General features: G+C 69.3%; 53 protein-coding genes and 1 pseudogene (1 of these 54 only partly in view). 16 read left to right on the forward strand and 38 right to left on the reverse strand.

All coding sequences use genetic code 11. The features are described 5' to 3' along the window. The 18 genes from AC5WS7_RS35590 to AC5WS7_RS35675 form a co-directional block, all read right to left on the reverse strand. A partial coding sequence (locus tag AC5WS7_RS35590) for a hypothetical protein (protein ID WP_495959037.1) occupies positions 1-383 on the reverse strand: 383 nt, incomplete at its 3' end. A 183-nt stretch (positions 384-566) separates the two neighbouring features. Beyond that, positions 567-1,319: a YggS family pyridoxal phosphate-dependent enzyme gene (locus AC5WS7_RS35595; protein WP_495959038.1), complete on the reverse strand. Its 753-nt coding sequence runs from the start codon at positions 1,317-1,319 to the stop codon at positions 567-569. Positions 1,320-1,458: 139 nt separating this feature from the next. Then, positions 1,459-2,196: a peptidoglycan editing factor PgeF gene (gene pgeF, locus AC5WS7_RS35600; RefSeq protein WP_495959039.1), complete on the reverse strand. Its 738-nt coding sequence runs from the start codon at positions 2,194-2,196 to the stop codon at positions 1,459-1,461. 575 nt (positions 2,197-2,771) lie between these two features. Continuing rightward, positions 2,772-4,004, reverse strand: a complete 1,233-nt coding sequence (gene ftsZ / locus AC5WS7_RS35605) for a cell division protein FtsZ (RefSeq protein WP_040821144.1) — start codon at positions 4,002-4,004, stop codon at positions 2,772-2,774. A gap of 365 nt (positions 4,005-4,369) precedes the next feature. After that, the gene (locus AC5WS7_RS35610) at positions 4,370-5,044 is read right to left on the reverse strand and encodes a cell division protein FtsQ/DivIB (RefSeq protein ID WP_495959040.1); all 675 of its coding nucleotides are present in this window, start codon (positions 5,042-5,044) and stop codon (positions 4,370-4,372) included. A gap of 5 nt (positions 5,045-5,049) precedes the next feature. Next, on the reverse strand, positions 5,050-6,555 hold the full coding sequence (gene murC / locus AC5WS7_RS35615) for a UDP-N-acetylmuramate--L-alanine ligase (RefSeq protein WP_495959041.1): 1,506 nt from the start codon (positions 6,553-6,555) through the stop codon (positions 5,050-5,052). Continuing rightward, positions 6,552-7,712 (reverse strand): undecaprenyldiphospho-muramoylpentapeptide beta-N-acetylglucosaminyltransferase, encoded by a 1,161-nt coding sequence (gene murG, locus AC5WS7_RS35620; protein WP_495959042.1) that lies wholly within the window; start codon positions 7,710-7,712, stop codon positions 6,552-6,554. Before murG ends, murC begins: the two co-directional genes overlap by 4 nt. Further along, positions 7,709-9,127, reverse strand: coding sequence for a putative lipid II flippase FtsW (gene ftsW / locus AC5WS7_RS35625; RefSeq protein WP_495959043.1), 1,419 nt, complete (start codon positions 9,125-9,127; stop codon positions 7,709-7,711). Before ftsW ends, murG begins: the two co-directional genes overlap by 4 nt. Before the next feature lie 64 nt (positions 9,128-9,191). Next, on the reverse strand, positions 9,192-10,640 hold the full coding sequence (gene murD, locus AC5WS7_RS35630; protein ID WP_495959207.1) for a UDP-N-acetylmuramoyl-L-alanine--D-glutamate ligase: 1,449 nt from the start codon (positions 10,638-10,640) through the stop codon (positions 9,192-9,194). A 49-nt stretch (positions 10,641-10,689) separates the two neighbouring features. Further along, on the reverse strand, positions 10,690-11,766 hold the full coding sequence (mraY, locus tag AC5WS7_RS35635; RefSeq protein ID WP_495959044.1) for a phospho-N-acetylmuramoyl-pentapeptide-transferase: 1,077 nt from the start codon (positions 11,764-11,766) through the stop codon (positions 10,690-10,692). Next, positions 11,763-13,322: a UDP-N-acetylmuramoyl-tripeptide--D-alanyl-D-alanine ligase gene (locus tag AC5WS7_RS35640; RefSeq protein ID WP_495959045.1), complete on the reverse strand. Its 1,560-nt coding sequence runs from the start codon at positions 13,320-13,322 to the stop codon at positions 11,763-11,765. The genes mraY and AC5WS7_RS35640 overlap by 4 nt, the downstream gene beginning before the upstream one ends. Beyond that, positions 13,319-15,034, reverse strand: coding sequence for a UDP-N-acetylmuramoyl-L-alanyl-D-glutamate--2,6-diaminopimelate ligase (locus AC5WS7_RS35645; RefSeq protein WP_495959046.1), 1,716 nt, complete (start codon positions 15,032-15,034; stop codon positions 13,319-13,321). Before AC5WS7_RS35645 ends, AC5WS7_RS35640 begins: the two co-directional genes overlap by 4 nt. Before the next feature lie 175 nt (positions 15,035-15,209). Next, the gene (locus AC5WS7_RS35650) at positions 15,210-17,012 is read right to left on the reverse strand and encodes a peptidoglycan D,D-transpeptidase FtsI family protein (protein ID WP_495959047.1); all 1,803 of its coding nucleotides are present in this window, start codon (positions 17,010-17,012) and stop codon (positions 15,210-15,212) included. Positions 17,013-17,107: 95 nt separating this feature from the next. Further along, the gene (ftsL, locus tag AC5WS7_RS35655; RefSeq protein WP_495959048.1) at positions 17,108-17,890 is read right to left on the reverse strand and encodes a cell division protein FtsL; all 783 of its coding nucleotides are present in this window, start codon (positions 17,888-17,890) and stop codon (positions 17,108-17,110) included. A gap of 37 nt (positions 17,891-17,927) precedes the next feature. Next, positions 17,928-18,911, reverse strand: a complete 984-nt coding sequence (rsmH, locus tag AC5WS7_RS35660) for a 16S rRNA (cytosine(1402)-N(4))-methyltransferase RsmH (RefSeq protein ID WP_495959208.1) — start codon at positions 18,909-18,911, stop codon at positions 17,928-17,930. Between the two features lie 162 nt (positions 18,912-19,073). Beyond that, positions 19,074-19,505: a division/cell wall cluster transcriptional repressor MraZ gene (gene mraZ / locus AC5WS7_RS35665; protein WP_067892173.1), complete on the reverse strand. Its 432-nt coding sequence runs from the start codon at positions 19,503-19,505 to the stop codon at positions 19,074-19,076. Positions 19,506-19,950: 445 nt separating this feature from the next. After that, positions 19,951-20,373 (reverse strand): SCO2097 family morphological protein, encoded by a 423-nt coding sequence (locus AC5WS7_RS35670; RefSeq protein ID WP_495959049.1) that lies wholly within the window; start codon positions 20,371-20,373, stop codon positions 19,951-19,953. A gap of 123 nt (positions 20,374-20,496) precedes the next feature. After that, entirely contained in the window at positions 20,497-20,928 is a 432-nt protein-coding gene (locus AC5WS7_RS35675) for an SAV_6107 family HEPN domain-containing protein (RefSeq protein ID WP_495959050.1), read from the reverse strand. A 244-nt stretch (positions 20,929-21,172) separates the two neighbouring features. Here AC5WS7_RS35675 and AC5WS7_RS35680 point away from each other — a divergent pair, with 244 nt between their 5' ends. The 5 genes from AC5WS7_RS35680 (at position 21,173) to AC5WS7_RS35700 (ending at position 26,249) form a co-directional block, all read left to right on the forward strand. Continuing rightward, positions 21,173-21,829, forward strand: coding sequence for a GNAT family N-acetyltransferase (locus AC5WS7_RS35680; RefSeq protein ID WP_495959051.1), 657 nt, complete (start codon positions 21,173-21,175; stop codon positions 21,827-21,829). Beyond that, complete coding sequence (locus tag AC5WS7_RS35685; RefSeq protein ID WP_495959052.1) at positions 21,826-23,388, forward strand: phytoene desaturase family protein; 1,563 nt, start codon at positions 21,826-21,828, stop codon at positions 23,386-23,388. Before AC5WS7_RS35680 ends, AC5WS7_RS35685 begins: the two co-directional genes overlap by 4 nt. Next, complete coding sequence (locus tag AC5WS7_RS35690; protein WP_495959053.1) at positions 23,382-24,203, forward strand: carotenoid biosynthesis protein; 822 nt, start codon at positions 23,382-23,384, stop codon at positions 24,201-24,203. The genes AC5WS7_RS35685 and AC5WS7_RS35690 overlap by 7 nt, the downstream gene beginning before the upstream one ends. A 27-nt stretch (positions 24,204-24,230) precedes the next feature. After that, on the forward strand, positions 24,231-24,968 hold the full coding sequence (locus tag AC5WS7_RS35695; protein WP_495959209.1) for an LppM family (lipo)protein: 738 nt from the start codon (positions 24,231-24,233) through the stop codon (positions 24,966-24,968). A gap of 99 nt (positions 24,969-25,067) precedes the next feature. Continuing rightward, positions 25,068-26,249, forward strand: coding sequence for a glycosyltransferase family 2 protein (locus tag AC5WS7_RS35700; protein WP_495959054.1), 1,182 nt, complete (start codon positions 25,068-25,070; stop codon positions 26,247-26,249). 62 nt (positions 26,250-26,311) lie between these two features. On the opposite strand, the gene AC5WS7_RS35705 is transcribed toward AC5WS7_RS35700, so the two are convergent. Both AC5WS7_RS35705 and AC5WS7_RS35710 read right to left on the reverse strand, forming a co-directional pair. Next, complete coding sequence (locus AC5WS7_RS35705; RefSeq protein WP_495959055.1) at positions 26,312-27,034, reverse strand: hypothetical protein; 723 nt, start codon at positions 27,032-27,034, stop codon at positions 26,312-26,314. A 102-nt stretch (positions 27,035-27,136) separates the two neighbouring features. Beyond that, the gene (locus tag AC5WS7_RS35710) at positions 27,137-28,132 is read right to left on the reverse strand and encodes a methylenetetrahydrofolate reductase (RefSeq protein ID WP_495959056.1); all 996 of its coding nucleotides are present in this window, start codon (positions 28,130-28,132) and stop codon (positions 27,137-27,139) included. Between the two features lie 135 nt (positions 28,133-28,267). Between AC5WS7_RS35710 and AC5WS7_RS35715 the strand changes: the two genes are divergently transcribed. The 4 genes from AC5WS7_RS35715 to AC5WS7_RS35730 all read left to right on the forward strand — a co-directional run bounded on the left by AC5WS7_RS35715 (position 28,268) and on the right by AC5WS7_RS35730 (position 33,720). Next, positions 28,268-29,407 (forward strand): polyprenyl synthetase family protein, encoded by a 1,140-nt coding sequence (locus AC5WS7_RS35715; RefSeq protein WP_495959210.1) that lies wholly within the window; start codon positions 28,268-28,270, stop codon positions 29,405-29,407. Next, a complete protein-coding gene (gene crtI / locus AC5WS7_RS35720) occupies positions 29,404-30,987 on the forward strand; it encodes a phytoene desaturase family protein (protein WP_495959057.1) in 1,584 nt (527 codons plus the stop codon). Before AC5WS7_RS35715 ends, crtI begins: the two co-directional genes overlap by 4 nt. Positions 30,988-31,117: 130 nt before the next feature. Beyond that, a complete protein-coding gene (locus tag AC5WS7_RS35725) occupies positions 31,118-32,779 on the forward strand; it encodes an alpha-(1->6)-mannopyranosyltransferase A (protein ID WP_495959058.1) in 1,662 nt (553 codons plus the stop codon). Then, positions 32,776-33,720 carry a phytoene/squalene synthase family protein gene (locus AC5WS7_RS35730; protein WP_495959059.1) on the forward strand — a complete coding sequence of 315 codons (945 nt, stop codon included), beginning with the start codon at positions 32,776-32,778 and terminating at the stop codon, positions 33,718-33,720. The genes AC5WS7_RS35725 and AC5WS7_RS35730 overlap by 4 nt, the downstream gene beginning before the upstream one ends. 381 nt (positions 33,721-34,101) lie before the next feature. On the opposite strand, the gene AC5WS7_RS35735 is transcribed toward AC5WS7_RS35730, so the two are convergent. Beyond that, positions 34,102-34,470, reverse strand: coding sequence for an Rv2175c family DNA-binding protein (locus AC5WS7_RS35735; protein ID WP_495959060.1), 369 nt, complete (start codon positions 34,468-34,470; stop codon positions 34,102-34,104). Positions 34,471-34,585: 115 nt separating this feature from the next. Between AC5WS7_RS35735 and pknB the strand changes: the two genes are divergently transcribed. Further along, entirely contained in the window at positions 34,586-36,520 is a 1,935-nt protein-coding gene (gene pknB, locus AC5WS7_RS35740; RefSeq protein ID WP_495959211.1) for a Stk1 family PASTA domain-containing Ser/Thr kinase, read from the forward strand. Here the strand turns inward: pknB and AC5WS7_RS35745 are convergent. The 3 genes from AC5WS7_RS35745 to AC5WS7_RS35755 all read right to left on the reverse strand — a co-directional run bounded on the left by AC5WS7_RS35745 (position 36,495) and on the right by AC5WS7_RS35755 (position 38,854). Next, positions 36,495-36,908: a hypothetical protein gene (locus AC5WS7_RS35745; protein ID WP_495959061.1), complete on the reverse strand. Its 414-nt coding sequence runs from the start codon at positions 36,906-36,908 to the stop codon at positions 36,495-36,497. The genes pknB and AC5WS7_RS35745 overlap by 26 nt on opposite strands. Before the next feature lie 234 nt (positions 36,909-37,142). Then, on the reverse strand, positions 37,143-37,442 hold the full coding sequence (locus AC5WS7_RS35750) for a hypothetical protein (RefSeq protein ID WP_040821110.1): 300 nt from the start codon (positions 37,440-37,442) through the stop codon (positions 37,143-37,145). Positions 37,443-37,468: 26 nt separating this feature from the next. Then, a complete protein-coding gene (locus tag AC5WS7_RS35755; protein ID WP_495959062.1) occupies positions 37,469-38,854 on the reverse strand; it encodes a class II 3-deoxy-7-phosphoheptulonate synthase in 1,386 nt (461 codons plus the stop codon). A gap of 90 nt (positions 38,855-38,944) precedes the next feature. Between AC5WS7_RS35755 and AC5WS7_RS35760 the strand changes: the two genes are divergently transcribed. Continuing rightward, positions 38,945-39,433 (forward strand): polyadenylate-specific 3'-exoribonuclease AS, encoded by a 489-nt coding sequence (locus AC5WS7_RS35760; RefSeq protein WP_495959063.1) that lies wholly within the window; start codon positions 38,945-38,947, stop codon positions 39,431-39,433. 48 nt (positions 39,434-39,481) lie between these two features. On the opposite strand, the gene AC5WS7_RS35765 is transcribed toward AC5WS7_RS35760, so the two are convergent. From AC5WS7_RS35765 to AC5WS7_RS35795, 7 genes are all read right to left on the reverse strand, one after another. After that, on the reverse strand, positions 39,482-40,207 hold the full coding sequence (locus AC5WS7_RS35765; RefSeq protein ID WP_495959064.1) for a lysophospholipid acyltransferase family protein: 726 nt from the start codon (positions 40,205-40,207) through the stop codon (positions 39,482-39,484). Positions 40,208-40,343: 136 nt separating this feature from the next. After that, positions 40,344-41,360 carry an ROK family protein gene (locus AC5WS7_RS35770; protein WP_495959065.1) on the reverse strand — a complete coding sequence of 339 codons (1,017 nt, stop codon included), beginning with the start codon at positions 41,358-41,360 and terminating at the stop codon, positions 40,344-40,346. After that, positions 41,357-41,899, reverse strand: coding sequence for a hypothetical protein (locus tag AC5WS7_RS35775; RefSeq protein WP_495959066.1), 543 nt, complete (start codon positions 41,897-41,899; stop codon positions 41,357-41,359). Before AC5WS7_RS35775 ends, AC5WS7_RS35770 begins: the two co-directional genes overlap by 4 nt. Further along, on the reverse strand, positions 41,896-43,170 hold the full coding sequence (locus AC5WS7_RS35780) for an ArsA family ATPase (RefSeq protein WP_495959067.1): 1,275 nt from the start codon (positions 43,168-43,170) through the stop codon (positions 41,896-41,898). Before AC5WS7_RS35780 ends, AC5WS7_RS35775 begins: the two co-directional genes overlap by 4 nt. Before the next feature lie 74 nt (positions 43,171-43,244). Next, complete coding sequence (locus AC5WS7_RS35785) at positions 43,245-43,682, reverse strand: SRPBCC family protein (RefSeq protein ID WP_495959068.1); 438 nt, start codon at positions 43,680-43,682, stop codon at positions 43,245-43,247. Positions 43,683-43,728: 46 nt separating this feature from the next. Next, positions 43,729-44,124 (reverse strand): polyketide cyclase / dehydrase and lipid transport, encoded by a 396-nt coding sequence (locus AC5WS7_RS35790; RefSeq protein ID WP_495959069.1) that lies wholly within the window; start codon positions 44,122-44,124, stop codon positions 43,729-43,731. Between the two features lie 10 nt (positions 44,125-44,134). Next, on the reverse strand, positions 44,135-45,298 hold the full coding sequence (locus AC5WS7_RS35795) for a glycosyltransferase family 4 protein (protein ID WP_495959070.1): 1,164 nt from the start codon (positions 45,296-45,298) through the stop codon (positions 44,135-44,137). 183 nt (positions 45,299-45,481) lie between these two features. On the opposite strand from AC5WS7_RS35795, the pseudogene AC5WS7_RS35800 reads away from it, so the two are divergent. Further along, a pseudogene (locus tag AC5WS7_RS35800) lies at positions 45,482-45,679 on the forward strand (nuclear transport factor 2 family protein); the annotation flags it as partial. Between the two features lie 180 nt (positions 45,680-45,859). Here the strand turns inward: AC5WS7_RS35800 and AC5WS7_RS35805 are convergent. The 3 genes from AC5WS7_RS35805 to AC5WS7_RS35815 form a co-directional block, all read right to left on the reverse strand. Beyond that, positions 45,860-46,867 (reverse strand): hypothetical protein, encoded by a 1,008-nt coding sequence (locus tag AC5WS7_RS35805; protein WP_495959071.1) that lies wholly within the window; start codon positions 46,865-46,867, stop codon positions 45,860-45,862. A gap of 30 nt (positions 46,868-46,897) precedes the next feature. Then, complete coding sequence (locus AC5WS7_RS35810; protein WP_495959212.1) at positions 46,898-47,908, reverse strand: NlpC/P60 family protein; 1,011 nt, start codon at positions 47,906-47,908, stop codon at positions 46,898-46,900. A 187-nt stretch (positions 47,909-48,095) separates the two neighbouring features. Next, positions 48,096-48,710 (reverse strand): C40 family peptidase, encoded by a 615-nt coding sequence (locus AC5WS7_RS35815; RefSeq protein WP_495959072.1) that lies wholly within the window; start codon positions 48,708-48,710, stop codon positions 48,096-48,098. A gap of 548 nt (positions 48,711-49,258) precedes the next feature. On the opposite strand from AC5WS7_RS35815, the gene AC5WS7_RS35820 reads away from it, so the two are divergent. Beyond that, positions 49,259-51,070, forward strand: a complete 1,812-nt coding sequence (locus tag AC5WS7_RS35820; protein ID WP_495959073.1) for a DEDD exonuclease domain-containing protein — start codon at positions 49,259-49,261, stop codon at positions 51,068-51,070. Between the two features lie 178 nt (positions 51,071-51,248). Next, positions 51,249-51,524 carry an Lrp/AsnC family transcriptional regulator gene (locus AC5WS7_RS35825; protein ID WP_495959074.1) on the forward strand — a complete coding sequence of 92 codons (276 nt, stop codon included), beginning with the start codon at positions 51,249-51,251 and terminating at the stop codon, positions 51,522-51,524. 89 nt (positions 51,525-51,613) lie between these two features. Here the strand turns inward: AC5WS7_RS35825 and qcrB are convergent, their stop codons facing one another. The 4 genes from qcrB to ctaE form a co-directional block, all read right to left on the reverse strand. Further along, positions 51,614-53,248, reverse strand: a complete 1,635-nt coding sequence (gene qcrB, locus AC5WS7_RS35830; RefSeq protein ID WP_495959075.1) for a cytochrome bc1 complex cytochrome b subunit — start codon at positions 53,246-53,248, stop codon at positions 51,614-51,616. 73 nt (positions 53,249-53,321) lie between these two features. After that, the gene (qcrA, locus tag AC5WS7_RS35835; RefSeq protein ID WP_495959076.1) at positions 53,322-54,527 is read right to left on the reverse strand and encodes a cytochrome bc1 complex Rieske iron-sulfur subunit; all 1,206 of its coding nucleotides are present in this window, start codon (positions 54,525-54,527) and stop codon (positions 53,322-53,324) included. Beyond that, positions 54,524-55,396 carry a cytochrome bc1 complex diheme cytochrome c subunit gene (gene qcrC, locus AC5WS7_RS35840; protein ID WP_495959077.1) on the reverse strand — a complete coding sequence of 291 codons (873 nt, stop codon included), beginning with the start codon at positions 55,394-55,396 and terminating at the stop codon, positions 54,524-54,526. The genes qcrA and qcrC overlap by 4 nt, the downstream gene beginning before the upstream one ends. A 54-nt stretch (positions 55,397-55,450) precedes the next feature. Then, positions 55,451-56,062: an aa3-type cytochrome oxidase subunit III gene (ctaE, locus tag AC5WS7_RS35845; protein WP_495959078.1), complete on the reverse strand. Its 612-nt coding sequence runs from the start codon at positions 56,060-56,062 to the stop codon at positions 55,451-55,453. 268 nt (positions 56,063-56,330) lie between these two features. On the opposite strand from ctaE, the gene AC5WS7_RS35850 reads away from it, so the two are divergent. Together AC5WS7_RS35850 and trpD are read left to right on the forward strand one after the other, a co-directional pair. Then, complete coding sequence (locus AC5WS7_RS35850) at positions 56,331-56,747, forward strand: hypothetical protein (protein ID WP_495959079.1); 417 nt, start codon at positions 56,331-56,333, stop codon at positions 56,745-56,747. A 94-nt stretch (positions 56,748-56,841) separates the two neighbouring features. After that, a protein-coding gene (gene trpD, locus AC5WS7_RS35855) for an anthranilate phosphoribosyltransferase (protein ID WP_495959080.1) crosses the window boundary here: on the forward strand, positions 56,842-56,886 show its start. Its footprint extends 1,011 nt past the window's final position; only the first 45 of its 1,056 coding nucleotides appear in the window; it begins with the start codon at positions 56,842-56,844; its stop codon lies off the right edge, out of view.

A 56,886-nucleotide genomic window follows, 5' to 3' on the forward strand; every position in this document is an offset into this window, starting at 1 on the left:
TCCACCTCGCTAGCGCTCGGCTCCAGCACGAGCACGCTCGTGGCAGCCCTTGTCATCCGCTCGCTGCGCTCGCCGATGGCCTCCACCTCGCCAGCGCCCGGCTCCAACACGAGCACGCTCGTGGCAGCCCTTGTCATCCGCTCGCTGCGCTCGCCGATGGCCTCCACCTCGCCAGCGCCCGGCTCCAACACGAGCACGCTCGTGGCAGCCCTTGTCATCCGCTCGCCGATGGCCTCCACCTCGCCAGCGCCCGGCTCCAACACGAGCACGCTCGTGGCAGCCCTTGTCATCCGCTCGCCGATGGCCTCCACCTCGCCAGCGCCCGGCTCCAGCACGAGCACGCTCGTGGCCGACCCCTTCATACGCTCGCGGCGCTCGCTCATGCCTCCACCTCGCTGACGCCCTCCCGCACGAGCACGCTCGTGACTGCCTCGACGACTCGCTCGCTGCGCTCGCTCATCCTGGTCGACCTTCCTACGGCCCCGGTTGACCTGGGGTGTTGAAGACTTGCCCAATCCTGGCAGTCTCAAGCATATGTTTCGAATGTGACTGCTGAGGTTTGTTTGCTATCCCGAGGTTATCGGTCGAGCGCCCATCAAGTCAGTACCGACACGCACACAGGTGGACCCGTGTCGAATCGCCGCCTCGAGGTCTCCCGACATGCCTGCGGACAGTTCGGTCCCCGCGGGGTGTCGCGCCAGAAATCGGACATGCAGCTCGGCCAGCCGGGCGAACTCGGCATCCGGGTCCGACTCCAGCGGAGGAATCGCCATCAGACCCGCGAGCTGCAGATTCTCCAACCCCGCGACATGGTCCGCGAGTTCGGGCAAATCGCCCGGCGCGATGCCGCCGCGGCCCGGATCGCGATCGAGCCCGACCTGGAGCAGAACCCGCACCGGCGTATCCCGCAAACCCGCCTCCCGAGCGGCCCGCACACCCGCGTCAAGAGCCGTTGCCAGCCGGGCGCTGTCCACCGAATGGACGGTATGCGCCCATCGCGCAACCGCTTTGGCCTTGTTGCGTTGCAGACGGCCGATCATGTGCCATTCGACACCGGGCAGATCGGATAATTCCGCCGCCTTCGCGGTCGCCTCCTGCTCGCGCGATTCGCCGAATTCGCGCCGCCCCAGCCGGTACAGGATCGCCACGTCCGAGGCCGGGAAGAACTTCGTCACCGGCAGCAAGCGGACCTGCGCCGGATCACGCCCGGCCGCGCGACAGGCCGCCTCGATACGTCCGAGCAACCCGTCCAGCGCGGTCGAGAGCTCCTCGGCCCGCGTGCCGGATTCCGCAGTGGCCCTACCGAATTCGCCGATCATGATTCCTCTCCCTCGAATGCGATTCGTATCACGATCCACCCGGGCGTGTCCCGTCGATTTCCCGACGTGGACTGCCCGCTCGCACACCCCGCGACCGGACGTGCCGGATGCGGGGCGCGATGCCGGCGCCGCGGCCGGATCAGACCGGAGAATCCGCGGGTTCGCGCCAGATCACCCCGGCGATGCGACCGGTCGGCGCGCCGCGGCGGTGGCTGAACAGTGTGGTGTCCTCGATCGTGCAGCGCGGATCGACCGCGATCGCGCCGACACCCGCCGCCTCGAGCTGACGGCGAATGCCCGCGCGCAGATCCAGGCCGGGAGTGCCCTGCGCGGTGGTTGTCGCGCTGCCGGGCAGGTGGGCCTCGACGTCCGCACGCATCGCGGCGGGCACCTCGTACCGCGCCCCGCCGGCGGCCGGGCCCAGGAACGCGCCGATACGTTCGGGCTGCGCGCCCACCGAGATCATCGCCTCCAGCACCCTCGGCACGATCCCGATCCGCGCACCGACGCGACCGGCGTGCACGGCTGCGATCACCCCGGCCTCGTCATCGGACAGCAGCAGCGGTACGCAGTCCGCGGTCAGCACCACCAGCGCGAGCTCCGGGACGGTGGTCACCAGCGCATCGGTCACCGGCACCGGTTCGGCCTGCGGGCCGTCCACGATCGTCACCGTGCGGCTGTGCACCTGTTCCATCCAGACCAGCCGCTCCGGCGCCAGCCCGATGCCCTCCGCCAGCCGAACCCGGTTGCGCCGCACCGCCTCCGGATCATCACCGACGTGATCACCCAGATTGAACGAGTCGTACGGCGCGCGGGAGAACCCACCGGCACGGGTGGTCGTCACCCGCCTGGTGCGCATGAGCTGTTGCGTTGGCATACCCCGAGATTAATCGTCCCGACGACGGCAATTCGTGTCGGCAACCTGAGAAAACCCATAGCAGTCCGGACCTCGCGCCGACGCGGCAACCGATCTCGCGCCGGGCACCGGCACACATCGAGTACCCCCGACCCGCGACTCGGTGCCCGACCGTCGGTCCGCGGCCGACTCTTCTCACACCCGACGAGAAGCACGATGGAACACCATCCAGCACCCACCGCTGATCGAACAGGTCCACATGCGGAACTACTTACCGCAGCGCGCAACTCGATGCCCAACCGGCGGCCCGCGTCCGACTGTCCTCGCCCCGACAGGAAGCACGGCGGAACAGGCACTCATCAAGAACTACATACCGCCGCCGCCCAACCCGCTGCCCAACCAGCCGCCCCCGACCGACTCTCCTCACACCCGACAACAAACACGGCGGAACAGGCACTCACCAGGAACTACTTGTCGCCGCCGCGCAACTCGACGCCAACCGGCAGCCCCCGACCGACTCTCCTCACACCGACGAAAAGCATGGTGGAACAATCGAGCACCCGCTCCTACGGGAACGGGTGCTCATCGGGAACTGCTTACCGTCGCATGAACGAAGGCACGTCGACGTCGTCGTCGGTGTCCTCGTCGGGCGGCTGGATGTGGCTGCGGGAGTTGTGCGCGACCGTGGGCTCGACGGCCGGGCGGGGTTCGTAGGACGGCGCGGGGCCGCGGGAGACCGGGGCCGGGGTGGCGGGCGGAGGTGCCGGGTCCGCGGTGCGGCTCGGGAAATCGGTGCCGCGACTGTGGGTTTGGCCGACCTCGCCGGCCCGCGCCGAGCCGATCGTGGAGCGGGTGACCGGCGCGTCCAGGCGACGGGTCGGGGCACCGCTGTCGAAGCCCGCCGCGATCACCGTGACGCGCACCTCGTCACCGAGCGAATCGTCGATGACCGTGCCGAAGATGATGTTCGCCTCGATGTGTGCGGCCTCCTGCACCAGTGAGGCGGCCTCGTTGATCTCGAACAGACCCAGATCCGATCCACCCGCGATCGAGAGCAGCACGCCGTGCGCTCCGTCCATCGACGCCTCCAGCAGCGGCGAGTTGATCGCCGCCTCGGCCGCCTTGACCGAACGGCCCTCGCCGCGCGAGGAGCCGATGCCCATCAGGGCCGAGCCCGCCCCGGACATGACGCTCTTCACGTCGGCGAAGTCGACGTTGATCAGGCCGGGCGTGGTGATCAGATCGGTGATGCCCTGAACACCGTTGAGCAGCACCTCGTCCGCGGATCGGAAGGCGTCCATCAGGCTGACCGCCGCGTCGCCCAGCTGCAACAGCCGGTCGTTCGGGATGACGATCAGGGTGTCGCAGGATTCGCGCAGCGCCTGTATTCCGGCCTCGGCCTGATTGCTGCGCCGCTTGCCCTCGAAGGAGAACGGGCGCGTCACCACGCCGATGGTCAGGGCGCCGAGCTTGCGGGCGATGCTGGCCACCACCGGCGCGCCGCCGGTGCCCGTGCCGCCGCCCTCACCGGCGGTGACGAAGACCATGTCGGCGCCCTTGAGCACCTCTTCGATCTCGTCCTTGTGATCCTCGGCGGCCTTGCGGCCCACCTCCGGATCCGCACCGGCGCCGAGGCCGCGGGTGAGTTCACGCCCGACGTCGAGCTTGACGTCCGCATCACTCATCAGCAGCGCCTGGGCGTCGGTGTTGACGGCGATGAACTCGACTCCCTTGAGTCCCTGTTCGATCATTCGGTTGACGGCGTTCACGCCGCCGCCGCCGATACCGACGACCTTGATCACTGCAAGGTAGTTGTGCGGGGGCGTCATGGGCTCTCGCCTTCCTTCGATCTAAAGCCTGTCGTTTGTGGATTCCCGGCAGAGCGCCGAGCCCGCGGATGGTTTCGATCCGGCTAACCCGGGCTCCCGCCCGAGCAAACCCTCAACCTCAACCATAGGGTTGGCGTTATGTCAAGTATCCGACTGCTGCGGAACGCTATTCGTACCCGCCGCAATCCGCGCGCAGGCGCGCCGACGCGAGAACCAGAATCTTGTGCGATCCGTCTCGTCCGAGCCCGCCCCGCATCGTATCGCGAACAGCCGCTCCAGGCAGGGGGAATCGTCACCGGCGCCCCCGACGATTCCGGGCGTATCGCGATACGCACCGAAAACACCAACGGCACAACGGGTATCACTCACCTTACCGTGACCAGATCCGGAGTCGAAACGTCGTATACCTGTCCGGGCCGAGTCAGCACCGGTACGACCACCTCGGCCTTGCGCGCCGAATCGGCCGCGCCACCCCACAGTACGGTCCGCCCATCTCGCAGTTTCAGCTCGATATCCGAAACCGACCGCGCCACAACCTCACCCACCTGCCCCCGCAAACCCGGCGAGGCCGCGGTGAGCACCGTCACCGCCGCGCGAGTGACCGGGTCGCTACCGCCCGGACGGCCGGCGGTCAACTTCGGCACGCCGGGAGGCGCTGGCTCGATGGCGAATTCGACGCCGTCCGCGTCCAGCAGGTGCGCGCCCTGCGGAGAATCGAAGTACAGGACCGCGGTGCGTTCCACGACGCTCACCCGGACCGCCGAGGGGAACACCCGCCGCACCCGCACCGCATGCACCTTGGGAATCGCCGCCACCCGGTGCGCGATCTCCTCGGTGTTCAGGCGCAACATCGACACGCCCCCGGGGACCTGCGCCGCATCGCGCACCTGCTTCTCGGGCACCGTCACCAGGCCCTCGATCGTGACCGTGCGCACCGCGAGCACCGGGGTGAACCACGCCACGAGCGCCAGCACGACCACGACTCCGGCAACCGCCAAGCCCGACAGGACCATTCGACGCGACGGCGGTCGCAGGCGCATCGCGATCATCGTCCGGCGGGCGGGCGCACCCGCAATCCGTCGAGGATCTGCCCGCCGAGCATCGTCACATCGCCCGCGCCCATCGTGATCACCACATCACCCGGGCGGGCCAGTCCGGCGGCCTGACGGCCCACCCGGGACATATCGGGTTGGTAGTGCACAGGTTTGGAAACCGACTTGGCCACCAGCGCGCCGTTGACGCCCGGCAGCGGCTTCTCCCGCGCGCCGTACACGTCGAGCACGACGACCTCGTCCGCGACATCCAGGGCCGCGCCGAACTCGGTCGCGAATGTCGCGGTGCGGCTGTACAAATGGGGCTGGAACACCACGATCACCCGGCCCTGGCGCGAGCGGGCGCCGTCGGCGGCCTCCTGCCGCACCAACTCGGCCGCCGCGCCGAGCACCGCGCGCACCTCGGTCGGATGGTGGGCGTAGTCGTCGAACACCCGCACGCCGTTCTCCCGGCCGACGAACTGGAAGCGCCGGTGCACTCCGCCGAAACCCTCCAGGCCCTGCAGTACCTCGCCGAGATCGGCGCCGGCGTCCCGCGCGGCCAGCAGGGCGGCAAGGGCATTGAGGGCCATGTGCCGGCCGGGCACCGACAGCCGCAGCGTGCGCGGGGACGATTCGTCGGCGAGCTGGAAGGTCACCACCCCGCCCACATCGCGCGGTTGCCAGGACAGCAGCCGCACCCCCACCGGGACGGGAGCGTCGGCCAGATCGCCGGAGCCGTAACCCGATACGCGGATGTCCAGGTCGTCCAGACGAGCCGCGACCCGCTCGGCCAGCGCACGCGACCCCGGATCGTCCAGGCACACCACCAGCAGCCCGCCGGGCGTGAGCCGGTCCACGAAATCGTCGAAGACCTGAACGTACGCCTCGTCGGTGCCGAAGAAATCCAGATGGTCCGATTCGATGTTGGTGACCACCGCGACGTCCGGATCGTATTGCAGCAGTGAGCCGTCCGACTCGTCCGCCTCGGCCACGAAATAGCCGCCGGTTCCGTGGTGGGCGTTGGTGCCCGCCTCGTTCAGCTCACCGCCCACCGCGAAGGACGGATCGAAACCGCAGTGCTGCAACGACACCACGAGCATCGAGGTCGTGGAGGTCTTGCCGTGCGTGCCGGACACCAGCAGCGTGTGATGGCCGCGCATCAGTTCGGCGAGTACGGCCGGGCGCAGCAGCACCGGCACGCCACGCCGGGCGGCTTCGACCAGTTCGGGATTGGTCTTCGGGATGGCCGCGAAGGTGGTGACCACCGCGCTGGGCCCGCCGGGCAGCAGATCCAGCGCCCCGGCGTCGTGCCCGATCCGGACCTGCGCGCCACGGGCGCGCAGGGCGAGCACGCCGCGACTCTCCTTGGCGTCGGAGCCGGAGACCGAGCCGCCGCGGGCGAGCAGAATCCGGGCGATCCCGGACATCCCGGCCCCGCCGATGCCGACCATGTGCACCCGCTGCAGCAGCGGCGGTAGCTCACCGACCTCGACGGTCGCGTCCTTGTCCTCGGTCATCGCCCGGCTACCTCCACCACGATCCGCGCCACCGCGTCGGCGGCGTCCCGATGCCCGGCCCCGGCGGCGGCCACGGACATCTGTGACAGCCGCGCCGGGTCGGTGAGCAGCGGAATCACCTCATCCATCACATATTTCGCGGTCAACTCCGCGTCGGCGACGATCCGGCCGCCGCCCTTCGCCACGATCGGGCGCGCATTGAGTTCCTGCTCACCGTTACCGTGCGGCAGCGGCACATAGAACGCGGGCAGCCCGACCGCCGACACCTCGGCCACCGTCATCGCACCCGAACGGCACACCGCCGCGTCGGCGGCCGCGTAGGCCAGATCCATGCGCGATACATACGGCAGCGCAACATATTTCGCGATGTCACCGGCAGCGGGCTCGGCGACCTGCACGGTGTTCTTCGGCCCGTGCGCGTGCAGGACCGAAATTCCCGCGGCCAGCAGCTGCGGCGCCGCGGCCGAGACTGCCTCGTTGAGCGTGCGCGCACCCTGCGAACCACCGAACACCAGCAGTACCGGCCCGTCGGCGGGCAGCCCGAAATGTTCCCGCGCCTGCGCGCGCAGACCCGCCCGATCCATCGTCGCGATCGACTCGCGCACCGGAATCCCGACGATCTCCGCATCGCCGTGGCCGGACGCCCGCACCCCCGAATTCGCCACCGCGGCCAGCACGCGTGCGGCCCGGCGCGCGCCGACCTTGTTCGCGATACCCGCCTTCACATTCGCCTCGTGCACCACAACCGGCACCGATCGGCGTCCGCGCAGCCCGCGCCCGGCAGCGAGATAGGCGGGCAGGGCCACATAACCGCCGAAACCGACGATCACATCGGCCTCGACCGCATCGATCACCGCCCGGGCGCGCGCGACCGCTGCCCGCACCCGGCCGGGCAGCCGCAGCAGATCAGCGGTCGGCTTACGCGGCAGCGGGACCGGTGGAATCAGCTCGAGCGGATAGCCGCGCTCGGGCACCAGAGTCGTCTCGAGTCCGCGCTCGGTGCCCAGCGCCGTGATGCGGATGCCCGGATCGAGGCGGCGCAGCGCATCCGCGACCGCCATGGCCGGTTCGATATGACCGGCGGTGCCACCGCCCGCGACGATCACCGAAAGCGCCCGTCCCCCGGTGCCGGGCCCGACGCCGCCGCTACTGGTCACCTGGATTTACCCCGTTCTCTCGCATGTGTCGTCCGATAGCTGGGCTCCCAGGCCCGCGTGGTCCGCAACGAGGCGGTGCCGCGGCGTTCGCGCCGTGCGGAATCCGAATCTACCCGTCGACGAGCCGGTGGCAATTCGCGCCGCGACGCCGACGGCCGGGGCCTGCCGCGAGTGCGCGCCGCCGCGCTGCGCGACGGCGGATACATCTCGGGCTTGGGCAGCCGCAGCAGACGGCTGAACCGGCCGTCCTGTCCGGCGTGCAGGGCCGCGACGGCCTCGGGTTCGTGCCGTGCGGCACTGGCGATGATGCCGAACATCAGCAGCGTGATCGCCAGCGAGGAACCGCCCGCCGAGACCAGCGGCAGCTGCAGGCCGGTCACCGGCAGCAGACCCACCACATAGCCGATGTTGATCAGCGCCTGGCCGGTGATCCAGGTCGTCGCGGTGGCGACCAACAGCCGCAGGAACGGATCCGCCGAACGGCTCGCGATCCGCAGGCCGGTGTAGACGAACAGCGCGAACAGGCCGAGCACCAGGGCGCAACCGAGAAAGCCGAGTTCCTCGCCGATGATGGCGAAGATGAAGTCGTTGTGCGCGTTGGGCAGATAACTCCACTTGGCCCGGCTCTGCCCGAGGCCGCGACCCCAGATCCCGCCGTCGGCCAGGGAGAACATCGCCTGGCGCGCCTGATAGCCGATCCCCTGCGGGTCGTCACCGGGGTTGAAGAACGCGCGCATGCGGTCCGAGCGGTACCCGGCCGTCATCGCCAGCACCAGCGCGGCCACCACACCCGAGGCGCCGATCGCGACGAACAACCGCACCGGCAGCCCGCCGAACCACAGCAACGCCACCAGGATGATGCCCACCGCGATCGTGGTGGACAGGTTCGGTTCCAGCACGATCAGCAGACAGCACAGCAGCCCCGCCGGAACCAGCGGCATCAGGATCTCTTTGTACCCGGCGTTCTCCGCGCGGCGCGTGGCCAGCAGATGCGCGCCCCAGATGATCAGGGTGACCTTGACGATCTCGGAGGGCTGCACGTGGATGAAACCGATATCGAACCAGCGCCGCGAACCCTGCGCCTGCGTGCCGATGCCCGGAATCAGCACCAGAACCAGTGCCAGGACCGACACCGCGAACACCGGAAAGGACAGTCGGCGCAGGGTACGGAACGGAATTCGCAACGCGAGGTAGAACAGCACCGCGCCCAGCACGGCGAACATCAGCTGCTGGATGAACAGCGAGTAGGCCGACCCGTCGTCGGCGTACGACTCCACGCTCGACGCCGAGAGCACCATCACCAGCCCCAGCACGGTGAGCAGGGTGGCGATCGTGACGACCAGGTGGAACGAGGCGAGCGGACGCGCCAGCCAGGCACCGAACCACGTACCCGAACCCTTGCGCGCCTTGGTCATCGAGCCTCCCGCCGCGCGGCGAGCCCCGGGCCCGCCGCGCGCGTCGTCGCCTCGTCACCCCCGGTCACCGAGGGCTCCCGATATCTCCTTCGTCCAGCGCCTGCACCGCCGCGACGAAACTGCGTCCCCGGTGGGTGTAGTCGGCGAACATGTCCAGTGACGCCGCCGCCGGAGCGAGCAGTACCGTGTCGCCGTTGGTGGCGTATCCGGCGGCGATCCGCACGGCCCGCGCCATGACCGCGTCCGCCCCATCGATCTCGGACGTGAGTTCCGCACCCATCCCAGCATCGTCACCCGAACCGAGCTCGACGACCGGGACATCGGGGGCGTGTCGCGCCATTGCGGCGGCGATGACCGGGGCGTCCTTGCCCAGCAGCACCACCGCGACCAGACGTTCGGCCACCTCTTCGACCAGATCGTCCACGTGCGCACCCTTGAGCAGTCCGCCGGCGATCCAGACGACCTGGGCGTGCGCCTGGATCGAGGACCGGGCCGCATGCGGATTGGTGGCCTTGGAATCGTCGACGAACTCCACGCCCGACAGCTCGCGCACCGAGGCCGCGCGATGCGGGCCCACCTTGTGCTCCTGCAAACCCTCTTTCACGAATTGCGGTGCGACATCGATGGATCGGGTCAGCGCGGCCGCGGCCAGCGCATCGGCCACACCCGCCGGACCCGGCGGGCTGATATCGCGTACCTCGGCGAGGATTGCGGCCTTGGTGAACGCGCGATCGAGCAGTTTGCCGTCCACGACGCCGAGTTCGCCGTCGGCGGGGACGCCGACGCGGAAGCCGACCGTGCGCCGGGCTCGGGATTTGCGCGCGAGCGCCGCGGCCACCGGATCGTCCAGGCCGACGACGCCGACCCGGCCGACCAGTGCCCGCGCCTTCGCCGCCGCGTACGCGTCCAGGCCGCCGTGCCAATCCAGGTGATCCTCGGCCACATTCAGCACCACGCCGGCCTCCGGACGCACCGAGGGGGCCCAGTGCAACTGGAACGAGGACAGTTCCACCGCGAGCACCTGCGGTCCCGGCGTGCGCCGCAGCGCGTCCAGGATCGGCAGCCCGATATTGCCGCAGGCGACGCTGGCGATGCCTGCCGCCCGCAGGATCGCGTGCGTCATCTGGGTGGTGGTGGTCTTGCCGTTGGTTCCGGTGATCACCAGCCATTTACGCACCGGCCCGTACAGCCGCGCCTGATCGACCCACCAGGCGAATTCGACGTCGCCCCAGACCGGTACGCCCTCGGCGACCGCGGTGGCCAGCACCGGAGAGTCCGGCCGCCAGCCCGGACTCGTGATCACCAGCGCGAAGCGATCGAGCCCGCCGGGTTCGAGCAGGCTCTCACCGGTGGCCGTGTCCAGGCCCAGTTCGGCGGCCTCGGCCATCGCCTTCGCGCCGGCGTCGGTGACCACCGGGGTGGCGCCGATATCGCGCAGCGGATCGATCAGGGAGCGACCCGATATGCCCCAGCCGGCCACCAGAACGTCACGGCCACGCAGGAATTCGAGCATGGGGCCCGGCGATCGCAGGGCCCGCGGAGTGTGTTCGACCATTGCTGCTTTACCCGACCTGAGAGAGGTATTCGCTGTAGAACAAGCCCAGTCCGATCGCCGACGCGATGCCCGCGAGCAACCAGAACCGAATGATCACCGTAGTCTCGGCCCATTTGCTGAGTTCGAAGTGGTGGTGGAACGGCGCCATCTTGAACAGCCGGTTGCGGGTGGTGCGGTAGACCGCGACCTGCAGGACCACCGAGGTGGTCTCGGCGACGAACAGCGCGCCGATCACGATCATCAGCAGTTCGGTGCGCGAGAGCAGGGACAGCCCCGCGATCAGCCCGCCGAGCGCCAGCGAGCCGGTGTCGCCCATGAAGATCTTCGCCGGAGCCGCGTTCCACCACAGGAATCCGATGCAGGCGGCCGCACCCGCGGCGCAGATCAGGGCCAGATCCAGCGGGTCGCGCACGTTGTAACAGCCCGCCTCGGCGTGCACCGAACAGGCGTTGCGGTACTGCCAGAAGGTGATGATCACGTACGCGCCCAGGACCAGGCTCATGGAGCCGGCGGCCAGGCCGTCCAGACCGTCGGTGAGGTTCACCGCGTTGGACCAGGCGACCACCACCAGGCAGACGAAGGCCAGGAAGATGATCACCCCCATCGAAACGGTGGTGATGTCGCGGACGTAGGACAGATGACGACTGGCCGGTGTCTGCTTGTTCGCGCCCGGGAACTGCAGCGCGAGCACGCCGAATACCACCGCGGCGGAAAGCTGTCCGATGTACTTGCCCGCCGCGGTGAGGCCGAGGTTGCGGCCCTTGCGCAATTTGATGAAGTCATCGATGAAACCGACCGCGCCGAGTGCGGTGGTCAGCGCGAGCACCAACAGTCCCGAAACCGTCGGTCCCTCAGCGCGATAGCCGATACCGATCAGATGTGAGCCCCAGTAGCCGGCCCACAGTCCGGCCAGGATCGCCACGCCGCCCATCGTCGGGGTTCCGCGCTTGGCCTGATGACTGGCCGGCCCGTCGATCCGGATCTCCTGGCCGAAACCGCGTTTGGCGAACATCCGGATCAGCAACGGCGTCAACAGGATCGATACCGCCAACGCGATCGCCGCCGCGAAAAGAATCTGCCTCATCGGCCCGCTTCCGTGTCCACAGGAGGCACTTCCGAGCCCTCCGTACCGGCGCCGGGCGCTGCGATGCCCGGCGCGAGATGCTCTGCCACCGCCCACAGTCCGACGGAATTGGATGCCTTGACCAGCACCACGTCGTCGGCCGCGAGCTCATCGTCGAGCACCTCGAGTGCGGCAGCGATATCGGGAACCAGGATCGACTCCTCACCCCAGGAGCCCTCCATCACCGCACCCTGATGCAGTGCGTGCGAGGGCCGTCCGGTGCCGACCACGATGAGCCGGTCCACGTCCAGCCGGACCGCCAAGCGGCCGATGCGATCGTGTTCGACCACCGAATCCGCACCCAGCTCGGCCATTTCGCCGAGCACCGCCCAGCTGCGCCGCTTCCCGCCCGCAGCGCCGTGCGCACCCGCACGGGCCATGGTCACCAACGCCTTGAGCGCCGCGCGCACCGAATCCGGATTGGCGTTGTACGAATCGTTCACGATCGTGACGCCGTCCGCGCGGGTGCGCACATCCATCCGGTGTTTGGACGCGGCCCGCGCACTCGACAGCGATCGCGCGACCATTTCGACGTCCGCACCGCACTCGAGCGCCACCGCCGCCGCGGACAACGCGTTGGCGACCTGGTGCTCGCCGTGCACCCCCAGATGCACCGCGGCCTCGGAACCCTTGGCGCGCAACGTGAACCGGGCACGTGCGGACTCGTCGAGTTGTACGTCCAGGGCCCGCACGCCGGCGGTCTCGGACTGCCCGGCGGTCACCACCCGCGCCACGGTGCGCGAGGCCATGGCGGCCACGTTCGGATCGTCGGCGTTGAGCACCGCCACCCCGGACGGGCTCAACGCCTCCACCAGTTCGCCCTTGGCCTGCGCGATCGCCTCGCGGCTGCCGAATTCACCCAGATGCGCGGTGCCGACGTTGAGCACCACGCCGATCGACGGGGGCGCGATCTCGGTGAGCGCCTTGATATGTCCGGGCCCGCGTGCGGACAGCTCCAGCACCAGGAAGCGGGTGTTCGAATCGGCGCGCAACGCCGTCCACGGGAAACCCAGTTCGTTGTTGAACGACTCCGGCGGCGCGACCACCTCCCCCAGCGGAGCCAGGACCTGAGCCAGCAGATCCTTGGTCGAGGTCTTGCCGGAGGAACCGGTGACGCCGATGACGGTCAGCTCACCGCCCGTGGCCAGACGATCCACGCTCGCCCGAGCCAGTTTCGCCAGCGCCGCCAGCACCGCGGCCGCCGAGCCGTCGGTGTCGTGGGCCAGCACGTACGCCGAACCGCCCTGGGGCTCGGGCCGCGCGAGCGGGCTCACCACGACGGCGGGCACGCCGACCGGCCGCGCCGCCAGCACCGCGACCGCACCGGCGGCCACCGCGGCGGCGGCGTAGTCGTGACCGTCGGCCCGCGCACCCGGCAACGCCAGGAACAGGTCGCCGGAATTGATTCGGCGCGAATCGAATTCGACCGCACCGGTCACCGTCACCTCGGGATCGGGAACATCGTGCAGCGTGCCGCCGACGATCTCCGCGATTTCCCGCAGGGTCATCTCGATCATGAAACCGTCAGGTCCTTGTCGTCGGGCGCCGATCGCCGGCAGAGGGCCTCCGCCAGCACCTCACGGTCATCGAACGGATACTTCACACCCGCAATCTCCTGCCCTGTCTCATGCCCCTTGCCGGCCACCAGCACCACATCGCCGGACCGGGCCCAGTCCACCGCCGCGGCGATGGCCGCCGCCCGGTCACCGATCTCGGTGACCTCACCGCGTTCGGACTCGGCGATACCGAGCGCTCCCGCGCGGATCGCCGCGCGGATCGCCGCGGGATCCTCGCTGCGCGGATTGTCGTCGGTGATGATCACCAGTTCCGCGCCGCGGGCGGCCGTTGCGCCCATCAGCGGGCGTTTACCCGCGTCACGGTCGCCGCCCGCACCGACGACCACCGCCAGCCGGCCACTCGAACCCTTCAGATATTCGCGCAGTGTCGCGATGACCGATTCGACCGCGGCCGGTTTGTGCGCGTAGTCGACCACGGCCAGGAAATCCTGTCCGCGATCCACGCGCTGCATCCGGCCCGGCACGTCGACCTCGGCCAGCGCCCGCGCGGCGACCCGGGCGTCCACGCCCGCCGCGGCGCACAGCGCGATCGCGAGCAGGCCGTTGGCGATGTTGTAGCGGCCCGGAAGACGCAGCCGCACACCGACTTCCACGACCTCGGCCGAATCGCCGACCGGCTGCGCGCCGGCGGGTCCGGACTCCGCCGGGTCGTTGGTCCGGCCACCCGGGCCGACGGCGGTGAACTGCTGTTCCCCGCCGTCCAGCGTGGTCGCGGCCACCGCGGTCCAATCCGGTTCGGCGCCTTCGCCCGCGGGCCCGAGGCCGGTCGACACCGTCACCACCGGGGCGCGCCCGCCCACCTCGCGGGCCAGACGGCGGCCCCAGGCGTCGTCCACACAGATCACGCAGATCTGCGCGGCCACCGACCGGGACGGCGCGGTGGCCGGGTCTGCCGGCGCGGCGTCCGGGACGAACAGTTTGCGCTTGGCCGCGTAGTAATCCTCGAAATCGGCGTGGAAGTCCAGATGATCCTGGGACAGATTGGTGAACGCGCCCACCGCGAACCGCACACCGTCCACCCGCCCCAGGGCGAGTGCGTGGCTGGACACCTCCATCACCACCGCCTGCACGCCCTGCTCGACCATCAGCGCGAACATCGCGTGCAACTGCGGGGCTTCGGGCGTGGTGAGCGCGCTGGGCACGCGCTGCCCGCCGATCCTGGTCTCGATGGTGCCGATCAGCGCGGTGCGCAGGCCGGCCGCGGAAAGGCCCGCCTCGACCAGATAGGACGTGGTGGTCTTGCCCGAGGTGCCGGTGATACCCAGCACCCGCAACCGGTCCGACGGGTTGCCGTAGATCGCCGCGGACAGCTCGCCCAGCACCGAGCGCGGATTCTCGTGCACCAGTACGGGCACCGAGAGCGCGCCGATCAATTCGGCTCCGGCGGCGTCGGTGAGCACCGCGACCGCGCCGCGCTCGACGGCGTCGGCGGCGAACCGGGCGCCGTGCGCCTGCGCACCGGCGAGTCCGGCGAACAGATCGCCCGCCTGCACGGCATTCGAACGCTGCTCGATTCCGGTGATCACCACCCCGGCGAGCTCGCCGGCGCCGACGCCGGAAAGGCGCGCGCCCGTGAGCTCGACGACCGTCTGCAGCTCCGTCGACGGCGGCACCGCCGGACGCAACACCTGCGGGCTGGGCTGCACGGGCACGAGGCTCCTCTCAGTCACAATGCGGCTCTGCTCGGCAAATCCGCCGCGGACGGGTTTCGGATCGACGAGTCAGGGTACCGACGCCGGATCACAGCCGGGCAACGCGGCTGGGTATTGCGTGGGTCCCTGTGCATGGTATTGGCCCGTCCATTGTGACCCGACACCGCCCGGCCGTTCACATCGCCTGCAGCACAAGCTCTTTCGCCGGGGGCGAGGGCGGTACCCGGTCACGCTGCAACGCCCACGACGCGATGTTGTGGAACAGCGGGGCCGCGGACTGCCCACCGCTGCCGTCGGAGCTGCGCACCGGGGCGTCCAGCATGATACCGATGACGTAGCGCGGGTTGTCCGCCGGCGCCATCCCGGCGAACGTGATCCAGTAGCGGCTCTCCGAGTAGCAGTGGCACGCCGCGTCGATCTGCTGCGCGGTGCCGGTCTTCCCGGCGACCTGGTAGCCCGTGATCGCCGCGGGAGTGCCGGTGCCCTGCTGATAGCCCTCCGGGTCCTTCTGCACGATGGCCTGGAACATCTGCCGCAACGTCTGCGCGGTCCTGGCGCTCACCACCCGGACGCCGTCGGGCTGCTTCTCCTCGGTGCGACTGCCGCCCGGCCCGGTCTCGGATTTCACGATGCGCGGCGGGATCCGCACACCGTCGTTGGCGATCGCCTGATACATCCCGGTCATCTGCAGCAGCGTCATCGATAAGCCCTGTCCGATGGGCAGATTCGCGAAGGTCGAACCGGACCACTGATCGCGCGGCGGAATCCGGCCCGCGCTCTCGCCGGGCAGGCCGACGCCGGTGCGCTGACCGAGTCCGAAGCGCTTCAACATATCCGCGTAGCGGTCCTCGCCGATCTTCTGGGCGAGCATCAGGGTGCCGACGTTCGAGGATTTGCCGAAGATTCCGGTGGTCGTGTACGGCATCACGCCGTGCGACCAGGCGTCGTGCACGGTGACCCCGCCCATCTCGATGCTGCCCGGGACCTGATGCACCTCGTCCGGCGTGGTCAGACCGTATTCGATGGCCGCCGACGCATCGACGATCTTGTTCACCGAACCGGGTTCGAAGGCGTCGGTCACCGAGGGATTGCCCAGATTGGCCGAGCCCCAGAACTGCGGGCCCTTGGCGGGATTGAAGGTGTTGTCGTTGGCCATCGCCAGAACCTGCGCGGTGTGCGCGTCCAGCACCACGACCGAGGCGTCCTGCGCACCGGACATGTCCTTGGCCTGCTGCACCTGTTGCTGCACGTAGTACTGCAGATCCGAGTCGAGGGTGAGCGCCACGTCGGTACCGTTCACCGCGGGATGGCGATTGCGTTCGCTGCCGGGGATCATCGCACCGTCCGAACCCTGGTCGTAGGTGTGCGATCCGTCGGTACCCGCCAGGCTCGAATCCATCGCGGACTCCAGCCCGATCTGCCCGTGCCCGTCCCAGCCGGTGGCGCCGATGACGTTGGCGGCCAGTGAACCACCGGGATAGACCGGCTTGTCGTGACGTTCCTTGCCGACCTCGGGGAATTCGTCGGTGATCTCGGTGGCGATCCGGGGATCGACGTCCTTCACCAGATAGACGAACGAGTCCTTGCTGTTCAGCTCGCTCAGCAGGTCCTGCTCCGACGGAGCGTCCTTGCCGAGCTTGTCGTGAATGACCTTGGCGATGTCCTTCATCCGCTTGTCCGGATCGGGCGCCGCCGAACTCTTGGCGTGTGCCTCGGCGAGTTGCCGACGCACGATGACCGGCTGGAAGTTCAGCCACTGGGTGGCGACGGTGAAGGCCAGCGCCTTGCCGTTGCGGTCGGTGATCGAACCGCGCAGCGCGTAGTCCACCTTGTGCACGGTGCGCTGGTTCGCCGCCTCGGCCGACAGCTTCGGCGCGGAAACCGTTTGGATCCAGAGCAATTGGAGCGCCACCACCAGCAGCGCCACCAGCATCACGATCCGGCCGGTGCCGAACCGTAATCGCGAGGAGGAATCCATACCGGCCCCGCCGCGGGCTCCGGCGCTCCGGCGCGGCCGCGGGCGTGCCGAGCGTGAACTCGACGAGGTACGGCCGCCGCCTCGTGCGCCGGGGCTCACTGGGTGGCCCCGGCCGGAGCGGGCAATGCGGCGGGTGCGGGCGGACGCGGCGCCGGCACGGTCTGATCGACGCGGGCCGCGGGAGCCCGGGTCGGCGTCGGCCCCGCCGGCGTCGCGGCCGCGGGAGCGGCCGGCGTCGTCGGCGTCGCGGCGGCCGGAGCCTGCACGGATGTGGCCGGCCCCTGCGTCGTACTCGGCAGAGCCGTCACCGGAACGATCCGTTCCCCTTGCGCCTGACCCGGTGTCGGCGTGGCGGGCGTGGTATTCAGCGGCGGGGCGGGCGGGCCGACCTGCGCGGTCTCCTTACCGATCACCGTGACCGCGCCGTTCGGCGCGACGATCAGGCGTGCGGGATCCTTGGCCGGGATCATGCCCAGCTCGCGCGCCCTGGTCGCCAGTTCCGGCGCGGCATCGGCCGCGGCGACCTGACGCTGCAGTTCGGCCTGCTCGTCGGAGAGCTGCTGGTTGATCCGGCGCGCGTCACCGAGCTGATAGCTGTCCTCGGCCGAGCGCGTGGTCAGCAGCAGCGTGCACATCAGGCCGCAGCCCAGCAGCACCAGAATCGCCACCACGAACGGGATTCGGCCGCTCATCACCGAACGCCCCGGCAGCGGCGGCAGCACCGGACCGCCCTCGACGCGGTTGCGCCGCCGGGCGTACGCGCGCTTGGCCGCACCCGATGTCACGTGGTCGGCATCGTGCACCCGGCGCGGCACGTCCCGCCGCTGCGCGGTCTTGCCGTCACGTCGTGGTGCGTCCACCCGTGTACGCACGCTCATAGTCCCGCCTCCCCTACCGTTCGCATGTCGCCCGAACTCATCGCGACGCCTGAATTCGTTCCGCCGCGCGCATCCGGACCGGCGCCGCGCGCGGATTGTCCTCGATCTCGGCGGCCGTGGCCTTTTCCGCACCACGGGTCAGCACCTTGAATTCCGGCCCCATACCGGGTAATTCGACGGGCAGGTCCATCGGCGTCCGCGAGGTCGATCGCTGCGCGAGAACATGTTTGACCACTTTGTCCTCCAGCGATTGATAGGACATGACCACGATGCGGCCGCCGATCTCGAGCGCGTCCAGGGCGGCGGGCACGGCGGCCTCGAGCGATTCCAGCTCCCGGTTGACCTCGATCCGCAACGCCTGGAACGTGCGCTTGGCCGGATGCCCGCCGGTGCGCCTGGTCGCGGCCGGAATGGCGGCGTAGAGCAGTTCCACCAGTTCCGCGCTGGTGGTGAAGGGACGCTGCGCCCGCCGACGGACTATCTCGCTCGCGATGCGGCCCGCGAAACGTTCCTCCCCATAGGTTTTCAACACTCGGGCCAGCTCGCCGTGGCTGTAGGTGTTGAGCACATCCGCGGCGGTCGGGCCGGTGGTCGGATCCATCCGCATATCCAGCGGCGCGTCGACCGAATAGGCGAAACCCCGGTCGGTCTCGTCCAATTGCATCGAGGACACGCCCAGATCCATCAGAATCGCCCGCACCGAACCGGTTTCGGCCAGACCGGCCTCGCGCAGCGCCGCGGCTATGCCGTCATATCTGGTGTGTACCAGCGTGATTCGATCCGCGAAGGGCGACAGCCGCGCCCCGGCGAGCTTCAGCGCCTCGGTGTCGCGGTCCAATCCGACGAGCCGGATCGAGGGATAGGTACGCAGGAAGTGTTCGGCATGACCGCCCAGACCGAGTGTGGCATCGACCATGACGCCACCGGAACGCAATGCGGGACCGAGGATTTCGTCGGCTCGACCGAGCAGGACCGGAACATGGCGGGGTGTGTGATCGGCAAGATCCACCTCGACCTCCAGATCCTCCTCGCCCCTGTCGCGGCGTCGCTGGTGCGCATCGAACTCACTAGGTCGGACGGCCAATGCCCCGGGGTCTCTGACCGAAGCACGGCACCTGGCGTTGGGGAAGTACGTCAGGGTCCGCGTCGGGCAGAGGCCGCAGGACACTCGCCTCGCTCGGGGTTAGAAAATTCCGCCCAGCGACTCGTCTCTGGCCATCGAGTAGTCCTCCTCGTTCTCGGCGAGGTAGGACTCCCACGCCTGCTTATCCCAAATTTCGAGGAAGTCGACCGAACCGATCACCACGCAATCCTTGGTCAGGCTCGCGTAGCGGCGGTGTTCGACCGACAACGTGATGCGCCCCTGGGCATCGGGACGCTGCTCATCCGTGGAGGCCGCCAGGGCTCGGACGAATGCCCGGGCCTGCGGATTGCTCCGGGACGCCGAGGCGGCTCGCCGCGCCAGCGCGGTGAACTCCTCCTTCGGGTACACGGCAAGGCTGTGGTCCTGCCCTTTCGTGACCATCAACCCTCCCGCCAGTTCGTCCCGAAACTTCGCGGGCAACGTGAGTCGCCCTTTGTCGTCCAGCCGAGGCGTGTAGGTACCGAGAAACACGTCTCGACACCTCCCGCGTGATCACCCCGTCTGGTTGGTCTCCGCTTGTGCGCGCTCCACATTACCCCACTTTCCCCCACTTTCAATCGAAAGCCGTCCCGATCTCACCCCAAGGGAACCAGATTCCCCTGGTCACACCAGCTATCAGGCCGGTGGGGAGATTTTTCCGAGATACACGACACGCGAGCACGATCGGACACATGACCCGGAAACCGCCAGCAAACCCACCGATCGCATCGGCTATAACCGCACGAAAGCACGGCCTCGGGAGCACCGGTGGGGGGAGGTGGGGAAGCGTGTGGGGCGAGGTGGGGGTTCGGGTGGCAGGACCGTGCGGACCGGGAAAAGAAAGAGACACGCCGCACAGTGTGCGGCGTGTCGCGTTATTCGCGCCGGATGCGGCGCAGCGCAAAACCCGGATCCGTCTGCCGGATCCGGGCCTTTGTCAGTTGTCTTGTTCGAACCGGCGCCTGAACCGATCCTCCATGCGGGCGGAGAAACCACCGCCCTGCTTGCGCTGTTTGCCGCGGCCCGCTGTGGACCCGCCGCCGTGTGCGGCGTCGTCACCGCGGCGACCGGCGCTCGATGCGCCCGAGCTACCCAGGAGCAGCAGCACTCCGGCACCGAACATCACGATGAAACCGAAGAGGCTGATGATGGGAAACCCGCCGGGTTTGACAGGCAGAGCGACACCCGCGATCAGCAGGCAGAGGCCGAGGACGAAGAGTACGGCCGACTGAAGTCTGCGTCTGCCCGTAGCAGAGCGGAGACGCCCGCCTCGGACGGTCGAGGCGAACTTGGGATCCTCAGCATAGAGCGCGCTCTCGATCTGTTCGAGCATGCGCTGCTCGTGCTCGGAGAGTGGCACGGTACCTCCCCCGGCACTAGGTGTGGTGGTCGCCTCCGGGTAGGCGACGGACAGCCGACCTTGGCGGCTCTCTGCCACCATGATACGAGTTCGATCTGTGCGGTACCACCTACTCGCCGATGTTCACGCCGAGCCGTCGGCCAGCCACCCCGTGATCGGGCGCATCCGGGCCGCCGCGCTGATCGCATCCTCCACGTCGTGCAGGAACGCGCCTACGCGCGAGGCGAACTCGTCGGCCAGCTGCGCGTCGACCGGACGTTCCAGTCCGGCCTCGAGTGCCGCGCGGGTCTCGGAGTAGGAACTGAAGTAGTCCGACCACATCACGAATTCCGGTGCTGCCTGCTGCATCAGCACCCACGCGTTGCGCGAGCGAGCCCGCGGCGCGCGGTCGGCACCGGTCAGCGCGAGCACCGCACCGGCGCCGCGCAGGGCGGCCAGATATGCGGTACGGAACCGCTCCCGCGGATCGGATTCGGCGGCGGCCTGCAGCAGCAACCCGTCCGCCCGGTCCAGCAGACCGCCCGCTCGCCCCGGATGCTCCTTCCGACCTGCCATCACGGCACCTCCCTACCGTCGCACACAGCTCCACCTCGCTCGGCGATAGCTCCCAGCGCGAGGAGCGCTGTGCTCATTCGTCCGCTCGATCGGGCCCGGCTCACGCGGCACATCGGCGACCACGCGAACCGAACAGGTATTCGAACGTTTCAATGGGTGTGAATATAGAGACGACCACCGACAAACTTTCGCGCTCGCGCTCGCGGCGAGCGCCCGGGCCCAACGAGAGCCGCGCCGACCGGATATGACAGCCGCCAGACTTCCTCACGCACCCGCCCCCGTCGTCATCGACCTCTCGGCCGCCGCCCTGCGCTCCCGGTTGCCCGACGCGCTGGCCGTCTACGTCGCGGCGATGGACTATCCGCGCGGTACCGAATACCACCGCGCGCCGATGTGGACCGAGCACACCGCGCGGCCGGGCTGGCAGGCGGTGGCCGCCGTGGTCCCCGACGACACCGGCCGCTTCGATCTGCGCAGCGCGCCGATCGTGGGCATCGCCTACGGCTATCACGGTGCGCCGCATCAGTGGTGGCATCAGCAGGTACACAACGGAATGCGGCGCTCGGGCTGGACCGAGTACGCCGCCCGCGACCTGCTCGCGGACTACTTCGAACTGACCGAACTGCACGTCCATCCCAGCGCGCAGGGGCACGGCCTCGGCGAGACGCTGCTGACCCGGCTGCTGCGCAATCGACCGGAACGCGCGACGCTGCTGTCCACACCCGAGGTGGACCGGGAGGCCAACCGCGCCTGGCGGCTGTATCGCCGGCAGGGATTCACCGATGTGGTGCGGCATTTCGTCTTCTCCGGCGACACCCGGCGCTTCGCGGTGCTCGGCCGGCCGCTGCCGTTGCAGACCCCGCCGATCGCCGGACCGCCCGGGCCGGGCCCGCGGCCGTGACGGTCCTGATTCTGGGTTCCGGCCACAACGCACTGGTCGCGGCCTGCTATCTGGCGCGGGCGGGCGAACGGGTCGAGGTGCTCGAACGCGACGAGATACCCGGCGGCGCGGTCTCGACCGTGGAGCGGTTCCCCGGCCATCTGGTCGATCGCGGATCCTCCGCGCACATCATGATCCGGCACACCGGGATCATCGAGGAACTCGGGCTCGATCGGTTCGGACTGCGCTATATCGACTGTGACCCCTGGGGTTTCGCCCCCGCGCCGCCGGGCACCGACCTCGCGCCGATCGTGTTCCACCGCGACCTGGACCGCACCTGCGCCGCGATCGAGAACGCCTGCGGGCCACGCGACGCGGACGCGTACCGGCGCTTCGTGCGGGTGTGGGGGCCCCGGGCGCAGCGGGTGATGCGGGCGTTCACCGGGCCCCCCGCCCCCGGCCGGCTGTTGCGCTCGTTCTGGGGTCTGGACGCGCGGGCCGGCGGCAGCGCGCTGTCGCGGGAATTCCTGCAGTCCGGAGACGCGCTGCTGGACAGCCACTTCGACGACGAACGGCTCAAAGCGGCGCTGGCCTGGTTCGGCGCGCAGTCCGGACCCCCGATGTCCGAGCCGGGTACCGCGCCCATGGTCGGATTCGCGGCGCTCATGCACACGCTCCCGCCGGGGCGCGCGGTCGGCGGAAGCGGTGCTCTGACAACGGCTCTGGCCGCGCGGCTGCGTTCGGACGGTGGTGTGCTGTCCTGCGGTGACGCGGTCACCGAACTGCGTCGGGACGGCACGGGCTGGCGAGTGCGTACCGCCGCGGGCCGAAACCTGTTCGCCGACACCGTGATCGCGGGCACGCACATCCTCACCACCCTGGACCTGTTGCGGCGCGGCGGATTCGACGCCGGGGTACTCGACGACTGGGTGCGCCGCATCCGGGTCGGCCCGGGTATCGGCATGGTCGTGCGGGTCGCCACGAACGCCCTCCCCAGCTATCCGGGTGCGACGGCCGGCCAATCCGCCCGCGGACTGCAACTGCTCGCCACCGACCGGCGACAACTGCGCCTGGCGCACGGCGCGGCGCTGGCGGGCGAACTGCCGCCGCGGCCGGTGGTGCTGGCGATGAGCTTCAGCGCGCTCGATCCGAGTATCGCCCCGGCCGGACAGCACCAGCTCTCGCTGTGGGCACAGTGGCATCCGCGGCACCTGGCCGGCGGGCGCGACTGGGATGCGCTCGCCGAGCGCGAGGGCGACCGCATCATCGCCGAACTCGACGCGGCCGCACCGGGTTTCGCCGGCACCGTACTGGACCGGTTCGTGCAGACTCCGGCCGATTTGGAGCGCGAACTCGGCCTGATCGGCGGCAATGTCATGCACGTGGAGATGTCGCTGGACCAGATGTTCTTCTGGCGGCCGCTGCCGGAGCTGTCCGGACAACGGGTGCCGGGCGCGCCCGGGGTCTACCTGACCGGGGCGTCCACGCATCCCGGCGGCGGCGTGTCCGGGGCCGGCGGGCGCAGTGCCGCCCGGCTGGCGCTGCGGGACCTGCGCCGCCCGCGGCTGCGCCGGTGGTGACCGCGCGGCCGGTCCGCGCCGCGATCCGCCGGGCGCCCGCGATCACGGCCGTGCTGCTGATCCTCGCCCAGATCACCTATCCGTTGACCACGGGGGTGGGGCGGGACCGGGTGACCGCGGCCGTGGTACTGCTGTCCGCGCTGACCGCACTCACACACGCCTGGGCGACCCGCGGTCCGCGCTGGGCCGCCGGACTGCTGCTGATCGTGTCCGGACTCGGGCTGGCCGCCGAGATCCTCGGCGTGGCAACGGGCTTCCCGTTCGGCTGCTACACCTATGCGCAACACCGGCTCGGTCCCGAACTGGCCGATGTGCCGCTGCTGGTGCCGCTGGCCTGGACCGGCGGGCTGTACCCGGTCTGGATCGTGGCCGGACTGCTGTGCCGGCCGGGCAAACCGAGAGCCCGGACACGTATTCCGCTGACCGCGGTGGGCGCGGTCGGCTGGGATCTGTTCCTGGACCCGCAAATGGTGTCCGCCGGACAGTGGTCGTGGTGCTCCCCGCTGCCCGGACTGCCGGGGACACCGCACATCCCCTGGACGAACTATCTGGGCTGGTTCGCCGTCGCACTGCTGATGGCAGCGTTGCTCGAGCTGCTGGACCGCCGCGACGCCGCGGCGGACCGCGGGACCGCTGTCCCGGTGTTCGTGTTCGGGTGGACCTGGCTGGGCTCCACTCTGGCCCACGCGGTCTTCCTGGACCTGCCCGCCTCGGCCGGGTACGGATTCCTCGGACTCGGCCTGCTCGGCGTTCCGCTGCTGTACACCTCGGCCCGTCGCATGCCGGTCCGCTCGGCGGGCCATGGCACGATGTGACCCGTGCAGCCGAGTCCGACACCACCGATGCCCGATGTCGCGAGCGCAGCCCCGCGCCGCGGCACGAAGCCGCCGACCCGCCGTCGCGCCTGGTCGGCGGTATTACTGCTGGCCATATCGCTGCCATTGCTGGCGGGCTGCCTGCGGGTCCAGGTCTCGATGGGCGTGTCCTCGAACGACCGGGTGTCGGGCCATATCGTCGTCGCGGTCGTGCCCGCCAACGACAAGGACAAGGGGCCGCAGCTGAAGGCGCCCAGCGCGCTGGCCGCCAAGGTGCGCGTCGAGTCGTACACCCAGGACGGCTACGTGGGCAGTCAGGTGTACTTCGACGATCTGACCTTCGGTGAGGTCGGCGAACTCGGCGGCCTGTCCGATCAGACGCAGGGCATGTTCAACCTGCAGTTCGTCCGGACCGGCGATCTGGTCACGCTGACCGGCCGGGCGGACCTCAAATCCGTGCCCCCGCAAGGGTCGGACATCCAGTTCACCGTCGCGTTCCCGGCCCGGGTGGCCACCACCAACGGCACCCGCGAGGGCGATTCGGTGGTGTCCTGGAAACTGCCCGCCGGGGATGTGAGCACGGTGCGCGCGGAGGCCAGCTACGCCGACCCGAACACCCGCTCGTTCGCCGGTTGGGCCGGGATCGTGGGCGGTATCACCCTCGCGGTCGCGGCGCTGGTCGCGGTCATCGCGTACCTGAGCCGCAATCCGACCCCGAACTACGTCACCCGGCTGCGCGAGCACCGCACGCGCGAGAAGGTCTGACCCGACGGGTGGGCGGTGGATGTCACATCACGGCGTCTTGCGGGTATGTACGTGGCATCCGGGCGAAACGACCGCGGATACCCGCGAGAACGGAAGCGTATGAGAAGCACTCTGGTGAGACGAGCGGTGACGGCCGGTACAGCGGTCTCGGCGGCGGGCTGTGCCCTGACGGTCTTGAATCGGCTCACCGTGCGGCGGCTCGGAGTGGTGGGTCCGCCGGTGATCGAACCGGTGACCGTGTGTATCCCGGCCCGGAATGAGGCGACGCGACTGCCGGGCTTGATCGCGGATCTGCGCGGGCAGCACGGCGTTTCGCGGATGCGGGTGCTCATCCTCGACGACGGGTCGGGAGACGACACCTATACCGCCGCGGTCGCGGCGGCCGGGGAGGACGAGCGCTTCACCATCATCACCGCGCAGAGCGATCCCCGGCCCGGCTGGACCGGGAAATCCGCCGCCTGCGTTCGCCTGGCCGAGATCGCCTGGGCGAGCGCGGATTCCGATGAGCCGCCCGCGGGTGCGCTGATCTTCCTGGACGCCGACGTCCGGATCGGCGCGGGTGCGATCGCGGCGGCGGTCGGCGAATTGCGCCGTACCGGTGCGGGATTGGTCTCGCCGTGGCCGCGTCAGCTGGCCGGGTCGTTCGCCGAGACGCTGGTTCAGCCGCTGTTGTGCTGGGCGTGGGCCGCGACGCTGCCGGTGCGCCTGACCGGACGCAGTCTGCGCCCGTCCACCGCGGTGTCCTGCGGGCAGTTCCTGGCCTTCGACGCGGCCGCCTACCGTGCGGCGGGCGGCCATGCCGCGGTGGCCACGCACGTCACCGAGGATCTCGCGCTCGCGCGGGCCGTCCGGCGGGCCGGACGACGCACCGTCCTGGTCTCGGCGGGCCGCATCGCGAACACCCGGATGTACCGGGGCGCAACCGAACTCGACACCGGGTACACCCGCTGGCTGTGGTCGGCCTACGGGTCCGCGGCGGGCAGTGCCGCCGTCGGCGCGGCGGCCGCGCTGGCCTTCTGGGTTCCGCCCCTCGCGGCGTTGTTCGGCAGAGGCGTCACGCGCCGCGTCGGACTGCTCGGATACGCGTGTGCCGTCGCGAGCCGCTTGGCCGCCGGCTCGCTGGAATCCGGTGGGACACTGGCCCCCTCGGATATCCCCGCCGCACTGGCCCACCCGCTCTCGGTCGCCGCGTACCTGCGCCTGTCCATCCGCTCGCATCGTCTGCATCGATCCGGAACTCTCACCTGGAAAGGCCGAGCGGTCGCCGAGCGCGTCGGCTGATCCGAGCGAAATCGTTTGCCCGCCCGACTTTCTCGGTGTCCGGGCGGGCTCGGCGGGTCGACTCAGCTGACTCGGGTGAGGCCTACGGTCGGCAGGAACAGGCAGGTTCGGTTGCCGTTGCGCACGGAGCCGAAAACGGCGGCCAGGACGGTTCCCGAACCGGTGTCGACCGGGACCGCGCGAACCCCGCCCTGCGGCAGTGCCGTGCCGAGGAAGTTCTCGATGGCCTGTTGGGCGAGCGGGCGCATCGCCGGGGCGACCTGCGGCGGAACCATGGACTTGGCCACCTCGGCCACCGAGCCCATCGGGCTCACGCCGCTGCGTCCGGTGCCGGCGTTGAACCAGGCCACCTGCATCCCGGAGGTGTCCGGACTGTCGGGGCCCAGACCGTAGGGCACGAAGGCGAACATCGTATGCCCGGCCTTGACCGCGGACAGATCCACTCCCGGCGCGCTCACCGTGGTCTTCGGCCACGGGCCGGGCACCGCGCCCGCGATGGCCGGGACCAGGCCCAGGGTGCTGCCGTCCGCGCAGAACGCCGAGGCCGAGGGATACAGGAACGGGTCCATCCCGAACTGCCGCAGTCCCTCGATCGCCTGCTGATAGGCGGTCAGCGCGTCGGTCTGCGCGATGGCGCGGTGCCAGGCGGTGGTCACCGCCGACGCGGCAGCCGCGGCGGACGGGCCCGGCGGCGCCGCCGACGCGGCGGTGAAACCGGTGCAGGCCAGCGCGGCGGACACACCAACCGCACCGGCGACACGGACGAGATTGCGCAATACGGCCATCGGCATTCTCCTAGTCGTCACGGATCCCGGGTCCTCACGGGTGCGCGTGATCGTACGCGCCGCATCAGCGCATCGACGGCTAATCCGGCCGCGAAACGCCGACTAGGCCTCGACCGGTGTCGGTGCCACGGTGTATCCGAGGTTTGTGAGCACCTCGGTGGTCGCCTTGGCGAAGTTCAGGGTGATGAAATGCAGGCACGGCGCACCTTCGGCAATCAACCGCTGACCGATTTCGGTGGCGATCTCGATACCGACCTCGCGCACCGCGTCGCGGTTGGCCTCGGGATCGTTGCCCGCGGCCCGCTCCAACCGGGCCATCAGCGCCGCGGGCAGCGGGCGGCCGGACAGTTCCTCGGCGCGCTGCACGGTCCGTAGCGAGGTGATCGGCATCAGCTCCGGGATGATCGGCTTGTCCCCCTGCACCGGATCACACGCGATCACCCGATCGCGCAGGCGCAGATAGTGATCCACGTCGAAGAACATCTGCGTGATCGAATACTCCGCGCCCGCACGCAGTTTCGCGCACAGGTAGCGGGTGTCGTGGTCCAGGTCCGGCGACCGGTGGTGGCCCTGCGGGAAGGAGGCCACCCCGACGTGGAAATCGCCCAGTTCGCGCACCATGCGGACGAGTTCCTCGGCGTATTCGACGCCCTCGGGATGGCGCTGCCACTCCCCCAGCGGGTCACCGGGCGGATCGCCGCGCAGCACCAGCAGATTGCGAATTCCGGCGTCGGCGTAGACGCCCACGATCGAGCGCAGCTCGGCGACGCTGTGCGCGACGGCGGTCAGGTGCGCGACCGTGAGCAGCGTCGTCTCCTGCGCCAATTCCCCGGTGACCCGCGCGGTGCGGTCGCGGGTGGAACCGCCCGCACCGTAGGTCATCGAGACGAAGGCCGGATGCATGCGCTCGAATTCGCGGGCCGCACGCCACAGCCGGGCCTCGGCCGCCGAATCGCGCGGCGGATTGAATTCCACCGAGAACGGAATGCTCCCGTCGGGGCGCGGCCCGAGGCGTGCCACGACGGACGGAGTTCCGGAAACCTGCGGCGGGCGGGGTCGGCCTGGGGTCGATCGTCCCCGTACGTTGTCGAAACTCACCGGACCAGTCTAGTGGGACGCCCCTGGCCGGGCGGGGCCGTCCGCCGCGATCGAGGCCCCGGCCGACACAGTATCGTTCCCATCCAGGGACGCCAGCGCGTCCGAACCATATGCGGCGGCGTTTTTCATTCGGTGCTGTCGCGGCAAGTCACCTGGGAGGTTCCGTTGTCGGCCGATACCTCGACACGTCCGGGCCCGGCATCGGATTCGGCCGGGCTGATCGCCGCCGTCGCCGAGGCGCTGAACCGGTTCTTCGCCACGCGGCGCGAGATCGTCGCCCAGTTGGGCCCGGTCTTCGTCGATGCGAGCGAGGCGTTGCAGGACTTCGTCCTGCGGGGCGGCAAACGCACCCGCCCGGCCTTCGCCTGGACGGGCTGGCTGGGCGCGGGCGGTGATCCGGACGGCCCGCAGGCCCCGGCGGTGCTGCACGCGTGCGCCGCGCTGGAACTGGTGCAGGCGTGTGCGCTGATCCACGACGACATCATCGATTCCTCGCGCACCCGGCGCGGCTTCCCGACCGTGCACGTGGACTTCGAGCGGCGCCACACCGCGCGCGAATGGGGCGGCGACGCAGGGCATTTCGGTATCAGTGTCGGCATCCTGATCGGCGATCTGGCCCTGGCGTGGGCCGACGACATGGTCGCCGGGGCCCGGCTCGACCCGGCCGCGCGCGCCCGGTTCACCCCGGTCTGGGCGGCCATGCGCACCGAGGTGCTCGGCGGTCAGCTGCTGGACATCCACGGCGAGGCGGGCGAGGACGATTCGGTCGAGTCGGCGATGCGGGTCAACCGGTACAAGACCGCCTCGTACACGATCGAGCGGCCGCTGCATCTGGGGGCGGCACTTGCCGACGCGGATCCGGCCCTGATCACGGCCTATCGCACCTTCGGCACCGATATCGGGCTGGCCTTCCAACTCCGGGACGACCTGCTCGGCGTGTTCGGCGATCCGGCGGTGACCGGTAAACCGTCCGGCGACGACCTGCGCGAGGGCAAGCGCACCGTGCTGATCGCCGAGGCGCTGCGCCGCGCCGACGCCGCCGACCCGGCCGCCGCCGCCACGCTGCGCAGCCGGCTGGGCACGGATCTGACCTCGGACGAGGTGAACAGGTTGCGCGAGATCATCACCGAATTGGGCGCGGTCCAGGACGTGGAACGCCGCATCACCGAACTCACCGAGCGCGGCCTCGCGGCGCTGGCCGGATGTTCGGCGACGCCCGAGGCCAAGCGCCGGCTCGAGGCGATGGCCGTGGCCGCCACCCGGCGCGTCGCATGAGGACGGTCACCGGGAGCACCGATCGCGTGGTCGTGGTCGGCGCGGGACTGTCCGGGTTGTCCGCGGCGCTGCATCTCACCGGCGCCGGGCGTGCGGTCACCGTGCTCGAGCGGGCCGATCATCCGGGCGGACGGGTCGGGGTGTATCGCGGGCCGGATTACGAGATCGACTCCGGGGCAACGGTTCTGACTCTTCCCGGGCTCATCGACGAGGCGCTGGGCGCGGTCGGGACCGACAGCGCGTCGCGGGGGCTGCGCATTCACCGGCTCGCCCCGGCGTATCGGGCGCGTTTCGCCGACGCGTCGACCATCTCGGTGTTCTCCGATCCTGAGGAGATGGCCGCGGAGGTGGCCCGCGCGTGCGGGCCGGACGAGGTCGCCCGGTACCGGCGGCTGCGTGCCTGGCTGGCCCGCGTCTACGCGGCGGCCTACGGCGAATTCATGGACAGCAATTTCGATTCGCCGCTGGATATGGTCACCGTCGGCCGCAAGCGCGCGGCGCTGCGCGAACTGGTGCGCGCGGGCGCGTTCGGGCGGCTGGGCCCGCGAGTCGGGCGGATTCTGCGTGATGAGCGGCTGGCCCGGTTGTTCACCTTCCAGGCCCTGTACGCCGGGATGGCGCCCGCGCAGGCGCTCGGGGTGTACGGGGCGATCCCGCACATGGACACCTCCCTGGGCGTGTACTTCCCCGAGGGCGGTATGCGCGCGGTGACCGCGGCCCTGGCCGGCGCGTTCACCGATGCGGGCGGGCGGCTCGAGCTGGGCGTCGAGGTGACCGGGATCGACTACCGCGACGGCCGAGCGCATCGGGTGCGCACCGATGCTGGGACCTACGACTGCGATGCGGTGGTGCTCACCGTCGATCTGGGCGCACTGCCCCGGTTCGGCATCACCCGCCGGCGTCCGCTGCGCGCCGCGCCCTCCGCGGTCGTCGCGCACGGCACGATCCCGGCCGAGATCGCCGCGACGTGGCCGGTCCAGGCCCACCACACCATCGAATTCGGCCGAGCCTGGGACCGTACGTTCACCGAGATCGCCGCGCGACGCGGCCGGGGACGGACGATGAGCGATCCGTCGCTGCTGCTGACCCGGCCCGCGCTCAGCGATCCGGGACTGTTCATCGAGCGCGATACCCGCCACGAACCGTTCTCCCTCCTGGCTCCCTGCCCGAATCTCGTTGCCGCGCCGCTGGATTGGCCTCGCCTGGGCCCGGCCTACCTGGCTGAGCTGCTGCGCGTGCTGGAAGGTCGCGGCTATCGCGGCATCGCCGAACATTTCACCGTCGACCATCTGGACACCCCGCGTACCTGGGCCGACCAGGGCATGATCGCCGGAACCCCGTTCTCCGCGGCGCACCTGTTCCGGCAGACCGGCCCGTTCCGCACCCGCAATCTGCCCCGTTCGGCGCAGAACGTCGTGCTGGCCGGTTGCGGGACCACACCGGGGGTCGGCGTGCCGACCACACTGCTGTCGGGAAAGCTGGCCGCGCAGCGGATCACCGGGCGCACCGCCGCGGATGCGAGCCGATTCCCGGCCGAGCGGGCGCGCCGGACCGGATCGGCGACGGGCGTTGCCGGGTGAATTACCGGCATGCCGACATACAATGCGTGCCGACCGGCGCGATAGTGTTCCCGACAGGACTATTAAACTGGCCCGCGACCTACTGACCGCGGTTCCGACCGCATGCGATTCCCGGGGGGAACGACGACCTATGCCGACCCCCGAACCGTCAACCGCCACCGCGGAACCCATCGCCACCACCGCGGCCCCGCAGCCGGAGGCCACGGTGAGGACGCACACCCCGCGCTGGTGGCTGCGTTTCGCCGGTGAGTTCCTGCGCAGCCCGGAGGGACATGCCGCCTTCCTGGGTTTCTGGGGTTCGCTCATGATCACCCTCGGCGGCCTCGGCGCGGGTGCGGTGCGCCGCAACGACCCGCTGCTCGAGTCCGCGCATCTGTCCTGGTTGCGCTTCGGTCACGGGTACACGCTGGCGACGATCGTGGTCTGGCTGGGCGTGCTGTCGATGATCGTGGCCTGGGTTCGACTGGGCCGCATCACAATCGGCCTCGGCGGCGGCGTTCGCATGATCTCGGGTCTGCGCAACGGCGCCGACCCGGACAGTCCGGTGACGCTCAACGAATTGCGCGCGATCGTGGGCATCTGGATCTTCCCGCTGCTGTTCGCGGTGCCGATGTTCAGCCAGGACGTGTACTCCTACCTGGCCCAGGGCGCGCTGCTGCGGGACGGATTCGACCCGTACAAGGTGGGCCCGGTGGCCAATCCGGGCGTGCTGCTGGACAACGTGAGCCCGGTGTGGACCACCACCACCGCGCCCTACGGGCCGATCTTCCTGCTGCTGGGAAAGTGGATCACCGCGATCACCGGCGACAACGTCGTGGCCGGGACCTGGGCCATGCGGCTGGTGATGCTGCCCGGTCTGGCCCTGATGATGTGGGCGGTCCCGCATCTGACCAAACATCTCGGCGGTAAGCCGACGGTGGCGTTGTGGCTGGCGGTGCTCAATCCGCTGGTGCTGATCCACCTGATCGGCGGCGTGCACAACGAGATGCTGATGGTCGGCCTGATGGCCGCCGGTATCGCGCTGGTGCTCGAACGTCATCACGTCGCGGGCATCATGGTGGTCGCGATCGGCGTGGCCATCAAGGCCACCGCGGGCGTGGCGCTGCCGTTCCTGGTGTGGATCTGGATGATCCACGAGCGTGAGCGGCGCGCGGCGAAGAACGAGGGCCCGCTACCGCATCCGATCTGGACGTTCGCCAAGATCGGCGGGCTGGGTATCTCGGTGTTCGCGGTGGTCTTCGCCGCCGCCTCGGCCGCGGCCGGGGTGGGCATCGGCTGGCTGACCGCGCTGTCGGGATCGAAGAAGATCATCAACTGGTTGTCGCTGCCGACGATCATGGCGCACATCGTCACCTGGTTCACCCCCTGGGCGCTGGAACCGGTGCTGTTCTGGACCCGCTCCTTGTGTGCGGTCGCCCTGGTGGTGGCCCTGATCTGGACCTGGTGGCGGTTCAAGCTGACCGAGCGCGAGGCCGTGCTCGGCATCCTGATCGCCTTTGTCGCGATCGTCGTGCTGTCCCCGGCCGCGCTGCCCTGGTACTACTCGTGGCCGCTGGCGCTGGCCGCCGGGTTCGCCATGTCCACGACGACGCTCATGGTGCTGGTCGGGCTGTGCACGTGGTTGATGCTGGTGTTCGAACCCGGTGGGGCCATCGGGCTGTACAACTTCTGGTACGTCGCGGCGGCCACGTTCGCCGCGGTGGTGGCGGCGTTGTCGTTGCGCACGGTCGACCCGCTGCGGCTGCGCGCGGGCACCGGTAAACCCAGTGGCAGCGTCCAGTCGCCGCGATGACGACGGTTGCCGCCGCGGCGGCCGGGAGCGGTGAGCTGTCCGACGCCTACCGGCGCTGCCGGGATATCGCGGCCGCGCACGGCCGCACCTACTTCCTCGCGACACGGTTGCTGTCGGCCGAACAACGTCCGGCCGTGCATGCGCTGTACGCGTTCGCGCGGACGGTCGACGATATCGTCGACCACGAAAGCGCCTCTGGCGCAAGTATTTCCGCGGCCGCGGTACACCGGCTGGACCGGATCGAGCAGCGGTTGCGCACCCGCCTCGAACACCGCGCGGAGCCCGAGCCGGACCCCGTGCTCGCGGCCGTCGCCGACACCATCTGCCGGTATCGGATTGCGCCGCAGCACTTCTGGGTGTTCCTCGAGGCCATGCGGATGGATGTGCCCGGCAGCGCGCGATTCCGGAACAGGTACCGCACGATGACCGAATTGCGCGACTACATGCGCGGTTCCGCGGCCGCCATCGGTCTGCAACTGCTGCCGGTCCTGGGCACGGTGGTGCCTGTGGCCGAGGCCGAACCGGCCGCGGCCGCACTCGGCGAGGCGTTCCAGCTGACCAATTTCCTGCGCGACGTCGGTGAGGATCTCGACCGCGACCGGGTCTACCTGCCGTCCACCGAACTGGCCGCCTTCGGCGTCGACGAGGACCTCCTGCGACACTGCCGCCGCACCGGCCGCACCGACCGGCGGCTACGCCGCGCGCTGGCCCATCTCATCGCCACCAACCGGGCCCTCTACCGCGCCGCCGACCCGGGCATCGCCCTGCTGAACCCCCGGGTCCGCCCGGCTATCCGCACTGCCGCCCTGCTCTACGCGGCCATCCTCGACGAGATCGAGCACGCCGGCTACGAAGTGTTCGCCCGCCGCGCCGTCGTCCCCGCCCCACGTCGCCTGCGCGTCGCGGCCACACACCTCCCCGCCACCCTCACCCGTCGCTGAACCGCGACAAACCACTGCGACGCGAAGCCGAACCACCGACCAGCCAGGCCCGTTCACCCAGGACAACGCCAACCCCAAGGTTCGCGGCCCGTCTCGCCGGTCGGACGCGTGGCGGGTGCAAGGAACGAGTACCCGACACTGGGCCGAACGGTGAGACTTCGGGGGCCGCGGACCCGCCAGAGCGGAGCGGAGGAAATCCAACACAGTTCGCGGCCGTCTCGCCGGTCGGACGCGTGGCGGGTGCAAGGAACGAGTACCCGACACGGGGCCGAACGGTGAGACCCGCAGGGCCGCGAACACGCCGGAGCGGAGCGGAGGCCGAAAACGCAGTTCGAGACTTCGGGGGCCGCGAACAGGCGGAGCGGAGACAGGCGATACAGCTCAGAAGGGATCTGCGGCGGCTCGGCGGAGGACTTCGCGGGCGAGTGGGCCGTGGATGGCATCGATAGGGCGGCCGGGCAGGGACGAGTCGTCGCGGTAGATCCATTCCAGGATCTCCTCGTCGGTGTATTTCGCATCACGCATGACCGTGATCAGGCCGGTCAGGTGTTTGGCGATCGCGCCGTCGGAGTCGAAGAAATCCTTCGGGATGCCCGCGATGCCGTCGCGACGGACCGCGATGATCTGGTGGTCTCGCAACAGTTGATGCACCCTGGTCACGGCCATGCCCAGTTGCTCGGCCACATCGGGCAGGGCGAGCAGGGTCACCGACTCCGGCAGCACGTCGTCGCTGCATGGAAATGCGCTCACACCGACAACGGTAGTCTGCACCGCACGCCTATACGATCGGTGGTGCCGCCACAGGGGTGGCACAGCGAGAGGTGAGAGCTTTGCGAAGGGCGGAGGACAGCAGTTGATCGGCCAGATGCTGGACGGGCGCTACCGCATCGATGCGCCGATCGCCCGGGGTGGCATGTCGATGGTGTTCCGCGGGGTGGACACGCGCCTGGACCGGCCGGTCGCGATCAAGGTGATGGATCCGAAGTTCGCCGGGGACCCGCAGTTCCTGAGCCGCTTCGAATTCGAGGCCCGCGCGGTGGCCAAACTCAAACACCCGTCCCTGGTAGCGGTGTACGACCAGGGCGTCGACGGTGACCACCCGTTCCTCATCATGGAGCTGGTCGAGGGAGGCACCCTGCGCGAACTGCTGCGCGAGCGTGGTCCGATGCCGCCGCACGCGGTGGCCGCGGTCGCCGAGCCGGTGCTGGCCGCGATCGGGGTGGCGCATCGTTCGGGACTGGTCCATCGCGACATCAAACCCGAGAACGTGCTGATCTCGGACGGCGGTGAGGTCAAGATCGCCGATTTCGGCCTGGTCCGCGCGGTGGCGGGGTCGAATATGACCTCCTCGAGCGTCATCCTCGGCACCGCGGCGTACCTCTCGCCCGAACAGGTGGCGGACGGCAGCGCCGACGCGCGCAGCGACGTGTACTCCTTCGGCATCCTGATCTTCGAAATGCTCACCGGCAGAACGCCGTTCACCGGCGATACCTCGCTGTCGATCGCCTATCAGCGGGTGGAGAAGGACGTCCCGAACCCCAGCCGGTTCATCGAAGGCGTGCCACCGGAGTTCGACGAGCTGGTCGCGCGCGCGACGGCCCGCGAACCCGCGCACCGATTCACCGACGCCACGGAGATGGCCGGGGAGCTGCGGCGGGTCGTGCGGGAGCTGAATCTGCCCGCCTACCGGGTCCCCGCGCCGCGCGAATCGGCCGAACACCAGTCCGCCCGGTATCGCGCGGTCACCCCGCAGCATCCCGTCCCCGCCGAACCGGCAACCACCCGCATGGCCGCGGAGCCGGCCGTCTCCCCGCACACCCGGGTGATGACCACCTCGCATTCGCGGGCCGAGCCGGCGGGCTATGTGCCGCCGCCCGAACCGCGCCGGCCCTACTATCCCGAATACGACGACGACCGCAGCCGTTCCCGGCGGCGAGTGATGATCTGGGCGGCGATCGTGGTCGCGCTGGCCCTGCTGCTCGGCGTCGGCGGCTGGTACCTGGGCGTCGAACGCTACTCGGCGGTCCCGGCGATCGCGGGTATGGACACCGCCGCGGCCACCACTGCCCTGCAGCAGGCCGGATTCTCCACCACACAGCGCAACAAGGCGTCCGATACGATCCCGGTCGGCGGCGTGGTCGGCACGGATCCGTCGGCGGGTGCGCGCGTGCTCAAGGGGTCGACGGTCGCGATCCTGGTGTCCAGCGGCAAGCCCCAGGTGCCGCGGTTCAGCTCCGGCCAGGACGTGCAGTCGGTCGAACAGGCCATCCGCGATCAGGGTCTGACCCCGGTGAACAGCGGCGAGGTCGCCAGTACCGCACCGAAGGGTTCCGTGGCGAAACTGGACCCGTCGCCGGGTACGGTACTTCCCTCCGGCGCCGCGGTGAAGGTGTTCCGCAGCAAGGGGTCCGTTCAGGTCACCCTGCCCGATGTGAGCGGCAAGAGTGTCGACGAGGCCAAAGCGGAGCTGCAGAGTGTGGGAATCACCGTGCAGGACACCAGAACTCAATTCGATGCGCGCATGAAGGCCGACCAGGTGATCGGCACCGATCCGGCCGCGGGAACGACCGCGCTGTCGGGCAGTTCGGTGACGCTCATCGTGTCGAATGCGGTGCAGGTGCCCGACGTGGTGGGCAAGAGTGCGAGCCAGGCCCGCACGGAACTGGAGAATCTGGGCTTCAAGGTCGTGCTGAATCAGGTGTTCAGCACCGATCGCGGCACGGTCCGGGTGCAGACGCCGTTCGGCGGCACCAATGTCGCGCCGGGCAGCACGATCACCCTGACCGTCCTGCCGTTCTGACCGGCGACCCGACACTCGCGCCGGCCAGCAGGTCCGAACGGCTGATGCCGAGCCGGTTGGCGGCCAGATCGATGGCCTGCCCGAGCACTTCCTGCGAACTGATCCCGACGACCTGGGACTGTTCGAGCCGGGTGTCGCCACGCACCACCCGGATCCGGCATCGCCAGGTGCCACCGCCGCGGTCGATTTCCGGCCGCTCGATGACGACCGAGACCGCGTGGCCGTCGACGATCGCGTCGTGGGTGACCAATTCGGTCGTCGTGGGGGCCGGCCGAGTTGCCGCACCGGTCGGATATCGGTCCTGCCGGCGCGCCGTATAGCGCCGGCCCATACCTGAAAGCAATTCACCAGTTACCGACATCGCGCGCATCGGGGCCTCCCACTGCATTTCCAGCTCATTGTCGCCGGAGCGACGTACCAATACCGGAAAACCTAACGCACCGATCCCCATACAGCAACAGTTCAGCAAATACCCGCTACGGGTGACTGCGCCCACGAGCGGGAAAGCTCAGCGAAAAGCACTGCCGCACAACGGAACTCGTGAGCCGGTCCCGGGAATGCCGGGCTCCGGCCGGCAAACATTCGGCCCCTGGAACGGCACCGATCGATAACGACGCGATACTCAGGCAACCGCGAGCAGCGGGGCTCCGGTCTCCGGATCGTTGATGGCGACGACGGTATCGGTGGTGAACACGTCCACCGAGACCCCGCCGATACTCGGGCTGATATTCGTCGTCACCTGCGCCGAAACCGCGGCCGGATCGTAACCCCAGGAAATGTTGAAGATCAGCAGGCGACTGCCGTCGCGCAACACCACTTCCGACGGGATCCCGTCCCGGTCGCGGTCGCGCAGCAACCGCAGGATCGTGCGATCGGCGGGGTCCACCCGCAATACACCCGCCCCACGGAATACGACGTTCACCGCTGCTCGCCCCTCGTCGCCGGCGATCAGCGCAGCATCTCCGCGACCAGGAAGGCCAGTTCCAGCGACTGCTGAGTGTTCAGACGCGGATCACAGGCCGTCTCGTACCGATCCTCCAGATCCAGATCCGAGATGTCCTGCGCGCCACCGAGACATTCGGTGACGTTCTCCCCGGTCAGCTCGATGTGCAGACCGCCGGGATGGGTGCCCAGCGCGCGGTGCACCTCGAAGAATCCCTGCACCTCGTCCACGATCCGATCGAAGTGCCGGGTCTTGTAGCCGGTCGAGGATTCGTGCGTGTTGCCGTGCATCGGATCGCACTGCCAGATCACCTGATGGCCGGTCGCCTGCACCTTCTCGATGATCGGCGGCAACACCTCACGCACCTTGTGATTGCCCATCCGGGCGACCAGCGTCAGCCTGCCGGGTTCGTTGTTCGGATCGAGCCGTTCGACGTACTCCACCGCCTGGTCCGGAGTGGTGCCGGGACCGATCTTGAGCCCGATCGGATTCGCCAGCAGTTCCGCGAAGGCGATGTGCGCGCCGTCCAGCTGCCGGGTGCGCTCCCCGATCCACAGGAAGTGCGCGGACAGGTCGTAGAGCACCGGATCACCGGCGGCGTTGTACGCCAGCCGCAACATGGCACGCTCGTAGTCCAGCACCAGCGCCTCGTGGCTGGCGTAGATCTTGGCCGCCTGCAGGCTCGGATCCTGCACCCGGCACGCGGTCATGAACCGCAGACCGCGGTCGATCTCCTCGGCCAGCTGCTCGTACCGGGCGCCGGCCGGGGACTGCGCGACGAAATCACGGTTCCAGTCGTGCACCTTGTGCAGATCGGCCATGCCCGCGCCGGTCAGCGCGCGCACCAGGTTCATCGCCGCACTGGCATTGGCGTAGGCGCGCACCAGACGCGACGGATCGTGTTCCCGCAGTGCGCCGTCCGCGACGAGCGAGTTCACCATGTCGCCGCGGTAGGACTTGAGCCCCAGGGCGTCGGTGTCGGCCGAACGCGGCTTGGCGTACTGCCCCGCGATGCGGGCCACCTTCACCACCGGCAGGCTCGCACCGTAGGTCAGTACCACGGCCATCTGCAGCAGGGTGCGGATATTGCCGCGGATGTGCGGTTCGGTGTTGTCGGCGAACGTCTCCGCGCAATCGCCGCCCTGCATCAGGAAGGCTTCGCCGCGCGCCACCTCGGCGAGATGCGTGCGCAGTTCCTCCACCTCCGCCGGGACGCAGATCGGCGGGACACTCTCGAGCACCGTGCGCATCCGCTCGGCCTGTTCGGCATCCCAGGACGGCTGCTGCAACGCGGTACGGGCCAGCGCGTCGTCGAGCCGACGACGCATTTCCGCGGGGAGCGGAGGCAACTCCGGCAAGCGATCGATCGGTACGTCGACGGTCCAGTTCACCAGACAAGAATAGATTCGGCCGCAAACTCGTGCGAACTCGGAGGTGGGGCAGCTCGCGAACGCGCGGCGAATACACCGTAACCTCGTCCGGTGCGCTACTTCTACGACTCGGAATTCATCGAGGACGGAACCACCATCGACCTGGTCTCGATCGGCATCGTCTGCGAGGACGGCCGCGAGTACTACGCGGTGTCCAGCGAATTCGATCCGGACAAGGCGGGCCCGTGGGTGCGGCGCAACGTACTTCCCAAACTGCCCGCCCCGTCCTCCCCGCTGTGGCGCACCCGCAAGCGGATCCGCGACGAGATCCATCGCTTCCTGATCCCGCGCACCGGCATCGAGCCGGAGCTGTGGGCCTGGGCCGGCGCCTACGATCACGTCGCGCTGTGCCAATTGTGGGGTTCGATGGTCGATCTGCCCGGCGATATGCCGCGTTATACCAACGAACTGCGACAGCACTGGGAAATGGCCGGACGTCCGGCATTACCGCCGATCCCGGCCGATGCGCACGACGCCCTGGCCGATGCCCGGCACAATCTGGCCAAATTCGAGGCGATCGAAAAAGCGCGCCGCATGTGATGCGGCGCGCTGGGTTCCGGCGGTGAATTCCGGTGGGGTGTACCGGATCTAGCCGGCGATCGTTTCCGGCACCCGGTCCGCGTCGGGGCGGCTGCCCGAGGGCACGCCCTTCTTCAGGCTGGCCGCGTACACGTCCACGTACTCACGCCCGGACATCCGCATCAGCTCGTACATGATCTCGTCGGTGACCGCGCGCTCGACGAAACGGTTGCCGCCCATCCCCTCGTAGCGGGAGAAGTCGATCGGCTTGCCGAACTTCACCGTCACCTTGCGCAGCCGCCAGCGGAACGGTCCGGGCGGGCAGACCTCGTCGGTGCCGATCAGCGCGACCGGAATCACCGGGACGCCGGTCTCCAGCGCCAGGCGCGCGACGCCGGTCTTGCCCTTGTAGAGCCGCCCGTCCGGCGAACGGGTGCCCTCCGGGTACAGCCCGACCACGCGGCCCTCGTTGAGCAGTTTGCGCGCGGTGTTGAGCGCGCTCTCCGCGGCATCGGCCCCGCTGCGATCGATCGGGTACTGCCCCGAGCCGGCGAAGAACCACTTCTGCAAGCGGCCCTTGATGCCCGGGGAGGTGAAGTATTCGGCCTTGGCCAGATAGGTGATCCGGCGCGGGCTCATCAACGGCGTGAACAGCCAGTCGGTGAACGACAGATGATTGCCCGCGAGAATCACCGGTCCGTCGGCCGGTATATTCTCCACACCCTCGACCGTCGGTCGATTGAAAAGATGCATGAACGGGCCTGGGAATACGTACTTCAGCAGCCAGTAGAACATTGCGTCCTTTCACCCCAGTCTTCAATTTCCGGCTACCGGCGTCGTCGCGGGCACCACAGTACGATGCCGACTCTACCGCCGCTTGTGAGTTGTGACCAAGTTCGCAAGATGGATTTCACACCATCGGAATATGTGATCAGCGGTGGGCCCCCGCGCGATCCGCACCGACCGTCGGCGGTCCCGCGCCCAGGGCCGTCCGGGCCAGTTCGGCGGCGCCGATCATGCCCGCGCCCTCACCCAGCTGGGTGGTGCGGATGCGGGCCAGCGGCCGATGACGAGCCCCGGTTATCGAGGCCGCGTAGTGCTCGCGGGCCTCGTCCAGGAACAGCGGGGCCGAGGAGCTCACCCCGCCCGCGATGACCACCAGATCCGGATCGAAGATATCGCTCACGAACGCCAGTCCCAGGCCGAGCCAGCGGGCGAAATCCGCCATCACCTCGAGCGCGACCGGATCACCGTCCTGGGCCGCGCCGGCGACCCGGCGACCGGTGAGCGCGCCCGCGTCCCGGGCGACCTCGCGCGCCAGAATCGTCGAACGGAGCGGGTCGATGGCCAGCATTTCGATCGCGGTGTCCACCAATGCCGTTCCGCTGCAATACCTCTCCCAGCAGCCGCGTTTACCGCAGGGGCAGGCACGGCCGTTCGGGACGACCTGTAGATGCCCCAATTCCGGTGCCACGCCGAAACTCCCACGATACAGCTCGCCGCCGACCAGCAGCGCCGCGCCGATTCCGGTGCCGATCGCCACCAGCACGCCGTTGTGCGCGCCGGCCGCCGCGCCGAACCGGTATTCGGCCCACATCGCGGCATTGGCATCGTGTTCCAGGATGACCGGCAGCTCGAGCCGCTCGGACAGGCGGCTCGCGACCGGGGAGTCCTGCCACGGCAGATGCGGCGCGAAGCGCACCGAAGTCCGTGTCTCGTCGACGAATCCGGCCACCGCGAGGCCGACCGCGCCGATCGGGTGCCGTCCGCACAGTTCGCGCACGGCACGGTCGAGCGCGTCGTCGAGCGCGCGTTCCGAATGCGGTGTCGGCGCCTGCACGGTGTCGAGCACCTCACCCGCGCCGTCCACGACCGACGCGCGAATGTTGGTGCCGCCGACATCGATTCCGACGGTCAGGGGCCGCTCCCGCCCGATGCGTGCGGTCATGCCTTGATCTGCACCGGGATCGAGATGTACCGGGGTCTGCTGTCACCCGATGTCGACGAGCCCGCTCCCGGGGGCGATTCGCCCGCGCCGGAACGTGATTCGTCGGTCCGGGCACCGGCCGCGCCGCCGGCACCCGGAGCGCCCGGGTCGAACGGGCTCCGCTCGCCGGGCGAATCATGTTGCGGCGCAGAGCCTTTCGGCTCGCCACCGGCGTCGCGATCCGGCGGCTCGTCCGGATCGGTCGGCAGGACGGGTTCGACCGGGACCCCGGCCAGCGCCTCACGCAGGACCGTCACGATCGCGGTGCCGTGCGCGGCGAGGGAGGCGACCACGTCGTGATGTTCCCCGCGCGCCAGCGCGGCCGCCGCGCACAGCGGGCACCAACTGCATCCGGACCATTCGGCGCCGCCGTCCGCGGACGCGCGCCGCAGCACCGGTTCGACCCGTTCGAGCAGCACTTCGGCCAGCAGCCGCAGTTCCTCGGCGAGTTCACCGACATGTGCGTCGTGCTCGGCGCCGTGCGGCGGTGCGTCGTTCATCGCGGCCATACCTCGGGGTCGGGGCGAAAGCGCACGACCAACCGGCCACCGCTCAGCTCGGCGCCGTCGACGGTGCATCGCCGCAGCACCGGGGCCAGCCGCAGCCGACGCCGGATTCCGTCCGCTCCCACGATCAAATCGTCCTCCACTCGTCCCAGTCGCAGCGTCGCCGGGTCGGCCACGGGCAACGCCAGCCGCAGCGTGTAGACCGACTGCAGGCCGCTGCCCGACTCGAGGCGCACCTGCGCCTGGCCGGGGTGCGCGCTCCGGGCCGACACGTCGTCGCCCAGCATAGGGTCTGTGCCGGTTCCTGCCCGATTACCGCGCGTTTCGGCTGCCAACGCCGCGAGCGGTTCCGCGCCGACGGGCTCGGCCCCGCTGTGATGGGCGATCCGCACCGGCAGGTCCGGAACGCGGCGGCGCAGATCCGCGATGACGGCGAGCTGTTCGGCGCGCCGCTCGGCGTACCAGCGCACCGCCGGATGGTCGGACGGCTCGGTATCGGGCAGCGGCGGGAGCACCTTGTTCACCACCACCTCGTCCAGGCGCAGGCCCAGCAGCGCGGCGGCCGAACGGACCCGGACCGATTCGGCGACCGCCACCCGTTCGGCGACGGTGATCAGCCGCATTCCCGTGCGGGACCGGTCGGCGAGCAGATCGCGCACCCGGGTGACCGCACCGGCGATCCGCTCGGCGGTCACCGCCACGATCGCCCGCCGCAGATCCCGCCCGCCCGCACTCATCGCGCGAGCGTGCGGGGGCCAGACCCGGTCCAGATAGCCGAGCACCGAGCCAGGACCGGTGACGATGCGCAACATGTCCGCCGTCGGCGGGCAGTCCACCACGATGACGTCCCAGTCCCCCTCGTCGGCGAACCGGGTGATCTCGGTGAGCATCAGCAATTCCTGCACGCCCGGCAGACCGGTCAGCTCGGCCGGGTCCAGCGACCCCAGATCCACCCCGTGCTCGTGCCCCGCCCCGCCCAGCAGGCGTACCACCTCGCGGAAGCGATCCTCCAGCAGCGCAAGGGAATCCACCTCGATGACGTCCAGCCCGGGCAGAACGGACGTCACCCCGGCGACCGTGCCCGGATCGTGTGGGAAGCGGTGGCCCAGCGCATCGCCCAGCGAATGCGCCTGATCCAGCGAGGCCAGCAGCACGCACTCCCCCGCGGCTCGATACGCCATCGCGGTGGCACAGGCCAGCGTGGTCTTGCCGACACCGCCCTTGCCCGCGAACAGTTCCAGCCGAGTCCCGCGCGGCCCATCCACCGAGGACTCCCGGTCGGAGCCCGCGGGACGAGCCGCGGATTCGTCTCGGTGATCCGCGGAAGGCGTTGATCCGGTCAGTCCTCGACCCGCTTCTTGAGTTCCTTGAGCGCGGTGTCGGTGATGACCTTCTCCGCCTTGCGTTTGAACATGCCGATCATCGGAATGGTCAGATCCACGGTCAGTTCGTAGACGACCTGGGTGGTGCCGTCCGGCTGGTCGATCAGCTCGTAGGTGCCGTCCTGCGCCTTCTGCAGATCACCGCTGGACAGTTGCCAGCTCACCGCCTTGCCGTCGGGGCGCCAGGTGTAGGAGAGCACATAGGTGTCCTTGACCACGCCCGCGTCCAGCACGAACCGTGCGGTCCGCGCCCGGCCGTCGGGGAATGTGTCGAGAATTTCCACCGAACGCGCCGCCGCCACCCACTCCGGGTACGACTCCAGATCGGCGATGACGGCCATCACCCGATCCGACGGTGCATCGATGATGATCGACCTCTGGGTCCGGTCGGCCATGACTGACAGCGTTTCCTTTCCGACGTGCGGTGCGGGAGAACAGAATTCAGGAGGTGATCGAGCCGGCCGACGCGTGCGCCGGGGGTTCGCCGGCCGCGCGCCCGGCCTCCAGGCGCGCCTTGATCTCGAACGACATCTTCTTACCGGCCACCCGGCGGGCGCGGTTGGCCGCGACCAGATCGCGCACGGACGCGGCCGGTTCGGCGTGCAGGAAATAGTGCAGGATGACCCCGTCCAGCGACGGCTCCAGCCACACCTCCATGGTTCCGATCAGCGCACCGCTCACCGTCCAGCGGATTCCCTTGTCGGCCCGGTCCTCTCGCACCTCGAGGTCGAGGTCGGGCCACCAGCGACGCCAGCGGGCGCGGTCGGCCAGAACCTCGCCGACCGCGCTTCCGGGAGCTGCGACGAAGGTTTGATCCGCCACCTGGATGCTGCTCATGCGCCTGAGCCTAACCCAACCGATCCGCGCCGCTCGATCGCACGTTGCCGTCCAACAGGACGCGCAGCCGGGCGCCCAGCGCATCCCAGCGCCACTGGGTGCTCACCCACTCCCGTCCGGCCGCGCCCATACTCGCCGCCGCGTCACGGTCGGACAGGATCTCCACGATCGCCTCGCCGATCTGCGCGATCGAACGTCCGTCCACCACCCGGCCGGTCCGTCCCTCCCGCACGGTTTCCGGTGCGCCACCGGAATTTCCGGCCACCACCGGAACGCCGGTCGCCGAGGCCTCCAGGTAGACGATGCCCAGTCCCTCGACGTCCAGTCCCGCGCCGCGGGTGCGACACGGCATGGCGAAGACATCGGCGATGGTGTGATGGGCGGCCAGCTCGGCCGCGGGCACCCGGCCGGTGAACACGACCTGATCGGACAGTTCCATCGCCTGTACGAGACCGCGCAATTTCTCCTCGTACGGGCCGCCGCCGGCGATCACCAGTACCGCGCCGTCCACCCGGTCCTTGATCTCGCGCATCGCCATGATCAACATGTCCTGCCCCTTGCGCGGGACGAGACGGGACAGACACAGGATGGTCGGCCGCTCGCCGAGACCGTAGCGGGCGCGAAGTTCGCTGCGCGCGGCCGGATCCGGGCGGAACACCTCGCTGTCCACTCCCGGCGGCAGATATTCCAGGGCCGACCGGGCGCCGAAGGCGGCCGCGAAACGCCGTCGCGTGTACTTGCTGACGTAGGTGATCGTGTCGGTGGTCTCGCCGATCGCCCGCAGCGCCTGCCGCGCCGCCGGCAGCATCGACCAGCCCACCTCGTGCCCGTGCGTGCTGGCCACGATGCGCTCGGCCCCGGCGCGGCGCAGCAGCGGCGACATCAACGCCAGCGGCGCCGCCGCACCGAACCAGACCGTTTCGCAGCGCTCGTCGCGCAGCAATTTGGCCGCGCGCCGCAGCACCAGCGGTGTGGGCACCATCAGCGTCGTGGGATGACGCACGACCTGGAACGGCTGTTCCGCGTCGAATCGCAGATGCGAATCCCCGCGCCAGCGCGGCGCGTACACCACCAGCTCATCCGGCGGCAGTTGCATGGCCAGCGCATGCACATAGGACTGGATACCGCCCGGTCTCGGTGGGAAATCGTTGGTTACCAGCAGGGTGCGCGCCATGCGGGGCAGTCTATTGACGCGCGCGCCCGCCGCGGGGCCCGGGCTCGGCTCCTCCGAAACGGCTTGCACAGCAGTCGCATTCCCGCTGTGATGGACAACCGATCATCCGGCGGAATTTTCACCGCGGCCGAATCCGACGACAGGACTACCGTGTTCACAGACCCCACCGAACTCGGCCGGCGAATGCACGCCGCGTTCAACGCCCGCGAATTCGATGCCGTGCGGGACATCTTCGCGCCCGATTTCTACAGTCACCCGCTCGACGCGGGCCGCGATGCGGTGCGCTCGGCCTGGGAATCCATGGCCGCGATGTATCCGCAGGTACACACGGTCATCGACGATATCTTCGCCGCCGGCGACCGCGTCGCGTCGCGTTGCGCGCGACGGTGCACGGCATGGCCGAAGACGGACATACCGCCACGATGCTGGAGATCTTCCGGGTGGCCGACGGAAAGATCGCCGAACTGTGGGGCGCGAAAGGGGTTCCGGCCGGATCGGCCTGAGCCGATCGGTTCCAATGCCGTACGGGTGCAACACAATTGGGCTGTCGGGCGGCTCGGCTCAGGTGGTCGCGCGGACCCGGACCCAGTCGCGCCAGCGGGCGATGAAGTCGGCGCGGCCCAGGCCCAGGGTGCTGCGCAGGACGTTGTCCAGGGCGGACGCGTCCTGCGGTCCGGTGGCCAGGTGGCGGTACAGCTCGACCAGCTTCGGCTCGCCGAACCGTTCGGCGACATAGGCGTTCGCGGACCAGCCCTGTTGGTAGGCCAGGGCGGCGTCGTTGTCCTGGGTCGGGGCGAAGGCCGCGTCGGCGGGCAGATCCGCGGGCAGCGCACCGGCTCGCGCCTTCGCGGTCAGCGTCGGGGCGAGCTGGGCGAACGTGCGGCCTGTATCGCGATGCGCGGAGTACTCCGCGAAACCCTCCAGCACCCATTGCGGGGAGCCGTCCACGGTGACCGCGCGGGCGGCGATATGGGTGAGTTCGTGCCGCAACGTCTCACGCAGGCCGTCGGGGCCCAGGCGGCGGCCCGCGGCGGCGCTGAACACGATGCGCTGGCCGGCCGGGCGCTCGGGCGGGACGAACGGATCCGATACCGAGGCCGCCGCGACCTGGTCGGAGACCTCGCCGGTCGCATGGGTCAACGCCGCGAATTCGGCGGAATCCGAGGCCACCGCGATCACCGCGTGCCGGGCCCAGTCGGCGCCCCACAACTGGGTCACCGCCGCGACCGCCGCGCCGACATCGCCGGCCAGGGCGTCCACGTCGTCGCGCTGATAGGGATGACCGAGCACCACCGACAGCCGGCCGTCCGCCGCGCAGACCTGCCGGGTGACCACGGGTGCGTACGACTCCATCGTCCGGCGTAGCTCCGGTAGCTGCGGATCGGCCGGAGCCGAGGGCACGGCCGCATCCGCGGTCGCGGGTACCGGGCGAACGTGCAGCGCCGATTTCGGTAACAAGACCAGCGCACCGCCGACCGCAGTCAACGCGACCACCATCGCGACCGTCGCGACGAACTCGAACCGCCGCTTGGCCGCCAACCAGTTACGAACCCGAGTCAACGCAGTCATATCAGCACGCTCGCGCTCACCTCGTTGTGATTAGGGCATCCCGATCCAGTACCGCCGCGCCCCGTAGAAGGGGAACGACCCCATCGGCGCCACCTTCACCGGGACGCCGAAAGTCGAAGCATGCAAGATCAATCCGTTGCCCGCGTAGATCCCCACATGGGAGGCATCGGAGTAGAAGAACACCACGTCACCGGGTTGCAGCTGATCCCGCGGCACCGGGGTGCCGACGGTGGCCTGCTGCTGGCTGGTACGCGGCAGATTGATACCGACATGATGGAAAGCCCACTGCACCAAGCCGGAGCAGTCGAACTGATCCGGACCGGTCGCACCCCAGACGTAGGGATCCCCGACCCGGGTCATCCCGGCGGCCAGCGCACTCGTGCCGCTGCCGGGAACCAGTCCGCGCAGTAGCGCGTCGCGATCGAAGCCCGGCGGGAACAGCGATCCGGCCAGCGAACTCTTGTCCCCCGCCGACAGCGCGCCCCACGCCTGGATCACCTGGGCGATCGCGCCCTGCAGATCCGCGCGCTTCTTTTCCAGATCCACGCGCACCGCATCGGCCTTCTGCGCGGCCGCGCGAGCGACGTCGGACGCCTTGTGCGCGGTGGACTGCGCCGCGGTGGCCGCGGTGGTCGCCTTCGTGAACTGGGCGAGTTGCTCACTCGTCTGGGCCTGCAACACATCCAGCGTGGACATCTGATCCAGCAGTTGCTGCGGGGAATCACTGGCCAGCACCGAGAACATCCGGTTGGTGCGCGCGCCCATATAGGCGGCCATCGCCGTACGGTCAACGGCCGGTTGATATTTGCGCACCTCGGCCTCGGCGGCGTCGACCACCTGGTTGGCCTGGGCTAGTTTGGCGTCGGCCGTGCGTTCGACGCCGAGTTTCGCGTCGAGGTCCTGCTGCGCGCCCAGGGCCTGCTGATTGAGCTGTTCGGATTGATGGGACAGATCGATCAGCTTCTGCACCGCATCGCTGGCGCTGGTCGGCGGCGCAACCGGTTCCGCGAGGGCCCCGCCACCGGCGCCCGCGCCGAACATCAACGCGCCCACCGCCAATGACCCGCCAACCAGGCGTCTGGTTCGTCTGTTCCGATCGTGCGCGGTCACTGCCTGCAGGGCCCCATTCCGTGTTCCGGACTAATCATCACGAAGGTCTCGATCAGGTTACGGAACCGCGCCCCATGATGTCCAGCACAGCACAAAACGATCACGGTCTTCCCAGTGGTCAGTAGCGTCGCGCCCCGGCGATGGGCATCGCGTGCAAGGGTGCGACCTTCACCGGCTGGCCGTAGGTGGAGGCGTGCACGATATTGCCGTTGCCGACGTAGATGCCCGAGTGGCTGCCGCCGTAGTACGACACGACATCGCCGGGCTGCAGATCGTTCAGCGAGACGGGAGCGCCCGCGGACAGCTGGCCGTAGCTGGTGCGCGGAAGGTCGCGACCGGCCTGCGCGTAGGACCACTTCACCAGTCCCGAGCAGTCGAAGGCGTTCGGGCCGGCGGCGCCGTAGACGTAGGGGTCGCCGACGCGAGAGAGAGCGGCGTTGGCCGCGCGCTGGCCCACCGATTCGGCCGGGGCGGGCGCCGGGGAGATGCCGGGGACGGCCACACCCGGCGGAATGACACCCGGCGGAATGACATTCGGCGGGATGACATTCGGCGGGATGGCGTTCTTCGGAATCGCCCCGAGGACCTGATCGGGCACCTCGACGTTGCCGATCCCCGGAACGGTGACCGGCGCCGCGGTGGCGGGCGTGGTGGACAGCAGCAGTGCGCTGAGGGTGGCAGCGCCGACGGCTCCGGCCGCAACGGCCCGGTGGGCGTGTCGCTTGATCGCCATGATGCGGTGACTCCTCATCTGCCCCGCGACGCCGCACCCGGTGGCACGTCGAACTCCGCGAGGTCTCGGCAAGATTACGAACACATAACGGTGCGCTGTAAAGCCGCGAGCATGAGCAGCAGAAGTCGGCGAATTTTGCCAGTACAAATTTTTGCGAGATGAATCACACCAATCACGAAACCATAACAACAAGCGCCGACCTGGGCTTTCTTCCGGCCCGGCCCGCCCGCGGCCACCATGGGAGAAATATCGGTTTCGAATCGGCCCGATCGGGAAATCAGCACGTAGCAAATGGCGCGACAACCCGTACGCGACCGTACGGTCCGCTTGCTGAGTGGTTGCCACCTGGATGTCGAGTGGACAGATCCGCGCAAACCGCGAAATTCGCGGAAATCGGTGCGAGTCATTCGAAAACCGAATGAGTGTGACGCTGACCACTTTTTGGCGTTTCACCCCGAAACGAACCCGGCAAGTCGGGTAATACGGCCAGATCTCGAACCGCGCCCGCGTTCGCGATTCCTGTCGTACCCGGCCGATACGCTGCCGCCGTGTCCCCTCCCGCCCCGCGCCCGGCCCAGCTGGCCTTCGACGATCTGGACACCCCGCTGTACGACACGACCTTCGTCGTTGTGGACCTGGAGACCACCGGGACCAGCCCGGACGGCGATGCCATCACCGAGATCGGCGCGGTCAAGGTGCGCGGTGGCGAGGTGCTGGGCGAATTCGCCACCCTGGTCGATCCGGGCCGCGCGATTCCACCGCAGGTCGTGCAGATCACCGGGATCACCACAGCGATGGTTCGCACCGCGCCGCGGATCGAGGCGGTACTGCCCGGATTCCTGGAGTTCGCGGCCGGGGCGGTCCTCGTCGCGCACAACGCCCGCTTCGACATCGGCTTCCTGAAGGCCGCGGCGGCCCGTTGCGCGACCGCCTGGCCCGCCTTCCAGGTCCTGTGCACGGTGCAGCTGGCCCGGCGGATCCTGCCCCGCGACGAGGCGCCCACGGTGCGCCTGTCCGCGCTGGCCGAACTGCTCGGCGCGCAGACCCGCCCCACCCACCGCGCACTCGACGACGCCCGCGCCACCGTCGATGTCCTGCACGCGCTCATCGGCCGGGTGGGCAACCTCGGCGTGCACAGCCTGACCGAGCTCGCCGACTATCTGCCTGCGGTGACCCGCCGGCAACGCTCCAAACGTTTCCTCGCCGCCGATCTGCCGAGCCTGCCCGGGGTCTATCTGTTCCGCGGCCCCTCGGACGAGGTCCTGTACGTGGGCACGGCGGTGAATCTGCGCCGCCGCGTCCGCAGCTACTTCACCGGGTCGGAGACCCGCCCGCGCATGCGCGAGATGGTCGCGCTCGCCACCCGCGTCGAGCACGTGCCGTGCGCGCACGGGCTCGAGGCCGGTGTGCGCGAACTGCGGCTGCTCGTCGCGCACACCCCGCCCTACAACCGGCGCTCGAAATTCCCGCAGCGCGCCTGGTGGATCACCCTGACCGACGAACCCTTCCCGCGCTTCGCCATCACCCGCACCCCGAACCGGGATGCCTTGGGGCCGTTCGGTTCCCGTACCAAGGCCGCCGAACTGGCCGCCACCGTCGCCGAGTACTGCGGCCTGCGCACCTGCACCGGCCGCATCCCGCGCAACGGCCGTCACGGCGCGCAGTGCCCGCCGGCGACGGTCGGCGGCTGCCCGGCGGGCAGGTCCGGAACCCTCACCAGCGCAAGCGAATACGCACCAGCCGCCCACGCGGTGCGGGATCTGTTCGCCGGGCGCTCCGACCTGCCGCTGCACGCGATGCGGGAACGTATCGAAATCTCCTGCGCCGCCGAACATTTCGAGGTCGCCGCCCGAGTCCGCGACCGCACCGTCACGGTGGTGCGCGCACTGCGCCGCACCCAGCGGCTCGCGGCGCTGGCGCGCATCGCCGAGCTGGTGGCGGCGCGACGCGCCGAGACGGGTGGATGGGATTTCGCGGTGATCCGCTACGGCCGCCTGGCCGCGGCCGGATCCGCCGCCCGCGGGATTCCGCCGATGCCGGTCGTGGACGCTCTCGTCGCGTCCGCCGAAACCGTCGTACCCACCCGCCTCGACGCCACGGACGCCGCGCTGCCCGCCCTCCCCGGCACCGAATCTCCCGAGGACCGGCTCCATCCCCCGCTGCGCGGCGCTCCCCCGGAGGAGACCGCACTCATCATCGCCTGGCTGGAACAGCCCGGCACCCGCATCGTCCACACCTCGCACGGCTATGCCGAGCCCCGTTCCGGCGCGGGCCCCTGGCTGGCCTGGGCCGAGCGCGCCGAGGCCGCTGCCCGTACCGAATCGGCCGGCCGGGACTACCTGGCCGGTACCGAATCCTGAGTACTACCCGACTCGATGGTTCCGCGGTCTGCAGCATCTCCCGGAGCGGACGTCTCCAATGCCCGCACGGAACTCCTGCACATCTCGCACCGGTGCCGGACGAGCCGTCGTGGTCTCGGCCGGTCCGGCCGCGACGTCTTCCCGCAGGCCCGGAGCGGGGCCCAACTAGACTCACATCATGATTACCGCGATCGTGTTGATCCACGCCGATGCCGCCCGCATCCCCGAAACGGCGCAGGCGCTGGCGGATCTGGAAGGTGTGACCGAGGTGTACTCGTGCGCGGGCGATGTGGACCTCATCGCGGTGGTCCGGGTGCGCGATCACGAGCGCATCGCCGAGGTGGTCACCGGCCATGTCAACAAGACCACGGGCGTGCTGCGCACGACCACGCACATCGCGTTCAAGTCGTATTCGCGGGCCGAGGTCGAGGCCGGATTCTCCATCGGAGAATGATCCGGCCGGACGGGTGAACGTCCCGGGAAGCGCCTGAAAAGCAAAGGCCCCGAACCGTTTCCGGTTCGGGGCCGAGCTACCGAGCGAACTCAGTGGCCGTGCTCGCCCTCGTCGCCGCCACCGGCGATCTGATCCTGGTACGCGGCCAGGATCTCGAGCTGCTTGTGGTGCTGCTCCTTGTCGTACGAGGTCTGCTCGGCGGCCTGAGCTGGCGGATCGGCCCGCAGGAACGAACCGGCGCCGGGCTTGCCGGCCCAACCCAGCTTGTTCATCTTCTTGGGCACCGCCGCACCCTGGTACTCCAGCGGGATCGGGTGGCCGTGCGCGTCGACCGGCCCCAGCGGCTGGTGCACCTCGATGTACTCACCGTGCGGCAGGCGCTTGATCACGCCGGTCTCGATACCGTGCTCGAGCACCGCGCGGTCGGCACGCTGCAGCCCCAGGCACATCCGGTACGCCAGGAAGTAGGCGATCGGCGGCGCGGTCAGCAGGCCGATGCGGAAGATCCACGTCGTCGCGTTCAGCGAGATGTCGAACTTCAGCGCGATGATGTCGTTGACGCACGCCAGGGTCAGCACCAGGTAGAACGCCAGGGCCATGGCGCCGATCGCGGTGCGCACCGGCACATCGCGCGGACGCTGCAACAGGTTGTGGTGCACGTCGTCGCCCGTCAGGCGCTTTTCGATCCACGGGTAGGCGATCAGCACCACGAACACCAGGCCCATGATCAGGGCGACCCAGACCGGCGCGGGCACGGTGTACCGGCCCAGATACAGCTCCCACGGCGGCATCAGACGAGCCAGACCGTCGGTCCACATCATGTAGAAGTCGGGCTGCGATCCGGCCGAGACCTGGGACGGGTTGTACGGACCCAGGTTCCAGATCGGGTTGATCTGCAGGACGCCACCCATGACCGACACGATGCCCAGGGTGAACATGAAGAACGCACCCTGGTCCGCGGCGAACACCGGGACGATGCGCGCACCGACGACGTTCTTCTCGGTCCGGCCCGGTCCGGGGAACTGGGTGTGCTTCTGGTACCAGACCAGGGCCACGTGCGCCGCGATCAACGCCAGCATGATGCCCGGGAAGAGCAGCACGTGGGCGATGAACAGACGCGGGATGATGATCGTGCCCGGGAAGTCACCGCCGAAGATCAGCCAGTGCATCCAGGTGCCGATCACCGGGATGCCCATGGTGATACCACCGAACGCGGCCCGCAGACCGGTACCCGAGAGCAGGTCGTCCGGCAGCGAGTAGCCGAAGAAGCCCTCGAACATCGCCAGGATCAGCAGCAGCGAACCGATGACCCAGTTCGCCTCGCGCGGCTTGCGGAACGCACCGGTGAAGAAGATGCGCAGCAGGTGGATGATGATCGAGCAGGCGAACAGCAGCGCGGCCCAGTGGTGCACCTGACGCACGAACAGGCCGCCGCGCACCTCGAAGGTGATCTGCAGCGCCGACTCGAACGCCCGCGACATGGACACACCGCGCAGCGGCTGGTACGCGCCGTTGTAGACGACCTCGGTCATCGACGGATCGAAGAACAGCGTCAGGTAGACACCCGACAGCAGCAGGATGATGAACGCGTACAACGCGATCTCACCGAGCAGGAACGACCAGTGGGTCGGGAAGACCTTGTTGATCGAGCGCTTGACGAACGCCGCGGCGCGGTACCGCTCGTCCATCTCGTTGGCCTGTGCGGCCGCTTTACTCGGGCTCATTCCTGCACCTCGCTAGCGCTCGGCACAGGAATGCGCCCAGCGCGCTGTGTTGATGATTCGGTCGCAAGCTCCCTCATGAACGACGCTCCCAGTAGGCCGGGCCGAGCGGCTCGATGAAGTCGCCGTTGGCGACCAGGAAGCCCTCGGAATTGACGGTGATCGGCAGCTGCGGCAGGGCACGCGCGGCAGGGCCGAAGATCGGCTTACCCCAGTGGAGGGCGTCGAACTGCGACTGGTGGCACGGGCACAGGATGCGGCTGTCCTGCTGCTCGAACAGCGAGGTCGGGCAGCCCAGGTGGGTGCAGATCTTCGAGTAGGCCCAGTAGTCGCCGAAGTTGAAGCTTTCCTGGCCCCTGCGCTTGACGGCCTTGGCCGCGTCCTCGGGACGGAAGCGGATCAGCATGACCGCGTTGCGGACGCCGCGCAGCGACTGGAGGGTCTCCTCGGCGTTGCCGCGCCACTCCTCTTTCCAGGGGAACACCGTCTCCATGCCGCCCGCGTTCAGGTCCTCGGCGCGTACCAGCACGATGTCCTCCGGACGGCCGGTGTCCTTGCGCAGGAAGATGGTCTGTCCGGGGTAGTCCGGAGTCCAGCCCGACACCCACAGCGGCGACTTCTTGCCCTGCGCCCACGGGTTCTTGATCAGGCCGCCGACGAAGACGAACAGCGCGCCCACGCCGAGCACACCCAGGCCCAGGCCCGCGGTGCGGGTGATCAGCTTGCGGCGGCCCAGGGTGGAGGTGTCCAGCGCATCGCCCAGCTGAGCGGCCAAAGTGCGACGTTCCACCTCGTCCGAGGGGCCGTCGTGCCGCGTCTGGATGGCGATCTCCGGCGGGATGAACTTCTTGCGGATCAGCACCATGGCAACGCCGATGGCCAGCACCGCGATTCCGAGCAGCAGGCCGTACAGCGGCGTGGTCAGCGAGTAGATGCCCGCGCCGGACTCGTCGCGGCTCTTGTACTGCCACGGCCAGAACAGGAAGACCCCGATCAGCGCGAGACCGGCCAGGGTCGACACGACGAACCAGAACGCCACCTGACGCTCGGCCCGCTTCTCCGCGCGTGTGCCCGGAACCGGCCAGCGCGGAGCGCGGTAGACGACGTCGACGCCGTCCCGCTTGGTGCCGAGTTCGACCAGCTCGTCGCGAGACATCGCGTCGAGCTGCTCCTCGGTCGGGTTCAGGTCGTCGCGGGAGCTCGCGGAACTGCCATCGGCACCTGTTTTGACGGCACCGCCGTCGTCCGGCCGACCCATGTCGTCGTTCTCCTTGTCTGTCATGAGCGGGATCCGATCCACATCGCCGCACCGACCACACCGACGATGCCGATGACCCACATGGCCAGGCCCTCGGTCGCGGGACCGAAACCGCCGAGGCCGTAGCCGCCCTCGGGCTGGGACTTGGTGCGGTTCTTGATGTAGGCGATGATGTCGCGCTTCTCGTCCGGAGTCAGCTCGCGGTCGGAGAACTTCGGCATGTTCTGCGGGCCCGACAGCATCGCGGTGTAGATCTGCTGTTCGCTGGCCGGGGACAGCGGCGGAGCGAACTTACCGGAGGACAGCGCGCCGCCCTTGCCGGTGAAGTTGTGGCAGGACGCGCAGTTCATCCGGAACAGCTCACCGCCGACGCCGAGGTCGGCGCCCTTGGTCAGCGACTCCTGGGCGATCTTGCCGTCCGCGTCACGAACCACCGACGGACCGCCGCCGTTGGACGCGACGTAGGCCATCAGCGCGTCGGTCTGCGCCTCGTCGAACTTGGACTCCTTGCGCACGATCTGCGCGGAGTTCGACGGCGCGGGCATCCGGCCGCTGGAAACCTGGAAGTAGACCGCGGCCGAACCGACGCCGATCAGGCTGGGGCCGCGATCCTGCACACCCTGCAGATTCGCACCGTGGCAGGTGATGCAGGAGGTGTCGTAGAGCTGCTTGCCCTGACGGATCAGGGCGGACTGATCCTCGTCCGCGGTGGCGACCTGCGCGTGCGGGGTCAGTGCCGAGGCAGCGAAGCCGGCTCCGATCAGAGCCATCAGAAGAACCAGCCCACCGGCCAGCTTCCGGCGCATCCGGCGCTGCTTGCGGGTCTTGGTGGCCTGCGGATTCCCCGACCCGCTGTGGGGCTCTTCAGGCACTGACGGGGGAGATGAACTCATCTGTGTCCCTTTTGGAGTAGACGGAACCGACTGATGCTCTTGTTGGGCGCCGGGCTAGCGGACGAAGTAGATCGTGGCGAACAGCCCGATCCAGACGATGTCGACGAAGTGCCAGTAGTAGGAGACGACGATCGCCGCGGTGGCCTGCGCCGGAGTGAACTTGGAGACCTTCGTGCGGATCAGCAGGAAGACGAACGCGATGAGACCGCCGATGACGTGCAGACCGTGGAAGCCGGTGGTGATGAAGAACACCGAGCCGTAGACGCTGCTCGAGATCGAGGTGCCCTCGCTGTAGAGGCCGTGGTACTCGGTGCCCTGGCCGATCACGAAGAACAGGCCCATGAAGAAGGTCAGGACGTACCAGCGCCGCAGGCCGAACACGTCGCCCTTCTCCGCGGCGAACACCCCCATCTGGCAGGTGAACGAGGAGGCGATCAGCACGGCCGTGACCGGTACCGCGAGCTTCATGTCGAGCTCGGTCGGCTCCGGCGGCCAGTTGCCGTGGGCCTGCGCGCGGGCGACGAAATACATGGCGAAGAGGCCGGCGAAGAACATCAGCTCGCTCGACAGCCAGATGATGGTTCCGACGCTGACCATGTTGGGCCGGTTCAGCGAGTGCACACGCTGAGTAATGGCCGATCCTGGTGTCCCTACTGCGGTCGTCACGCCGGTAAGTATGACTCGTCGTAGTACGACGGGAGTACTCGGGTACGGAACTTGCTTGCCCATGTCGGAATCGGCAGGGCGGGACCGAGTCTCACCACGACCTCGGCGTGTCCCGTTCGGCAGTCGATCTTGCCAGGTCGCGGCGGTTTCTCCAGGCACCGCACCGCCTCGCGACGGCCCGATGCGCCTCGTGCGGGCGCGATTTCTATCGTGGTTTCGGGCGCGCGTGGCGTCGCGGAACCGGGACGGATGCGGTACGGAGGCGGGTATGGGATGGCGATCGGCATGGCTGCGCTGGACCGGTCGCGGCGGGACTCCGGAGTGGGATCCGGAGCGCACGGATCTGATCGTGGTCGTATCGAGTTTCGATGACGCGGAATCCTGTTCGGCCGCGCTGGAGCGGGCGGCGCGGCAGTGGGCGCCGGAAGCTCCGGCGCTGCTGCGGCACCACCTGCGGGTCCCGGCCGAACACGTCGCGGCGGTGACCGCGCTGGCCGCGCAGGACGGCTACTCCCCCGCCGAACCCGATGAGACGTCCCCTGCGACAGCGGGTCTGCTGCTGCAGCGGGTGCAGATCCTCGATGCGCTGCACTGTTCGCAGGAACGTTCGCGGATGGCGAGTCTGGCGCAGCGTCACGACGGCACCGCTGTGGGCTGGGACGCGCTGCAACCGCCGCGGTCCTGATCGTCCGGGGTGCCGCGCGGAGAAATAACTCGACCCGCCCCATTAGGCTGATTGTCCGGTAGCCGGGATGCGGCACATGCGACAGGAGAGGCTGATGAGCGCGCGCAGCTGGCCCCAGATTCTCGGGGCCCTGACCGAC

The sequence above is a fragment of the Nocardia sp. PLKS1-43 genome, assembly GCF_059510335.1.

What these genes read in the sequence shown, in the direction of transcription:
- AC5WS7_RS35595 (WP_495959038.1), bottom strand. Translation starts at nt 1,319, where the DNA reads ATGATCGGCGAATTCGGTAGGGCCACTGCGGAATCCGGCACGCGGGCC.
- pgeF (WP_495959039.1), bottom strand. Translation starts at nt 2,196, where the DNA reads ATGCCAACGCAACAGCTCATGCGCACCAGGCGGGTGACGACCACCCGT.
- ftsZ (WP_040821144.1), bottom strand. Translation starts at nt 4,004, where the DNA reads ATGACGCCCCCGCACAACTACCTTGCAGTGATCAAGGTCGTCGGTATC.
- AC5WS7_RS35610 (WP_495959040.1), bottom strand. Translation starts at nt 5,044, where the DNA reads ATGCGCCTGCGACCGCCGTCGCGTCGAATGGTCCTGTCGGGCTTGGCG.
- murC (WP_495959041.1), bottom strand. Translation starts at nt 6,555, where the DNA reads ATGACCGAGGACAAGGACGCGACCGTCGAGGTCGGTGAGCTACCGCCG.
- ftsW (WP_495959043.1), bottom strand. Translation starts at nt 9,127, where the DNA reads ATGACCAAGGCGCGCAAGGGTTCGGGTACGTGGTTCGGTGCCTGGCTG.
- murD (WP_495959207.1), bottom strand. Translation starts at nt 10,640, where the DNA reads ATGCTCGAATTCCTGCGTGGCCGTGACGTTCTGGTGGCCGGCTGGGGC.
- mraY (WP_495959044.1), bottom strand. Translation starts at nt 11,766, where the DNA reads ATGAGGCAGATTCTTTTCGCGGCGGCGATCGCGTTGGCGGTATCGATC.
- AC5WS7_RS35640 (WP_495959045.1), bottom strand. Translation starts at nt 13,322, where the DNA reads ATGATCGAGATGACCCTGCGGGAAATCGCGGAGATCGTCGGCGGCACG.
- AC5WS7_RS35650 (WP_495959047.1), bottom strand. Translation starts at nt 17,012, where the DNA reads ATGGATTCCTCCTCGCGATTACGGTTCGGCACCGGCCGGATCGTGATG.
- ftsL (WP_495959048.1), bottom strand. Translation starts at nt 17,890, where the DNA reads ATGAGCGTGCGTACACGGGTGGACGCACCACGACGTGACGGCAAGACC.
- AC5WS7_RS35675 (WP_495959050.1), bottom strand. Translation starts at nt 20,928, where the DNA reads ATGGCAGGTCGGAAGGAGCATCCGGGGCGAGCGGGCGGTCTGCTGGAC.
- AC5WS7_RS35680 (WP_495959051.1), top strand. Translation starts at nt 21,173, where the DNA reads ATGACAGCCGCCAGACTTCCTCACGCACCCGCCCCCGTCGTCATCGAC.
- AC5WS7_RS35695 (WP_495959209.1), top strand. Translation starts at nt 24,231, where the DNA reads ATGCCCGATGTCGCGAGCGCAGCCCCGCGCCGCGGCACGAAGCCGCCG.
- AC5WS7_RS35700 (WP_495959054.1), top strand. Translation starts at nt 25,068, where the DNA reads ATGAGAAGCACTCTGGTGAGACGAGCGGTGACGGCCGGTACAGCGGTC.
- AC5WS7_RS35705 (WP_495959055.1), bottom strand. Translation starts at nt 27,034, where the DNA reads ATGGCCGTATTGCGCAATCTCGTCCGTGTCGCCGGTGCGGTTGGTGTG.
- crtI (WP_495959057.1), top strand. Translation starts at nt 29,404, where the DNA reads ATGAGGACGGTCACCGGGAGCACCGATCGCGTGGTCGTGGTCGGCGCG.
- AC5WS7_RS35725 (WP_495959058.1), top strand. Translation starts at nt 31,118, where the DNA reads ATGCCGACCCCCGAACCGTCAACCGCCACCGCGGAACCCATCGCCACC.
- AC5WS7_RS35730 (WP_495959059.1), top strand. Translation starts at nt 32,776, where the DNA reads ATGACGACGGTTGCCGCCGCGGCGGCCGGGAGCGGTGAGCTGTCCGAC.
- pknB (WP_495959211.1), top strand. Translation starts at nt 34,586, where the DNA reads ATGCTGGACGGGCGCTACCGCATCGATGCGCCGATCGCCCGGGGTGGC.
- AC5WS7_RS35745 (WP_495959061.1), bottom strand. Translation starts at nt 36,908, where the DNA reads ATGCAGTGGGAGGCCCCGATGCGCGCGATGTCGGTAACTGGTGAATTG.
- AC5WS7_RS35765 (WP_495959064.1), bottom strand. Translation starts at nt 40,207, where the DNA reads ATGTTCTACTGGCTGCTGAAGTACGTATTCCCAGGCCCGTTCATGCAT.
- AC5WS7_RS35770 (WP_495959065.1), bottom strand. Translation starts at nt 41,360, where the DNA reads ATGACCGCACGCATCGGGCGGGAGCGGCCCCTGACCGTCGGAATCGAT.
- AC5WS7_RS35775 (WP_495959066.1), bottom strand. Translation starts at nt 41,899, where the DNA reads ATGAACGACGCACCGCCGCACGGCGCCGAGCACGACGCACATGTCGGT.
- AC5WS7_RS35785 (WP_495959068.1), bottom strand. Translation starts at nt 43,682, where the DNA reads ATGGCCGACCGGACCCAGAGGTCGATCATCATCGATGCACCGTCGGAT.
- AC5WS7_RS35790 (WP_495959069.1), bottom strand. Translation starts at nt 44,124, where the DNA reads ATGAGCAGCATCCAGGTGGCGGATCAAACCTTCGTCGCAGCTCCCGGA.
- AC5WS7_RS35795 (WP_495959070.1), bottom strand. Translation starts at nt 45,298, where the DNA reads ATGGCGCGCACCCTGCTGGTAACCAACGATTTCCCACCGAGACCGGGC.
- AC5WS7_RS35805 (WP_495959071.1), bottom strand. Translation starts at nt 46,867, where the DNA reads ATGACTGCGTTGACTCGGGTTCGTAACTGGTTGGCGGCCAAGCGGCGG.
- AC5WS7_RS35810 (WP_495959212.1), bottom strand. Translation starts at nt 47,908, where the DNA reads ATGTTCGGCGCGGGCGCCGGTGGCGGGGCCCTCGCGGAACCGGTTGCG.
- AC5WS7_RS35815 (WP_495959072.1), bottom strand. Translation starts at nt 48,710, where the DNA reads ATGGCGATCAAGCGACACGCCCACCGGGCCGTTGCGGCCGGAGCCGTC.
- AC5WS7_RS35825 (WP_495959074.1), top strand. Translation starts at nt 51,249, where the DNA reads ATGATTACCGCGATCGTGTTGATCCACGCCGATGCCGCCCGCATCCCC.
- qcrB (WP_495959075.1), bottom strand. Translation starts at nt 53,248, where the DNA reads ATGAGCCCGAGTAAAGCGGCCGCACAGGCCAACGAGATGGACGAGCGG.
- qcrA (WP_495959076.1), bottom strand. Translation starts at nt 54,527, where the DNA reads ATGACAGACAAGGAGAACGACGACATGGGTCGGCCGGACGACGGCGGT.
- qcrC (WP_495959077.1), bottom strand. Translation starts at nt 55,396, where the DNA reads ATGAGTTCATCTCCCCCGTCAGTGCCTGAAGAGCCCCACAGCGGGTCG.
- AC5WS7_RS35850 (WP_495959079.1), top strand. Translation starts at nt 56,331, where the DNA reads ATGGGATGGCGATCGGCATGGCTGCGCTGGACCGGTCGCGGCGGGACT.